Source organism: Mycobacterium sp. pUA109, assembly GCF_041287095.1.
GTDB lineage: Bacteria > Actinomycetota > Actinomycetes > Mycobacteriales > Mycobacteriaceae > Mycobacterium.
This window is the reverse complement of the sequence record NZ_JBGGKS010000022.1, coordinates 56,190-101,016: the sequence shown is the minus strand read 5'-3', so window position 1 is coordinate 101,016 and position 44,827 is coordinate 56,190. Positions and strand designations below refer to the sequence as shown.

General features: G+C 69.5%; 46 protein-coding genes (1 of these 46 running past the window's edge). 28 read left to right on the top strand and 18 right to left on the bottom strand.

Annotated features, from left to right (window positions below; all coding sequences use genetic code 11):
* The first annotated feature begins 149 nt into the window (after nucleotides 1–149).
* Nucleotides 150–1,178, top strand: a complete 1,029-nt coding sequence (locus ACAG26_RS22370) for an aminotransferase class V-fold PLP-dependent enzyme (protein WP_370485263.1) — start codon at nucleotides 150–152, stop codon at nucleotides 1,176–1,178.
* 50 nt (nucleotides 1,179–1,228) lie between these two features.
* Complete coding sequence (locus ACAG26_RS22365; RefSeq protein WP_370485262.1) at nucleotides 1,229–1,687, top strand: SRPBCC family protein; 459 nt, start codon at nucleotides 1,229–1,231, stop codon at nucleotides 1,685–1,687.
* 4 nt (nucleotides 1,688–1,691) lie between these two features.
* Here ACAG26_RS22365 and ACAG26_RS22360 read toward each other — a convergent pair whose 3' ends face one another.
* The 7 genes from ACAG26_RS22360 to ACAG26_RS22330 form a co-directional block, all read right to left on the bottom strand.
* Nucleotides 1,692–2,267: a DinB family protein gene (locus ACAG26_RS22360; RefSeq protein WP_370485261.1), complete on the bottom strand. Its 576-nt coding sequence runs from the start codon at nucleotides 2,265–2,267 to the stop codon at nucleotides 1,692–1,694.
* A 44-nt stretch (nucleotides 2,268–2,311) separates the two neighbouring features.
* Nucleotides 2,312–2,608 (bottom strand): hypothetical protein, encoded by a 297-nt coding sequence (locus ACAG26_RS22355; RefSeq protein ID WP_370485260.1) that lies wholly within the window; start codon nucleotides 2,606–2,608, stop codon nucleotides 2,312–2,314.
* 118 nt (nucleotides 2,609–2,726) lie between these two features.
* Entirely contained in the window at nucleotides 2,727–3,161 is a 435-nt protein-coding gene (locus tag ACAG26_RS22350) for a hypothetical protein (RefSeq protein ID WP_370485259.1), read from the bottom strand.
* A 37-nt stretch (nucleotides 3,162–3,198) separates the two neighbouring features.
* Nucleotides 3,199–4,929 carry a malto-oligosyltrehalose trehalohydrolase gene (gene treZ, locus ACAG26_RS22345; RefSeq protein ID WP_370485258.1) on the bottom strand — a complete coding sequence of 577 codons (1,731 nt, stop codon included), beginning with the start codon at nucleotides 4,927–4,929 and terminating at the stop codon, nucleotides 3,199–3,201.
* Nucleotides 4,922–7,210, bottom strand: a complete 2,289-nt coding sequence (gene treY / locus ACAG26_RS22340) for a malto-oligosyltrehalose synthase (protein WP_370485257.1) — start codon at nucleotides 7,208–7,210, stop codon at nucleotides 4,922–4,924. Before treY ends, treZ begins: the two co-directional genes overlap by 8 nt.
* Before the next feature lie 3 nt (nucleotides 7,211–7,213).
* Nucleotides 7,214–9,382, bottom strand: a complete 2,169-nt coding sequence (gene glgX / locus ACAG26_RS22335; protein WP_370485256.1) for a glycogen debranching protein GlgX — start codon at nucleotides 9,380–9,382, stop codon at nucleotides 7,214–7,216.
* A gap of 59 nt (nucleotides 9,383–9,441) precedes the next feature.
* Nucleotides 9,442–11,601 carry an acyltransferase family protein gene (locus ACAG26_RS22330; protein WP_370485255.1) on the bottom strand — a complete coding sequence of 720 codons (2,160 nt, stop codon included), beginning with the start codon at nucleotides 11,599–11,601 and terminating at the stop codon, nucleotides 9,442–9,444.
* A 483-nt stretch (nucleotides 11,602–12,084) separates the two neighbouring features.
* Here ACAG26_RS22330 and ACAG26_RS22325 point away from each other — a divergent pair, with 483 nt between their 5' ends.
* Nucleotides 12,085–13,071 carry a hypothetical protein gene (locus ACAG26_RS22325; protein ID WP_370485254.1) on the top strand — a complete coding sequence of 329 codons (987 nt, stop codon included), beginning with the start codon at nucleotides 12,085–12,087 and terminating at the stop codon, nucleotides 13,069–13,071.
* Between the two features lie 54 nt (nucleotides 13,072–13,125).
* Here the strand turns inward: ACAG26_RS22325 and ripD are convergent, their stop codons facing one another.
* Nucleotides 13,126–13,788, bottom strand: coding sequence for an NlpC/P60 family peptidoglycan-binding protein RipD (ripD, locus tag ACAG26_RS22320; RefSeq protein ID WP_370485253.1), 663 nt, complete (start codon nucleotides 13,786–13,788; stop codon nucleotides 13,126–13,128).
* 148 nt (nucleotides 13,789–13,936) lie between these two features.
* Here ripD and ACAG26_RS22315 point away from each other — a divergent pair, with 148 nt between their 5' ends.
* From ACAG26_RS22315 to ACAG26_RS22300, 4 genes are read left to right on the top strand one after another with little or no spacing between them, the layout of a single operon-like run.
* Complete coding sequence (locus ACAG26_RS22315) at nucleotides 13,937–15,253, top strand: adenosylmethionine--8-amino-7-oxononanoate transaminase (protein ID WP_370485252.1); 1,317 nt, start codon at nucleotides 13,937–13,939, stop codon at nucleotides 15,251–15,253.
* Nucleotides 15,254–15,285: 32 nt separating this feature from the next.
* Nucleotides 15,286–16,434, top strand: coding sequence for an 8-amino-7-oxononanoate synthase (locus ACAG26_RS22310; RefSeq protein ID WP_370485251.1), 1,149 nt, complete (start codon nucleotides 15,286–15,288; stop codon nucleotides 16,432–16,434).
* Entirely contained in the window at nucleotides 16,431–17,111 is a 681-nt protein-coding gene (gene bioD / locus ACAG26_RS22305) for a dethiobiotin synthase (protein ID WP_370485250.1), read from the top strand. Before ACAG26_RS22310 ends, bioD begins: the two co-directional genes overlap by 4 nt.
* Entirely contained in the window at nucleotides 17,111–17,620 is a 510-nt protein-coding gene (locus ACAG26_RS22300; RefSeq protein WP_370485249.1) for a 2'-5' RNA ligase family protein, read from the top strand. Before bioD ends, ACAG26_RS22300 begins: the two co-directional genes overlap by 1 nt.
* On the opposite strand, the gene ACAG26_RS22295 is transcribed toward ACAG26_RS22300, so the two are convergent.
* Nucleotides 17,613–18,191: a TetR/AcrR family transcriptional regulator gene (locus tag ACAG26_RS22295; protein WP_370485248.1), complete on the bottom strand. Its 579-nt coding sequence runs from the start codon at nucleotides 18,189–18,191 to the stop codon at nucleotides 17,613–17,615. The genes ACAG26_RS22300 and ACAG26_RS22295 overlap by 8 nt on opposite strands.
* Nucleotides 18,192–18,246: 55 nt before the next feature.
* Between ACAG26_RS22295 and bioB the strand changes: the two genes are divergently transcribed.
* From bioB to ACAG26_RS22280, 3 genes are all read left to right on the top strand, one after another.
* A complete protein-coding gene (gene bioB / locus ACAG26_RS22290; RefSeq protein ID WP_370485247.1) occupies nucleotides 18,247–19,284 on the top strand; it encodes a biotin synthase BioB in 1,038 nt (345 codons plus the stop codon).
* A gap of 5 nt (nucleotides 19,285–19,289) precedes the next feature.
* Nucleotides 19,290–19,529 (top strand): hypothetical protein, encoded by a 240-nt coding sequence (locus tag ACAG26_RS22285; RefSeq protein WP_370485270.1) that lies wholly within the window; start codon nucleotides 19,290–19,292, stop codon nucleotides 19,527–19,529.
* A 171-nt stretch (nucleotides 19,530–19,700) separates the two neighbouring features.
* Nucleotides 19,701–20,366, top strand: coding sequence for a DUF2567 domain-containing protein (locus ACAG26_RS22280; RefSeq protein WP_370485269.1), 666 nt, complete (start codon nucleotides 19,701–19,703; stop codon nucleotides 20,364–20,366).
* On the opposite strand, the gene ACAG26_RS22275 is transcribed toward ACAG26_RS22280, so the two are convergent.
* On the bottom strand, nucleotides 20,332–21,669 hold the full coding sequence (locus ACAG26_RS22275) for a lipase family protein (protein WP_370485246.1): 1,338 nt from the start codon (nucleotides 21,667–21,669) through the stop codon (nucleotides 20,332–20,334). The genes ACAG26_RS22280 and ACAG26_RS22275 overlap by 35 nt on opposite strands.
* Before the next feature lie 126 nt (nucleotides 21,670–21,795).
* Nucleotides 21,796–22,524 (bottom strand): NUDIX domain-containing protein, encoded by a 729-nt coding sequence (locus tag ACAG26_RS22270; protein WP_370485245.1) that lies wholly within the window; start codon nucleotides 22,522–22,524, stop codon nucleotides 21,796–21,798.
* A 45-nt stretch (nucleotides 22,525–22,569) separates the two neighbouring features.
* Here ACAG26_RS22270 and nadA point away from each other — a divergent pair, with 45 nt between their 5' ends.
* Genes nadA through nadC form a run of 3 tightly spaced genes read left to right on the top strand, consistent with a single transcriptional unit; the run spans nucleotide 22,570 to nucleotide 26,050 of the window.
* Nucleotides 22,570–23,619 (top strand): quinolinate synthase NadA, encoded by a 1,050-nt coding sequence (nadA, locus tag ACAG26_RS22265; RefSeq protein WP_370485244.1) that lies wholly within the window; start codon nucleotides 22,570–22,572, stop codon nucleotides 23,617–23,619.
* Nucleotides 23,619–25,181 (top strand): L-aspartate oxidase, encoded by a 1,563-nt coding sequence (locus tag ACAG26_RS22260; RefSeq protein ID WP_370485243.1) that lies wholly within the window; start codon nucleotides 23,619–23,621, stop codon nucleotides 25,179–25,181. The genes nadA and ACAG26_RS22260 overlap by 1 nt, the downstream gene beginning before the upstream one ends.
* An 11-nt stretch (nucleotides 25,182–25,192) precedes the next feature.
* Entirely contained in the window at nucleotides 25,193–26,050 is an 858-nt protein-coding gene (gene nadC, locus ACAG26_RS22255; RefSeq protein ID WP_370485268.1) for a carboxylating nicotinate-nucleotide diphosphorylase, read from the top strand.
* A 100-nt stretch (nucleotides 26,051–26,150) separates the two neighbouring features.
* On the opposite strand, the gene ACAG26_RS22250 is transcribed toward nadC, so the two are convergent.
* Complete coding sequence (locus tag ACAG26_RS22250; protein ID WP_370485242.1) at nucleotides 26,151–26,561, bottom strand: nitroreductase family deazaflavin-dependent oxidoreductase; 411 nt, start codon at nucleotides 26,559–26,561, stop codon at nucleotides 26,151–26,153.
* Nucleotides 26,562–26,639: 78 nt separating this feature from the next.
* Between ACAG26_RS22250 and hisD the strand changes: the two genes are divergently transcribed.
* From hisD to hisI, 8 genes are read left to right on the top strand one after another with little or no spacing between them, the layout of a single operon-like run.
* Nucleotides 26,640–27,983, top strand: a complete 1,344-nt coding sequence (gene hisD, locus ACAG26_RS22245) for a histidinol dehydrogenase (protein ID WP_370485241.1) — start codon at nucleotides 26,640–26,642, stop codon at nucleotides 27,981–27,983.
* Nucleotides 27,980–29,113 carry a histidinol-phosphate transaminase gene (locus tag ACAG26_RS22240; RefSeq protein WP_370485240.1) on the top strand — a complete coding sequence of 378 codons (1,134 nt, stop codon included), beginning with the start codon at nucleotides 27,980–27,982 and terminating at the stop codon, nucleotides 29,111–29,113. The genes hisD and ACAG26_RS22240 overlap by 4 nt, the downstream gene beginning before the upstream one ends.
* On the top strand, nucleotides 29,110–29,724 hold the full coding sequence (gene hisB, locus ACAG26_RS22235; RefSeq protein ID WP_370485239.1) for an imidazoleglycerol-phosphate dehydratase HisB: 615 nt from the start codon (nucleotides 29,110–29,112) through the stop codon (nucleotides 29,722–29,724). Before ACAG26_RS22240 ends, hisB begins: the two co-directional genes overlap by 4 nt.
* Nucleotides 29,721–30,341 carry an imidazole glycerol phosphate synthase subunit HisH gene (gene hisH / locus ACAG26_RS22230; RefSeq protein WP_370485238.1) on the top strand — a complete coding sequence of 207 codons (621 nt, stop codon included), beginning with the start codon at nucleotides 29,721–29,723 and terminating at the stop codon, nucleotides 30,339–30,341. The genes hisB and hisH overlap by 4 nt, the downstream gene beginning before the upstream one ends.
* Before the next feature lie 16 nt (nucleotides 30,342–30,357).
* Nucleotides 30,358–31,092 carry a bifunctional 1-(5-phosphoribosyl)-5-((5-phosphoribosylamino)methylideneamino)imidazole-4-carboxamide isomerase/phosphoribosylanthranilate isomerase PriA gene (gene priA / locus ACAG26_RS22225; protein WP_370485237.1) on the top strand — a complete coding sequence of 245 codons (735 nt, stop codon included), beginning with the start codon at nucleotides 30,358–30,360 and terminating at the stop codon, nucleotides 31,090–31,092.
* 12 nt (nucleotides 31,093–31,104) lie between these two features.
* On the top strand, nucleotides 31,105–31,914 hold the full coding sequence (locus ACAG26_RS22220; protein WP_370485267.1) for an inositol monophosphatase: 810 nt from the start codon (nucleotides 31,105–31,107) through the stop codon (nucleotides 31,912–31,914).
* Between the two features lies 1 nt (nucleotide 31,915).
* Nucleotides 31,916–32,698 carry an imidazole glycerol phosphate synthase subunit HisF gene (gene hisF / locus ACAG26_RS22215; RefSeq protein WP_370485236.1) on the top strand — a complete coding sequence of 261 codons (783 nt, stop codon included), beginning with the start codon at nucleotides 31,916–31,918 and terminating at the stop codon, nucleotides 32,696–32,698.
* Entirely contained in the window at nucleotides 32,695–33,042 is a 348-nt protein-coding gene (gene hisI / locus ACAG26_RS22210; protein WP_370485235.1) for a phosphoribosyl-AMP cyclohydrolase, read from the top strand. The genes hisF and hisI overlap by 4 nt, the downstream gene beginning before the upstream one ends.
* On the opposite strand, the gene ACAG26_RS22205 is transcribed toward hisI, so the two are convergent.
* The 5 genes from ACAG26_RS22205 to ACAG26_RS22185 all read right to left on the bottom strand — a co-directional run bounded on the left by ACAG26_RS22205 (nucleotide 33,039) and on the right by ACAG26_RS22185 (nucleotide 35,514).
* Nucleotides 33,039–33,602, bottom strand: a complete 564-nt coding sequence (locus ACAG26_RS22205) for an ester cyclase (RefSeq protein ID WP_370485234.1) — start codon at nucleotides 33,600–33,602, stop codon at nucleotides 33,039–33,041. The genes hisI and ACAG26_RS22205 overlap by 4 nt on opposite strands.
* Nucleotides 33,603–33,624: 22 nt before the next feature.
* Nucleotides 33,625–34,422, bottom strand: coding sequence for an ABC transporter ATP-binding protein (locus ACAG26_RS22200; RefSeq protein WP_370485233.1), 798 nt, complete (start codon nucleotides 34,420–34,422; stop codon nucleotides 33,625–33,627).
* Between the two features lie 46 nt (nucleotides 34,423–34,468).
* Nucleotides 34,469–34,738: a hypothetical protein gene (locus tag ACAG26_RS22195; protein WP_370485232.1), complete on the bottom strand. Its 270-nt coding sequence runs from the start codon at nucleotides 34,736–34,738 to the stop codon at nucleotides 34,469–34,471.
* 70 nt (nucleotides 34,739–34,808) lie between these two features.
* Nucleotides 34,809–35,246, bottom strand: a complete 438-nt coding sequence (locus ACAG26_RS22190) for a hypothetical protein (protein WP_370485231.1) — start codon at nucleotides 35,244–35,246, stop codon at nucleotides 34,809–34,811.
* The gene (locus tag ACAG26_RS22185) at nucleotides 35,236–35,514 is read right to left on the bottom strand and encodes a hypothetical protein (RefSeq protein ID WP_370485230.1); all 279 of its coding nucleotides are present in this window, start codon (nucleotides 35,512–35,514) and stop codon (nucleotides 35,236–35,238) included. Before ACAG26_RS22185 ends, ACAG26_RS22190 begins: the two co-directional genes overlap by 11 nt.
* Nucleotides 35,515–35,610: 96 nt before the next feature.
* On the opposite strand from ACAG26_RS22185, the gene pafA reads away from it, so the two are divergent.
* The 7 genes from pafA (at nucleotide 35,611) to ACAG26_RS22150 (ending at nucleotide 44,171) form a co-directional block, all read left to right on the top strand.
* Nucleotides 35,611–36,969, top strand: a complete 1,359-nt coding sequence (gene pafA / locus ACAG26_RS22180; RefSeq protein ID WP_370485229.1) for a Pup--protein ligase — start codon at nucleotides 35,611–35,613, stop codon at nucleotides 36,967–36,969.
* A gap of 17 nt (nucleotides 36,970–36,986) precedes the next feature.
* The gene (locus ACAG26_RS22175) at nucleotides 36,987–38,045 is read left to right on the top strand and encodes a helix-turn-helix transcriptional regulator (protein ID WP_370485228.1); all 1,059 of its coding nucleotides are present in this window, start codon (nucleotides 36,987–36,989) and stop codon (nucleotides 38,043–38,045) included.
* Nucleotides 38,042–39,010: a helix-turn-helix transcriptional regulator gene (locus tag ACAG26_RS22170; RefSeq protein WP_370485227.1), complete on the top strand. Its 969-nt coding sequence runs from the start codon at nucleotides 38,042–38,044 to the stop codon at nucleotides 39,008–39,010. Before ACAG26_RS22175 ends, ACAG26_RS22170 begins: the two co-directional genes overlap by 4 nt.
* Before the next feature lie 235 nt (nucleotides 39,011–39,245).
* Nucleotides 39,246–39,494: a Sec-independent protein translocase subunit TatA gene (tatA, locus tag ACAG26_RS22165; protein ID WP_370485226.1), complete on the top strand. Its 249-nt coding sequence runs from the start codon at nucleotides 39,246–39,248 to the stop codon at nucleotides 39,492–39,494.
* A 49-nt stretch (nucleotides 39,495–39,543) separates the two neighbouring features.
* A complete protein-coding gene (gene tatC / locus ACAG26_RS22160) occupies nucleotides 39,544–40,473 on the top strand; it encodes a twin-arginine translocase subunit TatC (RefSeq protein ID WP_370485266.1) in 930 nt (309 codons plus the stop codon).
* A gap of 129 nt (nucleotides 40,474–40,602) precedes the next feature.
* On the top strand, nucleotides 40,603–43,350 hold the full coding sequence (locus tag ACAG26_RS22155; protein WP_370485225.1) for a DEAD/DEAH box helicase: 2,748 nt from the start codon (nucleotides 40,603–40,605) through the stop codon (nucleotides 43,348–43,350).
* A 68-nt stretch (nucleotides 43,351–43,418) separates the two neighbouring features.
* Nucleotides 43,419–44,171 (top strand): DUF4333 domain-containing protein, encoded by a 753-nt coding sequence (locus tag ACAG26_RS22150; protein ID WP_370485224.1) that lies wholly within the window; start codon nucleotides 43,419–43,421, stop codon nucleotides 44,169–44,171.
* Here ACAG26_RS22150 and ACAG26_RS22145 read toward each other — a convergent pair.
* Nucleotides 44,164–44,827: the 3' portion of a 5'-3' exonuclease H3TH domain-containing protein gene (locus ACAG26_RS22145; RefSeq protein WP_370485223.1), read on the bottom strand. 293 nt of this gene lie beyond the right edge of the window; 664 of the gene's 957 nt are visible here — the last part of the coding sequence; its start codon lies beyond the right edge, outside the window; it ends in the stop codon at nucleotides 44,164–44,166. The genes ACAG26_RS22150 and ACAG26_RS22145 overlap by 8 nt on opposite strands.

Here is a 44,827-nt window from a genome sequence, read left to right as displayed (position 1 = left end):
CCACACAGACCCCGAAAACCGACAAAACACCAGCACACCCCACTTGACAACACCCCACCCCTTCAGGGATGACTCTGCGGCTACGGCGGAAAAGTTCGAGAGGACCACGCCGTAGACGCAGAGTCAACCAGGGCTGGGAGAGTGGTGACGTGGTGCGTGAGGCGTTTGGTGCGGAGTTCGTCGGCGCCGAGGGCTTCCTGGACACCGCCACGTTCGGTCTACCGCCGCGGTTCGTCGCCTCGGCACTGCGCGATCACCTGGATACCTGGGAGCGGGGACGGCTGACGGTGAGCGCATTCGAGCCGCCGATGGCAGCCAGCCGAACGGCCTATGCCGCGCTGATCGGGGTCGATGCGCATCGGGTGGCGATGAGCAGCAGCGTCTCGTCTGCGGTCGGCGTGGTCGCGGCCTCGATACCGGATGGCAGCCGGGTAGCGACGATGCCCGGTGAATTCACCAGCGTCACCTTTCCGTTCGCCGCGCAAGCCGGGCGCGGCGTCACCGTCACCGAGCTGCCGCGCGGCCGATTCGAGGACGCCGCCGGCGAGTTCGACGTCGCGGCCGCCAGTTTGGTCCAGTCCGCAGACGGTGCGGTGCTCGACGTGGCGACATTGCGGCGCAGCGTCGCAGCATCCGGGACCACCACGGTGATCGACGCGACGCAGGCCTTGGGCTGGAAGAACGTCGAGCTGTCCTGGGCCGACGTCGTGGTCGCGGCCAGCTACAAGTGGTTGTTGGGGCCGCGCGGTGTGGCATGGATGTCGTTGAGCGAGCGGACGTCCGAAGCATTGGTGCCGCATGTCGCGAATCCTTTTGCGGGCGGTGACGTGTGGGCGTCGCTGTATGGCTTGCCGATGCGGCTGGCCGGTGATGCCCGCCGGTTCGATGCGTCGCCGGTGTGGTTCGCCGTGTTGGGTGCCGGGCTGTCGTTGCCGTGGATCGTGTCGCTGGATCGGGCCGCGGTCGAGGCGCACACGGTCGGACTGGCGAATCGGCTGCGCGGCGAACTGCAACTGCCTGCCGCGGAGTCGGCGATCGTGTCGATTCCCACCGCCCCTGCCCCCGAGGCGCTGGAGCGGGCCGGGATCCGGGCATCGGTGCGGGCCGGGGCCCTCCGCGTCGGGTTTCATCTTTACAACACCGAAGACGACCTGGATCGGCTCCTCGATGCGCTGTGACCGTCCGTCGATGGTTGTGGGGGACCGGTGTGGGTGCTTCGATCGACCGTATGGCAGATAAGGACCAGGGGGACCGCATCGTGAGCGCCGACCGCGTGATCGCGGCTGGGGCGGAACAGATTTTCGCGTTGATCGCGGACCCGGCGCAACAGCCCCGGTGGGACGGCAACGACAACCTGGCCGAGGCGCCCGCCGGGCAGCGGGTGCGCGCGGTGGGGGACCGGTTCACCATGACGACCACGAAGGGCAATGTGCGGCAGAACCACGTGGTGGAGTTCGCCGAGGACAGACGGATCGCCTGGCGGCCGTCGGAGCCCGGCCAACAGCCGCCGGGCCACCTGTGGCGCTGGCAACTCGAGCCGGTCGACGAGGGACATACCCGCGTCACCCACACCTACGACTGGTCCGGGTTGACCGACGAGAGGCGTCTCCCGCGCGCCCGGGCCACGACCGCTGACCGGCTACGGGCCTCCCTCGACCGGCTCGCCGATCTCGCCGAGCGCGATTGAGCGTTCATAAAGATGTGGCCGATCCCGGTGCTCGTTGATCGGTCGTGACGATGCTGCCGACCCGGCGAATATCGGCGAGGTGATGGACGCCTTCATGCATGGCTTGGCGGACGAGCCACCGCGCGGTGCGCGACTCACCCGGCAGGCGGGTCGCGGTGCGATCCCACTGCGGCCCGGCGGTGCGGTCGACTTCGTCGCGAAAGCCGGCGATTACCGACGCGAGCTCGTCGATCACCGCGGCGGCCTCGCGTTCGTTGTAGCGGAACCGGCGCGCCCGCAAATCGTTGAAGAGGGGCTCAAGTTCGGGCCGGTCCTCGGTGCGGGTGCGGTGCAGCCGGATGGTGGAGGCCATGTAGACGTCGCGCAGATGGCAAACGTACTCATTCACCGACCATTCCTGCGCGCTGGGACGCACCGGGCGGGCCTCGAGTGGAATGGCAAACACGGCTTCACGGAGTGCGGCCGGTAGGCCCATGATGACCTCAACGGCATCTTCGATCTTGATGTCGCGATAAACCAACCCGCAGCTTTCGCAGAGGTGGTCCTCACCGGCTAGCGGTGGTAGCTCGTGGCTGCTCACATCGCAGTTACGGTCAGGGAACGTGGGGAGATTTCACGCCGGCTCTAACGCCCGTCACTTGCAGCTAGAACCTGCCGGTCGAGTTCGCTGTCAGTGGCTACCGGGGTTTTGCCGAGAAGCGGCTGGATGCCCGCTGTGATGCGGTCCCGTGCGGCGAGCCGTTCGGCGTCATTCGCCGCGTACACGTCTATCACAAATCCCATACCCGGGTATCCATCGCTGTCGGCTTCAACGGTGTACTCGGTGCTATCGCCGGTCTGCTTTTGCCACGCGTCCATGGCCGCGACCACCTCCTCCAAGGTGGCGCGGTCGCCGACGTACGCCGCGCGGGCTTCGCTCACAGCTTCCATCCTAGGCGCGAACCATTGCTAAGGATCGCAACTTTGGCGGCCGTCGGGGCGTTTCCGGTACCGGCGTGACTCGGTCAATGATCCAGCCGGTGGCATCGCTCAACGCGGCTCAGGCGGGCTCGACCTGCAGCAACACCTCGTCGTTGGCGCGGAAGATCGGCTCCAGCGGCACGTCGAACTGTGCGGCCATCTCGATCAGCTGCTTTGACCAGACCCGGTCGGCCGCCGAGACCGCACCGCGGCCGGGTCCGGTCAACAACAGGGCCACGCTGCTGTGGGCCGGCATGTCGTCGCGCAGCAGGGTGCGCAGCGCCGACATCAGGTTTTTCAGCGGGCGTGACTGCGGTCGGGGCCCGATCGAAACCTGATTCAACATTTTGATGAACCGGCGGTCCGGCCCGATGAAGCCGAACCACAGCAAGCGTTCACCAAACCCGAGCGGCCCCATCAGCGCACGCCATCGTTGCCGCAGATCCGCCGCGGAATGCACCGGGTCGGTGGCCGTCTCGATGGGCGGGATCGGCAGTACATCGTGATCATCCATGCGGCGAATCGTGGGCGCTTCGCCGCGACGGCGCCAGTCAGCTATCCACAGCCCGCAGGATCGCGAACGAGTGCCCGGGCAGCGTGGTGTGCGCGGCGGCCACCGCGGGCTCATCCCAGGCCAGCACCACCTCACCGGTCACCGGTACGGTCACCGGTTCGACGCCCAGGTTGCAGGCGATCGCGAGCCGGCCGCGGTGCACGACGATCCAGCGGGCGTCTTCGTCGTAGTCGATGGCCAGATGCTGCAGCCACGGGTCGGCCAGGTCGGCTTCGCTGCGCCGCAGCGCAAGCAGATCGCGATACAGCCGGTGCAGCCGGGCGTGCTCACCGGTCTTCACCTCGGCCCAGTTCAGTTTGGAGCGCAGGAACGTCGCCGGATCCTGCGGGTCGGGGATCTCGGCGGTGTCCCAGCCGTGGTCGGCGAACTCGCGTTTGCGGCCCTCGGCGGTGGCCCGGGCCAGCTCGGGCTCGGGATGCGAACTGAAGAATTGGAACGGCGTCGAAGCGCCCCATTCCTCACCCATGAAAAGCATTGCCGTGTACGGTGACCCGAGCGCCAGGGCGGCCTTCACCGCGAGCTGACCGGCGGACAGGTTCTGGGAGGGGCGGTCCCCCAGCGCGCGGTTACCGACCTGATCGTGGGTGCAGGTGTAGGCCAGCAGCCGGGTGGCCGGGATCGACGAGGTGTCCAACGGCCGCCCGTGCCGGCGTCGGCGAAACGACGAATACGTGCCGGCGTGGAAGAAACCGTTGCCAAGGGTGCGCGCCAGGGTGTCCAGCGAGCCGAAATCGGCGTAATAGCCTTGCCGTTCCCCGGACACCGCGGTGTGGATGGCGTGGTGGATGTCGTCGTCCCACTGTGCGGTCAGCCCGTAGCCACCCCGATCGCGCGGGGTGATCAGCCGCGGATCGTTGAGATCGCTTTCGGCGACCAGCGACAGCGGGCGGCCCAACCGCGCGGCCAACCGGTCGGTTTCGCCGGCCAGCTCCTCCAGGATGTGGATCGCGGTGGTGTCCACCAGGGCATGCACCGCATCCAGTCGCAGACCGTCGGCGTGGAAGTCGCGCATCCAGCGCAGCGCGCAGTCCAGGATGTAGCGGCGCACCTCGTCGGAATCGGCGTCGGCGATGTTGATGCCCTCACCCCACGGGTTGCTCGCCGAGGACAGGTACGGGCCGAACCGGGGCAGGTAGTTGCCCGACGGGCCCAGGTGGTTGAACACCGCGTCGATCAGCACCCCCAGGCCGCGGGCATGGCAGGCGTCGACGAAGGAGACCAGCCCGTCGGGCCCGCCGTAGGGCTCGTGCACGGCGTACCACAACACCCCGTCGTAACCCCAGCCGTGGGTCCCGGAAAATGCATTGACCGGCATCACCTCGACGAAGTCGACCCCCAGATCGACCAGGTAGTCCAGCTTTTCGATCGCGGCGGCGAAGGTGCCGTCCGGGGTGAAGGTGCCCACATGCAGCTCGTAGATCACCGCGCCGTGCACCGGGCGGCCGGCCCAGTCGCCGTCGGTCCAGGTCGCCGAGGCGGGATCCCACATCTGGGACCGGGCATGCACCCCGTCGGGTTGCCGCGGTGAGCGCGGGTCCGGCAGCACCGTGGGATCGTCGTCGAGGACAAACCCATACCGGGCCTCGGGTGCGGCGTCGACGGTGATCCGCCACCACCCGTCGGTGTAGGGCGTCATCGGGTACAGCGCGTCGTCGACGTCGAGGTGCACCTGCTCGGGTTTGGGCGCCCAGACCGCGAATTCAGGCATCGGCGCGCTCCAGCAAGGCGACCGGCATTCTCGCGAACAATTCGGCCACCGGGGTGGGCCCGGTCCAGCTGGTGTCGGTCAGCCGGTCGGTCCAGTTGCCGGGGGGCAGCGCCAGCGTGGTGTCGCCCCACCCGGTGTCGGCCAGCCGCACCGTCCAGCGGCTGACCGCCACCACGACGTCCTCGCCGCGACCGAAGCCCACCACATGCTCGGCGGCCGGCCCGGCCGCCAGCACCGGGCGATAGCCGCCGTGCAGGAACGTGTCCGGACGGGCGCGGCGCAGCCGCAGCGCGGCGCTGACCACCCGAATCTTGGGATGGGCCAGGGAATTCAGCTGCGCGCGCCGCGCCGTATAGTCGACCGGGCGGCGATTGTCCGGGTCGACAAGGCTGTCGTCCCACAACTCGCTGCCCTGGTAGATGTCGGGGATGCCGGGGACGGTCAGCGCGAGCAGCTTTTGGCCCAGCGCATCGTTTTCGGCGTGCGGGCTGAGCTCGGTGACCAGCGCGGTCAGCTCACCGGCCAGTGGACCGTCGAGCACGGTGTCCAACCATCGGTGTATTGCGTCCTCGAAGTCGGGGTCCGGATCTTGCCACGTGGTGTGCCGCGCGGCCTCGCGGATCGCCTTCTCGGTGTACCCGTGCAGCCGGTCGGTCAGCGCCGCGGTGATCGTGCCACTCGCCGGCCACGCCCCGAAGATGTTCTGCCACAGAAACAGTCCGGTTGCCGCGTCGGGGCAGGGGGCGACCGACTCGGCGTGGGCGACGAACTGCGCCCAGCGCGACGGCACCTGGGACAACACCCCGATCCGGGCCCGCACATCCTCCCCGCGCTTGGTGTCGTGGGTGGACAACGTGGTCATTGCCTGCGGCCACAGCCGCGACCGGGAGGCGGCGCGCTGATGAAACTCCGCCGCACCCACCCCGAACCGCTGCGGGTCACCGCCGACCTCGTTGAGGGACACTAGCCGGGCGTCGCGGTAGAACAGGCAGTCCTCGGCCGCCTTGGCCGTCACCGCGCCGCACAGCTGCTGCAAACGTGTCGCGGGCTCGCCGCCGGCGGCGATCGCGGCCGCCACCAGTTGCAGCGGGGCACCCAGATCCGGTGCCGTGGCCTGGGTTTCGGCCAGCGCGGTGGGCAGCACGGCGGCCAGCCCGCGGTAGTCGCAGCGGTAGACGTCGATGTGGCTGAGCAGGGCGGTCAGCGCGTCGGGCAACCGCGGGTGGTCGGCGCCGGCGCTGGCCACCACGCAGCGCCGCAGCCGCTGCAGCTCGGCGGCCAAGGTGTCGGTGGTGGTGGTGACCTTGAGGTCGCGCAGCACACCGGGGGTGGCGGGGTCGTCGACACCGGCCAGCGCGGTCAGCGTGGCGGCCCCGGACGGATCGATGAAAATCCCGCCGAGCTCCCGCAGCGCGTCGTAGCCGGTGGTTCCGGCGACCGGCAGGGTGGGTTCCAGCGCTTCGCCGGCGGCCAGGATCTTCTCGATGACGATCCAGGTGTCCGGGCCGAGCAGCTCACGCAGCCACCGCAGATAGCCAGCCGGGTCGGACAGCCCGTCGGGGTGATCGATGCGCACCCCGTCGACCAGCCCTTCGGTCACCCAGCGGGCCACCTCGGCGTGGCAGGCGTCGAACACCGCGCGGTCCTCCTGCCGCAGCCCGGCCAGTGAGGTGATCGAAAAGAAGCGGCGATATCCGCACAGTCCGCGCCGCCAGCCCACTAACCGGTAGTGCTGCCGGTCGTGGACTTGCCGCCCGGTGCCCGCGCCGGTGCCCGGGGCGATCGGCAGCGCTAGCTCGCCCAACCGCAGCAGCTCACCGTCCACCGCCAGCTGGTCGACGTCATCGTCGGAACCCAACAGCGGCAACACGATCCGGCCGTCGTCGAGGTCCCAGTCGATATCGAAGTACCGCGCGTAGGCCGAGGAACGGCCATACCGCAGCACGTCCCACCACCACCGGTTCTGCTCGGGACGACCCACGCCGACGTGATTGGGCACGATATCAACAATCAGCCCCATCCCGCGGGCATGCGCCGCCGCCGACAACCGCGCCAAACCCTCGGGGCCGCCCAGTTCGGCCGACACGGTGGTCGGATCGGTGACGTCGTAGCCGTGGCTCGAGCCGGCTACCGCGGTCAAGATGGGGGATAGGTACAGATGCGACACCCCCAGCTCGTCGAGATAATCGAGCAGATTCTGCGCGTCGGCGAAGGTGAACGCAAACCCGCTATCCGGGCCCCGCAGCTGTACACGGTAGGTGGACAGTACCGGAAAAACCATCGCTCACAGCGTCTTACGCAAGATCATCAGCGAGCGCGCGGGCAGCGTGATCGACGCGCCAGCCGGCACCACCGTCTCGGTAGCGCCGACCGTGTCGGTGGTGTCCAACTGTGCCGTCCACTCCTGGGCGTAGTCGTCGTTGGGCGTGACAAAGTCCACCGCCGCGTCATGGGCGTTGAAGCACAGCAGGAACGAGTCGTCGACCACCCGCTCGCCGCGCGCGTCGGGTTCGGGCAGCGCATCGCCGTTGAGGAAGACCATCACGCACTTGCCGAATTCGCTGTCCCAGTCCTGCTGGGTCATTTCCTCGCCGGCCGGGGTCAGCCAGGCGATATCGCGGACTTCGTCGCCGCTGCGAATCGGCCGGCCTTCGAAGAACCGACGGCGACGAAACACCGGATGGTCGCGGCGCAACGCGGTCGCTTTGCGGGTGAAGTCCAGCAGGTCGGCGTTTTTCTCGGCCAGCGACCAGTCCATCCAGGACAATTCGGAGTCCTGGCAGTAGACGTTGTTGTTGCCCTGCTGGGTGCGGCCAAACTCGTCGCCGTGCGCGATCATCGGGGTGCCCTGGCTGACCAGCAAGGTGGCCATGATGTTACGCATCTGCCGGGCCCGCAGCGCCAGGACGTCCGGGTCGTCGGTGGGGCCCTCGACACCGCAGTTCCAGGACCGGTTGTAGCTTTCGCCGTCGCGATTGTCTTCGCCGTTGGCTTCGTTGTGCTTCTCGTTGTAGGTCACCAGGTCGGTCAACGTGAACCCGTCATGGCAGGTGACGAAATTGATGCTGGCGCTGGGACGGCGCCCGGTGGCCTCATACAAATCCGAGGACCCGGTCAGCCGGGAGGCGAACTCGCCGAGCGTCTCGGGTTCGCCGCGCCAATAGTCACGCACCGTGTCGCGGTACTTCCCGTTCCACTCGGTCCATAAACCGGGAAAGTTGCCGACCTGGTAGCCGCCCTCGCCGACATCCCACGGCTCGGCGATCAGCTTGACCTGGCTGACCACCGGATCCTGCTGCACCAGGTCGAAGAACGCGCTCAGCCGGTCGACGTCGTGTAACTCACGCGCCAGCGTGGAGGCCAGGTCAAACCGGAACCCGTCGACGTGCATTTCGGTCACCCAGTAGCGCAGCGAATCCATGATCAGTTGCAGGGTGTGTGGGTTGCGGGCGTTGAGGCTGTTGCCGGTGCCGGTGTAGTCCTTGTAGAAGCGGGGGTCGTCGTCGGCGAGCCGGTAGTAGGCCGCGTTGTCGATGCCCCGGAAATTGATGGTGGGCCCCAGATGGTTGCCTTCGGCGGTGTGGTTGTAGACCACGTCGAGGATGACCTCGATGCCCGCCTCGTGGAAGGTGCGCACCATCGCCTTGAACTCGGCCACCGCGCCGCCGGCGTGGCGGCTGGCCGCGTACTGGTTGTGCGGTGCGAAGAAGCCGAAGGTGTTGTAACCCCAGTAGTTCCGCAGGCCCAGCTCCAGCAGCCGGTGGTCGTGCAGGAACTGGTGCACCGGCATCAGCTCGATGGCCGTGACGTTCAACGAGTTGAGGTGGTCGATGATCACCGGGTGGGCGAGGCCGGCGTAGGTGCCGCGCTGTTCCTCGGGGATGCCGGGGTGGGTCTGGGTCATGCCCTTCACGTGGGCCTCGTAGATGACGGTCTCGTGATAGGGGGTGCGCGGCGCCCGGTCCGACGCCCAGTCGAAATACGGGTTGATCACCACGCTGGTCATGGTGTGGCCCAGCGAGTCGACCATCGGCGGGGTGCCGGTGTCGGACGGGTCGCCCGCCGCGGCCGCCATGTCGTAGGAGAACAGCGCCTGGGTGAAATCGAAGTCGCCGTGGAACGCTTTCCCGTAGGGGTCCAGCAGCAGCTTGCTGGAGTCGCAGCGGTGCCCGGCGGCCGGGTCCCACGAGCCGTGCACCCGGAAGCCGTACCGCTGCCCGGGGCCGATGGTCGGCAGGTAGGCGTGCCAGACGTAGCCGTCCACCTCACCCATGTCGATCCGGGTCTCGCCGCCGTCCTTACCGATCAGGCACAACTCGACCCGCTCGGCGATCTCGGAGAACAACGCGAAATTCGTGCCGGCGCCATCGTAGGTGGCACCCAGCGGGTAACTGCTGCCCGGCCACACGGCGCTGACCGCGGGTCCGCTACCGCTCTCGGCTGGCTGGGTCACTGACTCATTGGACGACACGAGTCGACTTTATCCGGGCCCGGGGAAAAGCGAGCGAGATGTCACCACCAGCCGGTGGCCGCGGCGATCTGCCGGCCCAGCTCGCCGGACATGGTGCGCACATAGGTGGCCGACAGGTGATGAGAGTCGTGGTAGATCAGCACATTTCCCTCCACCGCGCGACAAATCTCGTGACGGCACAACGCGTCGGACATATCCAACGGCTTGAGCAGCGGGAACTGCCCGACGAAGTCGAGGGTCGGGTTGTGGTCGGACAGCACTTCGGCGCGCTTCATACCGCAGGACACCGCGTTGCCGCCGTCGGCCAGGCAGTCCGCGGGCTCAAACGGCCCACCGTTCCGCACCAGCCACGGGGTGTCCCGCATGGCGAGCACCGGGATGTTGTTGTCGGACAGCGTCTGCCAGATCCCGACGTAGCTGGCCGGCATCACGTCGCCAGGTTTGATGTTCCACGGTCGCGTCGACGTGGTGAACACGTAGTCCGGCCGGTCGGCGACCAGCTTGGCCATCGTTTGCTGCACCCAGTCGTGGCACTGCGGGTAGGGGGCGTTGTTGCCCATGATCAGCGGCACGTCCTCGGTGGACAGCGGGCAGCCCATCTTGAGGTAGGTCACCACCTTGAAGTGGTGCATGCGGCCGAGCAGGTCCAGCGCGGTGAGCCAGTGTTCGGCGTGCGAACCACCGGCCAAGGCGATGGTGCGGGTGGCGTCGGTGTCGCCGTAGCTGCAGTTGATGATCGCCGGATTCTTGAAGTCGCTGATGCATCCGTCTTTGGTCGACGGCGGCAGGTCCTTTTTGACCTCCAGCACGGTGGGGCGCATCCGGAGTTTGGGCACCCGGGCGTGTTTGACCAACGCGCGCGCCCCGGGGTAGTCGTGGGCGCTGAGCCCGGACAGCTCCTTGCCGTTAGCACGTTGCACGGTGACGTGTTCACGCCAGGTGAACGACGTCGCCGTCAGCGCCACCCCGAGCAGCACCACCGTCGAGCCGAGCGCGATCGTCGGCCGGCGCAACCGCACCCGCCACGGAATCTTCGGCGTCGGGTGCGCCGCGGTGGCCCGCAGCGGATCCTCGACGAAGCGCAGGGTCAGATAGGCCAGCACACCGGAGACCAGCAGGATCGCGGTTCCCTCGAGGAAGTTGGCGTGCCGGTGGCCGGTGTAGGACAACCAGAAGATGAGCAGCGGCCAATGCCACAAATACAGCGAGTAGGCCATGGCACCCAACGTCATCAGCGGGGCCGCGGCCAACAGCCGGTTGGGCAGCGGCATCCGGTCGCTGGTGCTGGGGTGGGCGTGCCGGTTGGCCCCGGCCAGGATGAACAGGACCGTCGCCCCGACCGGCACCAGCGTCCAGGGCCCGGGGAACTCCTTGACGCCGTTGATCAGTGCCCCGCAGGACAGGATCGCCGCCAGCGCCACCGTGGCGATCAGGGTGCGCAACCACAGCGGCCAGCGGATGTAGGGGACCAGCGCGCCGGCGAGCGCCCCGATCAGCAACTCCCAGGCCCGGGCGAAGCTGTTGTAGTAGGCCTGGGCCTGATCGGCCTGGTGCGCGACGATCGCGTACCCGAACGACGCCACCGTCAACACGGTGAGCAACGCCACGAACGCCATCCGCAGCCGGCCGCCGAGCGGCCGCCGAAACAGGTAGGCGAAGCCGAAAACCAGCACCAGGAAGGCGATGTAGAACTGACCCTGCACCGACATCGACCAGATGTGCTGGAGCGGACTGACCGCCTCGCCGGCGCGCAGGTAGTCGGCCACGGTGTGGGACAGTTCCCAGTTCTGGTAGTACCCCAGGCTGGCCAGGCTCTGGTCGGCGAACGTCTCCCAGCGGGTCTGCGGCTGCACCAGGATGGTGAGCACCCCGGATGCGGCCAGCACCACGACCAGCGCCGGCAGCAGTCGGCGGACCAGTCGGGTGATTTGCGGTGTCAGCGCCAGCGACGACGCCGGGTTGAGCGCGGCACGCAAGAGCTTGCCGCCAAAAAAGAAGCCGGACAGGGCCAAAAACACGTCGACGCCGCCGGAGACCCGGCCGAACCAGACGTGAAACATGGCGACCAGGGCGATCGCGATACCGCGCAGGCCGTCGAGATCGTGACGGTAAAAACCGCTTTTCCGAGTCCCCATCGCGGCGTCGGGGGCGGGCGCCGGAACGGTCGCACGCGTCGGCCGGGGCGCGGTGAGGGTCATCATGATCGCCAGACAATCTACCTAATCTGCGGGCAGCCGCTGGAGCGCCATGACCGCCGAGCAGACGTGAAAGTCCCCGATTCGGCCGGAAATCAGGGACTTTCACTGGGGGTGCCTCCCGAACGGGGGAGGGCTCGGCGCGGTGTCGCGCCCCGCGGCATCGGCCGCGCCCCGGTGCGGCGTGCGCACAGCCGATGAGCCGACGGGAGCCTCGGCGGGCCGAGCCAGCAAATTAGCTGCGCAAAGGACGACGGTCGCACCTAATTAGATTCTTGCTAAGCGAACGGCAGCACACGGACGGCTACCGCTAGGCAGTCGACCATCGACAGCCGCCTCAATCGGGGCTAAAACCCAGTTCATAGCCGACGAACAGATGCCGTGTCCAACTTTCCGGAATTTCTATTGCGTTAAGCATACTCTCAAGTAATATTCGCACCACTTGGTGTGGCATGGGTCACAGCATTCTCACAGCAAAGGAGAAGTTCGGTGCAATCTGCACTTAATCTCGAAACGGGCGACGGTGTCGTGGACTGTGGTGCGTCGCGCTCAAACGCCCGGTTGCGGCCCTATCTAGCCGCCGGGATCGCCGTGGCGGGTGCCAGCCTGATCGCCATCAACCCGGTGGCACCGACCGTGGCGGGGATGCGGGAGCGCGCGATCGAGCTGACCAGTGCCGCCGTCGCCGACACCGGCGCGGATCTGATCGCGGCGGTGCCCAACCCCGTCACCGAGTGGCTGGATGTTTTTTCCGGGGCATTCACCAACGTTACGCAGATCGGCCAGGAGATCCTGGCCGACCCGGTGCCGATCCTGACCCAGGTGCTGCACAACCAGTTCGGATTTGCCGACACGCTGGTCACCAATGGGCAGAGCATTGCCAGCGCGTTGGGTGGCTTCCTGGTCCAGGGCTTGCCTCAGGCGCTACAGACGCTGCTCAGCGGCATCGCGTCCGGCGACATCAGCGATGCGGTCTCCAACTTCAACAGCGACCTGCTGCTCGGGCTGCTGCCGGTGGCCGTTCCGCTGCAAACCATCCTGCAGATACCCGAGGAGATGGCGCAAAACCTGACCAATGTGCTGGGCACCCTGCCGGGGATCGGGTTGAATCTGCTGCTCGCCCCGGTGGGCGTGCTGTTCGGCACCACCCAGGCGCTGGCCGATAGCGCCCAGTCGGTCGTCGACGCATTCGGTGCCGGGGAGCCGTTGGCGGCGTTCACCGACCTGCTCAATATGCCGGCCGTGGTCACCGACGCGCTCCTCAACGGGTACTCGACGGAATTCGTTGACTACACCGGGCTTCTCACCTCGGGCGCAAGCGTGGCAGGCTCCGGTGTTCTTTACGATTTGCTGGTTCAGTTCCCGCAGGAGATCGCGCAGGCGCTGGGCGCATCGTCAGCCGAGGCGGCCTTCGCGCCGGCCTCGATGATCGCCGATCTGCCGAGCCTGGTGCTCGATTTCTTCACCGGGCTGTGACGCGGCGGGCGTCCTTCCCGGCGGCGTGCGCTGGGGAGGACGCCCACGCGGCGCTTACCCGTTGATGATCCGGGTCAGGTACGGGGTCATGTTGGTGGTGCGCGCGGCGGAGACGGTGACCGCGGGCTCGGTGGCCTCGATCATCTGTCCGTTGCCCAGGTAGATCGCCACGCTCTGGCTGCCGCCGGGCCCGAAGCAGATCAGGTCGCCGGGGCGGGCCTGTGCCGGCGCGACTTTTTGACCGACGTTGCACTGCTCGCCGGAGGTCCGCGGCATCTTGATCCCGGCCGCGGCGAAGCTGTACTGCACCAGACCCGAGGAGTCGAATCCCACCGCGCCGCTGCTCGGCGAGGTGGCGGTACCCGGAGCAACGCCGGCACCCGGAACTCCCGCGGTACCCGAGCCCGGGAAGGTGCCAGCGCCGGGGGAGGTGACCGTGCCGGTCCGCGGCAGGGCGGCACCGGGAGCGGTGACCGTGCCGGGGAAGCCGGTCGTGCCCGGAACGGTGGATGTCGCCTGCCGGACGCCGTTGGTGGGCCCGGACGCGTTACCGCCGCCGTAGACGTACGGCACGCCACGCTGGGATAGGGCGCGCTGGAGGACATAGTTAATGGCCTGCTGGTTGCCGACCGGCGGCGAGCCGGGAACGGCGCTCGCGAGACCGGGCGTCGCCACCGACAGTGCCAAGCCGATCGCGGCGGCGTAGATGCGTCTCATGGGGATTCCGTTCCATTCACAACAGTCACTAGAGACACTTCTACAACATGGGGAGGCGTCAGCATAGAGGTCGACCGGAGTAGAGAGGGGAACTTTGCCGGACCGTGACCGACTGGTGATCCAACCTGGGGCACTACGCTCGGTCTCCGTGGCCACGGCGACTCCCCAGGCGACCCCCAGGTTGAGCCCGGAGCAGATCAGCGCGATCGACGCCGCCCATCTGTGGCACCCGTACAGCACCATCGGCGCCGAGGCGGTGGCCCCGGTGGTGGCGGTGGCGGCCCGCGGCGCCTGGCTGACGCTGAGCCGTGACGGCCGGTCGATCGAGGTGCTGGACGGGATGAGCTCGTGGTGGACCGCGATCCACGGCCACGGCCACCCGGTGCTGGACGCGGCGGTGACGGCGCAGCTGGCCACCATGAACCACGTCATGTTCGGCGGTCTCACCCACGAACCCGCCGCCCGGCTGGCGCAGCTGCTGGTGCAGATCACCCCCGCCGGGTTGGACACCGTGTTCCTGTCCGACTCCGGCTCGGTGTCGGTGGAGGTGGCCACGAAAATGGCGCTGCAGTATTGGCGGGCGCGCGGCACGCCGGGCAAGCACCGGCTGATGACCTGGCGGGGTGGCTACCACGGCGACACCTTCATGCCGATGAGCATCTGCGATCCCGACGGCGGCATGCACTCGCTGTGGACCGACATCCTGGCCCGCCAAATCTTCGCCCCGCAGGTGCCGCGCGACTACGACCCCGACTACACCGCGGCGTTCGAGGCCCAGCTGGCCGCCCACGCCGCCGAGCTGGCCGCGGTGGTCGTCGAACCGGTGGTGCAGGGCGCCGGCGGCATGCGCTTCCACGACCCACGGTATCTGCGCGACCTGCGCGCCCTGTGCGATCGGCACGACGTGCTGCTGGTCTTCGACGAGATCGCCACCGGGTTCGGTCGCACCGGTGAGCTGTTCGCCGCCGACCATGCCGGCATCAGCCCGGACATCATGTGCGTCGGCAAGGCGTTGACGGGGGGCTATCTCACCCTGGCCGCCACCCTATGCAGCACCGAGATCGCGCACACCATCAGCTCCGGTGAGGCCGGCGCCCTGATGCATGGGCCCACCTTCATGGCCAACCCGTTGGCGTGCGCGGTCTCGGTGGCCAGCACCGAGCTGCTGCTGGGCCAAAACTGGCGCTCAACCGTCGCCGACATCGGCGCCGGGTTGACCGCCGCGCTGGAGCCGGCCCGCGCCCTGCCCGGGGTGGCCGACGTGCGGGTCCGCGGCGCGATCGGGGTCATCGAACTGCGCGAGCCGGTCGATTTGGCCGTGGCCACCCCGGTGGCGTTGGACCACGGGGTGTGGCTGCGACCATTCCGCAACCTGGTGTACGCCATGCCGCCCTACATCTGCACGCCCGACGAGATCGCCCAGCTCGGCTCGGCAATGGTCGCCGTCGCCGGTGCAGTAACCTAAACGGTGTTCAAGTCTGGTCGAGGGAGCATCGGGTGACGCGTACGGGTCTTTCTCCGCTGGCGTGGCTGGCCGAGGTGGAGCAGCAGCGCCGCCAGGCCGGGCTGCGGCGCACGCTGAGGACCCGGCCCGCCGTGGCCACCGAATTGGACTTGGCGTCCAACGACTACCTCGGGTTGTCACAACATCCGGCGGTCATCGCCGGCGGCGTGGAGGCGCTGCACACCTGGGGGGCCGGCGCCGGCGGCTCCCGGCTGGTGACCGGCAACACCGAACTGCATGAGGAACTCGAGCAGGCGTTGGCCGACTTCGTCGGTGCGCCATCGGGTTTGGTGTTCTCCTCGGGATATGCGGCCAACATCGGCGCCCTGGTCAGCCTGACCGGTCCGGGCGCGCTGGTGGTGTCCGACAGCTACTCGCACGCGTCGTTGGTGGACGCTTGCCGGCTGTCCCGGGCGCGGCTGGCGATTACGCCGCACCGCGACGTCGACGCGGTCGCGGCGGCGCTGGCCGGGCGGGATGAAGAGCGCGCGGTCGTCGTCACCGAATCGGTGTTCAGTGCCGACGGAGCGCTGGCCCCGCTGCGGGAACTGCACGAGGTGTGCCGTCGCCACGGCGCCGTGCTGCTGGTCGACGAGGCGCACGGGCTCGGGGTCCGCGGCGCCGGCGGGCGCGGTCTGCTGCACGAGGTTGGGCTGGCCGGGGCGCCCGATGTGGTGATGACGACCACGCTGTCCAAGGCGCTGGGCAGCCAAGGCGGTGTGGTGCTGGGGCCGACCGCGGTGCGCGACCATCTCATCGACGCCGCCCGAACCTTCATCTTCGACACCGGGTTGGCGCCGGCGGCGGTCGGTGCGGCGGGGGCCGCGCTGCGGGTGCTGGCCGCCGAACCGTGGCGCGCCGACGCGGTGCTGCAGCACGCCGGCACGCTGGCGACGATCTGCGACGTTCCCGACGTGCCGCAGTCCGCGGTGGTGTCGGTGATCCTCGGCGATCCGGAGGTGGCGGTGGCCGCCGCGACCGCCTGCCTGGAGGCCGGGGTGCGGGTGGGCTGCTTCCGGCCGCCGACGGTACCGGCCGGGACGTCGCGGCTGCGGCTGACCGCCCGCGCCTCGTTGGACGCCGACGAATTGGAGCTGGCGCGCCGGGTGCTGACCGGCGTGCTGTCGGCCAGCAGGTCATGACCATCCTGGTTGTCACCGGCACCGGCACCGGCGTCGGCAAAACGATCGCCACCGCGGCGCTGGCCAGCTGCGCCCGGCAGGCCGGCCTGGATGTGGCGGTGTGCAAACCGGTGCAGACCGGCACCGCCGACGGGGACGACGACCTCGCCGAGGTGGCCCGCATAGCCGGGGTCACCGAGTTGGTCGGGGTGGCGCGCTACCCGCAGCCGATGGCCCCGGTCGCCGCGGCCGACCAGGTCGGGGCGAGCCTGCCGACCGGCGCCGAGGTGCGGCGGGTGATCACCGAACTGGACCGTCCGGGGCGGCTGACACTGGTCGAAGGGGCCGGCGGGCTGCTGGTCGAGCTGGCCGACGACGGCGTCACCCTGCGGGATCTGGCCGTCGACCTGGCGGCACCGGTGCTGGTGGTGACCACCGCGGAGCTGGGCACCCTCAACCACACCGCGTTGACGTTGGAGGCGCTGGCCGCGCGCCGGCTGCGCTGCGCCGGGGTGGTGCTCGGCAGCTGGCCCGCCCACCCCGATGCGGTGCACACCTCCAACCGGGACGCGCTGGCGCGGCTAGCGCCGCTGCGCGCGCTGCTCCCGGCCGGGGCCGGGGCGCTAAACGCCACGCAGTTCACCGCGGTCAGCGCGGATGCGTTCGACCACAGCTGGGTTGCCGCGCTGGTGAGCTGATGGTGCATTCGGTTGAGCTGCTCTTCGACGCCGAGACCGAGGCGACGGTGCGGCGCATCTGGGATGAGCTGGCCGCCGCCGGGATCCCCAGCCAGGCCCCGGCCAGCCGCCCGCACGTCACCTTGACCGTCGCCCAGCGGATCGATCCGCAGGTCGACGCGCTGCTGGCAGCGGTGAGCGCGCGGCTGCCGCTGGCCTGCATCCTCGGCGCGTCGCTGATCTTCGGTCGCTCGCATGGGGTGTTGGCCCGGCTGGTGGTGCCCACCGTGGAGCTTTTGGCCGCCCAGCAGCAGGTGCACCGGCTGTGCGCGCCCCATGCGGCCCCCGAACCCATGGCCAACACGCTGCCCGGGCAGTGGACCGGACACGTCACGCTGGCCCGCCGGGTGGGCCCGGCCCAGCTGGGTCGGGCGCTGCGCATCGCCGGGCGACCCAGCCAGATCAGCGGCCGTTTCGTCGGGTTACGCCGCTGGGACGGTAACGCCCGCACCGAGCATCAGATCAGCTGACGGTCAGCTGGCCGGCCTGCACCGCCAGGCCGTCGATCAGCAGCTGCAGCCCGAACGCGAAATCGCGGCCCGGTTCGGTGGCCGGTGCGATCTCCGCCGCGCCGGCGGCGTCCCACTGCAGCCGCGCCTGCTCGTCGGCGGTGAAGCCCAACACGTAGTACACGACGGTGCGTGCGGCCAACTCCGAGTGCTCGGCCGGCACCCCCGCGTCGGTGGCGGCGGCCGCCAGCCGCGCCAGAATCGTTGCGGCGGCCTGCGACTGGCCCGCCGCGACGCTCGCCGAGACCAGCTCGGCGCCGTCGGTGTGCGACAGCAGCGCATCCCGCAGCCGCGCGCACAGCGTCTCGATGCGCCAGCGCCAGCTACCCGCGCCGGGATCGGCGCAGGCCGGGCCCAGCACCCGATCGGCCACCGCGCCGAGCAGCTGCTGCTTATTGGCGAAATGCCAGTACAGCGCGCCGGGGGTGATATTGAGCTCGCGCGCCAGCCGACGCATCGTCAAATCGGCGATGCCGTAGCTGTCCAGGAGGGCGGTGGCCGCAGCGACCACGTCACGTTTGTGCAGTTGCACTCCGCTAGCCTAACCTGAACACCGTTCAAGTCAGCGCACAGCAAGGGAGTTTCTGGTGACTCAGGCGGCAACTCGGCCCAGCACCGGCACCGACGCGGAAACCGACATCTTGGCGGTGGCCCGCCAGCAGGTGTTGGAGGACGGCACCGGACTGACCCGGGACCAGGTGCTGGCAGTGCTGCAGCTGCCCGATGAGCGGCTCGAGGAGCTGCTGGCGCTGGCGCACGAGGTGCGGATGCGCTGGTGCGGACCCGACGTCGAGGTCGAGGGCATCATCAGCCTGAAAACCGGTGGTTGCCCGGAGGACTGCCATTTCTGTTCGCAGTCCGGGCTGTTCGCGTCGCCGGTGCGCAGCGCCTGGCTCGACATTCCCAGCCTGGTCGAGGCGGCCAAGCAGACCGCCAAGACCGGCGCCACCGAATTCTGCATCGTCGCCGCGGTCCGCGGCCCCGATGAGCGGCTGCTCGCGCAGGTCGCCGCCGGCATCGAGGCGATCCGCAACGAGGTCGACATCCAGATCGCCTGCTCGCTGGGCATGTTGACCCAAGACCAGGTCGACCAGCTGTCGGCCATGGGCGTGCACCGCTACAACCACAACCTGGAGACCGCCCGGTCGCATTTCCCCAACGTCGTCACCACCCACACCTGGGAAGAGCGCTGGGACACGCTGTCGATGGTGCGCGAGGCGGGGATGGAGGTGTGCTGCGGCGGCATCCTGGGCATGGGGGAGACGCTGGAGCAGCGCGCGGAGTTCGCCGCCGACCTCGCCGAACTCGACCCGGACGAGGTGCCGCTGAACTTCCTGAATCCGCGCCCGGGCACCCCGTTCGGTGACCTGGAGGTGCTGCCGGCCGCCGACGCGCTGCGCGCGGTGGCCGCGTTCCGGCTGGCGCTGCCGCGCACCATGCTGCGCTTCGCCGGCGGCCGCGAAATCACCCTGGGGGATCTGGGTGCCAAGCAAGGCATTCTGGGCGGCATCAACGCCGTCATCGTCGGCAACTACCTGACCACGCTGGGCCGTCCCGCCGAGGCCGACCTGGAGCTGCTCGACGATCTGCAGATGCCGATCAAGGCGCTCAACGCCACCCTGTGATGGTGATGGTCGCCGACCTGCCCGCCCCGGTCGGGGCCGGTGTCTACAACGTCTACACGGGTGCCAAAACCGAAGATCCGGCCGGCGGCTCGGTGCCGACGGCCGCGCAGCTGGGTTTGGAGCCGCCCCGGTATTGCGCGGCGTGCGGTCGCCGCATGATGGTGCAGGTCCGCCCGGATGGCTGGTGGGCCAAGTGTTCTCGGCACGGGCTGGTGGATTCGGCGGAGCTCGACGCCCAGCGTTGAGCGGGATCGCGCGTGAGGTTGCCCGTTTGATTGCGGCGAGCGCGGCCCATGTGGCGGTGGCGGCGCAGTCCTCGCCTGCGGCTGTCACTGCGACCAGGGCGGTGCGGCGGCCTCCGGTAGGGTTTGGGCGACTGGTCGACGGGAAGGTGTGCGGGTGTGGTTGAGGGGGCGATGACCGTCGGCGCCGGCCAGCAGCAACAGCGGCAGGCCGCCCCGCGCACGACGCGGGCCCGGGCCCTCGCCCTGGTGCTGGGCGGCTTGGCGATCGTCGGTGCAGCGGTCGGAGTGTTGTGGTCGTGGCTGGCGCCGCCGATCCACGGCGTGGTGGCGCTGACCCGCGACGGCGACCGGGTGCACGCCTACCTGGGACCCGAATCCGACCACTTCTTCGTCGCGGCGGCCCTGATGTTGGGCCTGGTGGGTGTGGTAGCGGTGGTGGCCGCCACGCTGGTCTGGCAGTGGCGTGCGCACCGCGGACCGGAAATGGTGGTGGCGTTGTCGGCCGGGTTGCTGGCCGCCGCGGCCGCCGCGATGGCGGTCGGGGCGGTGCTGGTGCGGCTGCGCTACGGCGTGGTGGATGTTGACGGTGCACCGGTGACCCCGGACCACCGGGTGCACTACTTCACCGAGGCGCCGCCGGTGTTCTTCGGCCATACTCCGCTGCAGGTCGCCGCCAGCCTGCTGCTGCCGGCCGCGGCAGCGGCACTGGTTTACGCGCTCGGGGCCGCCTCGAGCGCGCGCGACGATCTGGGCAGCTACCCGCTCGTCGAGACCGCGACCGCGCCCGCCGCAACCGGCGCGGTCAGCCGCGAGAACGGTGCAGCAAACCGCCCGTGATGACCTTGGCGGCGATCACCCCAAGCCGCGCCATCCCGACATAGGTCGTCGGGTTCAGCACCGTCGGCCACGACGTGCGCACCGGGTGGTCGGCCACCGGGCGACCCGCGAACCGGTCACGCAGCCAGTGCAGCACCATCGGGGCGGACAGCGGGTGCAGCAGCAGGTGGTCGCTGAGCCGGTCCCGGTGGTAGGTGAGGGCAGCACCGCCGTCGGCGTACGCGTCGGCCAGGTGGTCGATGTGCTCGACGGAAATCACCTCGTCGTAGACGGCCTGGACCATCATTACCGGCGGGGTCGGCACCTTGGCTCCCAGCTTGGTGTCTTCGAAGACGTGTTGCACCGCCGGCAGGTCCAGGATGTCGTCGAGCGGCTGGTCGACATAGGACGCCATGCTCTTGTGGCGCATCCGGATCACCGCACCGGCGGTGGTCATGGTCTCCAGCGAGTGCAGCAGGTCGCGTCCTTCGCTGGTGGCGTGTTCTTCGATCACCTGGTCCAGGTCGGGGTACACGTGCGCCAACGCGGCGACCATCATCGCGGGCAGTCCGGAAAAGAACGAGCCGTTCAACCGGCGGAAGGTGTGGCCCAGGTCGCCGACCGGTGATCCGAGCACCGCCCCGACCACATTGAGGTCGGGGGCGTAGTCGGCCGCCACCTCCGCCGCCCACCCGGTCGCCAGTCCGCCGCCGGAGTAACCCCACAGGCCCACCGGCGCGTCGGCGGCCAAGCCCAGGCGGTCGGTGTTCACCGCGGCGCGCACCCCGTCGAGCACGCAGTAGCCCGGTTCGTAGGGCGCGCCCCAGGCACCGTTGGGTCCTTCGTGATCGGGGATCGACACCGCCCAGCCCTCGGCCAGTGCCGCAGCGATCAGCACCAACTCCAACTGGGCAAATGAGCCGATCGCCTTGGCGTGCCGCCGCAGCGCATAGGACGGGAAGCAGCGTCGGGTGGTGGCGTCGATGGCGCACTGGTAGGACAGCAGCGGACAGGACCGTTTGCGGTCGCGGTCGGCCGGCACCAGCACCGTCGTCACCGTGGCCTCGGGCGCGCCGTTGCGGTCGCAGGTCCGGTAGAGCAGTTGCGTCGCGGTGAACGGCTGCGGGATGACGCCGAGAAACGCCAGCTCCACCTCGCGGGAGCGCAGCACGGTGCCGGGGACGGCGTGCTGGAAGCCCGGTGGGGGCAGGTAGAAGGGGTCGTCGTCCGGCTGCGGCGGATGCGCACCGCGCTGCAGGTCGTCGTGCGGAGCCTGGCCGATCCACTCAACACCGTGTTCACGCGCCAGGCCGTCAAACTCCATTCGGGCATTCTTGCTTAAGAGGGGGTTAAGAATCCAATCCGACTCGCCGTCGCCTCACCCGCGAGCGTGCTCAGAATGCCAATTCTGCAGGTCTCTGGCGTACAACTGCGCACGCTCGCCGCACGATCACACCGGTGGGCGCAGGGCGGCGAATTCGTCGGTGACCCGCAACTGCGAATCGGTGAACCGGTACACCGCGGCGGGCCGGCCGCCGCTGCGGCCGGACTGGGCGGTGTTGCCGGTGCGGGTGATGACGCCGCGGCGGGCCAGTACCCGCTGCAGGTTGGTGGCGTCGACCTGATAGCCCAGCGCCGCGCCGTAAATGTCGCGTAGCGTCGAGACCACGAATTCTCGTGGCGCCAAACCGAATCCGATATTGGTGTAGGACATCTTGGCGACCAGCCGGGTGCGGGCGTGCGCCACCATCGGGCCGTGGTCGAACGCCATCGGCGGCAGCGTGTTCACCGGATGCCAGCGGGTGTCCGGCGGCAATTCCGGGGTGGCGGGGGAGGGCACCAGGCCCAAAAAGGTGGTCGCGATCATCCGGGTGCCGGGCACCCGGTCGGGGGCGGAGAACACCGCCAACTGCTCAAGGTGCGCCAGTTCCCGCAGGTCGACCTTCTCGGCGAGCTGACGACGCACCGAACTCGTCATATCTTCGTCATCCCGCAACCGCCCGCCGGGCAGCGCCCACGCGCCCCGCTCCGGTTCTTGGGCGCGTTCCCACAACAGCACGTTGAGCTGGGGTTTCGGTGTTTCGGCGGCCGTTGCCGGGTCGGCGTCCGGGTCCGCTTCCAGGCCCCGAACCTGGAACACGACGGCAAGCACCTCGTGGCCGGTGCTACCATACAGCATGTTTTCGATTGTAAGTCGAAAACCTATCCGGCGAAAGGAACCGCCATGACGATCCTGGATCGCGCGGCGACGTCGGCGGACGGCCTGGCCGCCCGCATCGTCGACACGCCCACCGGCTACGCCGGGGTGGACGCCGATGAGCAGTGGGCCGCCGAGATTCGCCGCCTGGCGCGGGCGCGCAACGCCACCGTGTTGGCACACAACTACCAGCTGCCGGCCATCCAAGATGTCGCCGATCATGTCGGCGATTCGCTGGCGCTGTCGCGGATCGCCGCCGAAGCCCCCGAGGACACCATCGTGTTCTGCGGCGTGCACTTCATGGCCGAGACCGCCAAGATTTTGAGCCCGGACAAGACCGTGCTGATCCCCGACCAGCGGGCCGGGTGCTCGCTGGCCGACTCGATCACCCCGGAGGACCTGCAGGCCTGGAAGGACGAGCACCCCGGCGCCGCGGTGGTGTCCTACGTCAACACCACCGCGGCGGTCAAGGCGCTCACCGACGTGTGCTGCACCTCGTCGAATGCCGTGGACGTGGTCGCCTCCATCGACCCCGATCGCGAGGTGCTGTTCTGCCCGGACCAGTTCCTCGGCGCGCATGTCCGCCGGGTGACCGGGCGGGAAAACCTGCAGGTGTGGGCCGGCGAATGCCATGTGCACGCCGGCATCAACGGCGACGAGCTGGCCGATCAGGCGCGCACCCATCCCGACGCCGAGCTGTTCGTGCACCCGGAGTGCGGCTGCGCGACCTCGGCGCTGTACCTGGCCGGGGAAGGCGCGGTCCCGGAGGATCGGGTCAAGATCTTGTCCACCGGCGGCATGCTCGACGCCGCCCGCGCCACCCGGGCGCGGCAAGTGCTGGTCGCCACCGAGGTGGGCATGCTCTACCAGCTGCGTCGGGCCGCCCCCGAGGTCGACTTCCAGGCGGTCAACGACCGGGCGGCCTGCAAGTTCATGAAGATGATCACCCCGGCGGCATTGTTGCGCTGCCTGGTGGACGGCGCCGACGAGGTGCACGTCGACCCGGACACCGCGGCCGCGGCGCGGCGCAGCGTGCAGGAGATGATCAAGATCGGGCAGCCCGGCGGCGGCGAATGATGCCGGCCGCGGCCTGGGAGCAGCACGCCGACGTCGTCGTCGTCGGCACCGGGGTCGCCGGTCTGGCCGCCGCGCTGGCCGCACATCGGCGCGGGCAACGTGTCGTCGTGTTGAGCAAGGCGCCGCAGACGGCCGGGGTGACCGCGACCCATTACGCGCAGGGCGGGATCGCGGTGGTGTTGCCCGACACCGACGACTCGGTCGACGCCCACGTCGCCGACACCCTGGCCGCCGGGGCCGGCCTCTGCGACCCCGAGGCGGTGACCTCGATCGTCGCCGACGGGCACCGCGCGGTGGTCGAATTAGTGGGCGCCGGAGCGCGATTCGACGAAGCGACACCGGGCCGGTGGGCGCTGACCCGCGAGGGCGGACATTCCCGTCGCCGCATCGTGCACGCCGGCGGCGACGCCACCGGCGCCGAGGTGCAGCGGGCGCTGGACCAGGCGGCCGCGGTGCTGGACATCCGGACCAGCCACGCGGCGCTGCGGGTGCTGCACGACGACGCGGTGACCGGGGTGCTGGTGGCGACCCCGGCGGGGCTGGGCCTGCTGCACGCCCCGGCGGTGATCCTGGCCACCGGCGGTCTGGGACACCTCTACCGGGCGACCACCAATCCCGACGGCTCCACCGGCGACGGGATCGCGTTGGCGCTGTGGGCCGGGGTGGCGGTCAGCGACCTGGAATTCATCCAGTTCCACCCGACCATGCTGTTCGACGGCCACGCCGGCGGCCGACGACCCCTGGTGACCGAGGCGATTCGCGGCGAGGGCGCCACACTTGTTGATCGCCAAGGTGATTCGGTGATGGCCGGGGTGCATCCGATGGCCGATCTGGCGCCGCGCGACGTGGTGGCGGCGGCGATCGACGCCCGGCTACGCGCGACCGGCGACGACTGCGTCTACCTGGATGCCCGCGGGATCGCCGAGTTCGAACGCCGTTTCCCGACGGTCACCGCCGCCTGCCGAGCGGCCGGTATCGATCCCGTCCGGCAACCCATCCCGGTGCTGCCCGGCGCGCATTACAGCTGCGGCGGGGTCCTCACCGACGTCGACGGCCGCACCGAGCTGCCGGGACTGTTCGCCGCGGGTGAGGTGGCGCGGACCGGGATGCACGGCGCCAACCGGTTGGCGTCCAACAGCCTGCTGGAGGGGCTGGTGGTGGGCGCTCGCGCCGGTCGCGCCGCCGCCGACCACGCGACCGCGGCCGGGCCCGCGCAGGCGGTGCCGCCGGAGCCGGCGGCGGGCGCGGCGCTGTCCCGCGACACCCTGCACCGCGCCATGACCCGGGACGCCTCGGTGGTGCGCGACGCCGACGGGCTGGCCCGGCTCACCGCGACACTGGCCACGGCGACGCCGCGCGCCGTGTTGAACCGCACCGACTTCGAGGACGTCGCGTTGACCGTCACCGCCCGGGCGGTCGCGGCGGCGGCGCTGGCCCGCACCGAGAGCCGGGGCTGTCACCACCGCGCCGACTACCCGGACCCGGAGGCCGGCCACGCGCGCGGCACCCTGGTCCGCCTCGAGGACGGCGCGGTGCGGGTCGAGGCGCCGGTGCCGGCATGACCCGCGCCGGTATCACCTTGTCCGACACCGAGCTGGCCGAGGCCCGCGCGGTCATCGCCCGCGCCCTGGACGAGGACCTGCGCTACGGCCCGGACATCACCACCTTGGCGACCGTGCCCGACGGCGCAATGGCCACCGCGGCGCTGGTGACCCGCGAACCCGGGGTGATCGCCGGGGTCGACGTCGCGCTGCTGGTGCTCGACGAGGTGCTCGGCGCCGACGGCTACCGGGTGCTGGACCGCGTCGACGACGGCACGTCGCTGCCGTCGGGCGCCACGCTGCTGGCGGTGGAGGCCCTGACGCTGGGCCTGCTGACCGCCGAGCGGACCCTGCTGAACCTGGTGTGTCACCTGTCCGGCATCGCCACCGCCACCGCGGCCTGGGTGGAGGCCGTGCACGGCACCACCGCCAAGATCCGCGACACCCGCAAGACGCTGCCCGGGCTGCGGGCGCTGCAGAAATACGCCGTGCGGGTCGGCGGCGGGGTCAACCACCGGATGGGGCTGGGCGACGCTGCCCTGATCAAGGACAACCATGTGGCCGCGGCCGGCTCGGTGGTCGCGGCGCTGCGCGCGGTCCGCGCGGCGGCCCCCGATCTGCCGTGCGAGGTGGAGGTCGATTCCCTCGAACAGCTCGACGCGGTGCTCGCCGAGAACCCGCAGCTGGTGCTGTTGGACAACTTCCCGGTGTGGCAAACCCAGATCGCGGTGCAGCGCCGCGCCGCGCGCTCCCCGGCCACCCAGCTGGAATCCTCGGGCGGGTTAACGCTGGAGACCGCGGCAGCCTACGCCGGAACCGGCGTCGACTACCTGGCCGTCGGGGCGCTCACCCATTCGGTGCGGGTGCTCGACATCGGCCTGGACATGTAAGGCACCGACTTCTCGCTTTTGTGCGCCGAGATCGACGCTGCCGTGACCCCTACTCGGAGTTTTCCGCGCTGGAGTCGATCTCGGCGGGTCGCCATCCCCGTCAGGTGATGTCGGCGACGAAAACCCCGAGCCGGCGGCCCTGCACCCGGGCCAACCACGGCAGGCCCTCGCCGTCGGTGCCGGCCGGCAGGATGCGCGGGTTGGTGAGGTGCACGTCGCTGCGGAACAGGTGCACGTCGGCCTCCCCTGCGGCCAGCACGTTTTTCACCCAATCCGTCTTGCCGTGGCCGAGCGCGATCGCCAGCACGTTGCCCTTGCGGTAGGTGGTGACCACCGTCTCGTACGGCTTTCCGGACTTGCGACCTCGGTGTTTGATGATCGACGCGCCGGGCAGATACCGCGCCAGCGGTTTCACCACCGGGTTCATGTACTTCATCTGCCACCGGTCCAGCCAGGGCGGGAAGATCCGCGGCAGACTCGCGACGTTGTCGGGTTTATCGGGTGTGGCCATGACAACTCCGATCGCAGAGGTGGGTGTCACATCACTGTATCGGTGCGCGGCGAAATCCAGTTGAGCTGCTCTGGGACAATGGTCGACGTGACCACCAATTCGCCGCTCATGGCCCGCATCGATCTGCGCGGTGCCGCACTGACCGCGGCGGCACTGCGGGCGGTGTTGCCGCGCGGTGGTGTCGACGTGGAGGCGGTGCTACCGAACGTGCGGCCCATCGTCGACGCGGTCGCCGAGCGGGGAGCGGCGGCGGCCCTGGACTACGGCGAGTCCTTCGACGGGGTGCGGCCCGACACCGTCCGGGTGCCGACCGCGGCCCTCGAGTCGGCCCTGACCCAGCTGGACCCCGACGTGCGGGCGGCGCTGCAGGTCGCCATCGCCCGGGCCCGCGCGGTGCACGCCGACCAGCGTCGCATCGACACCACCACCACCCTGGGGCCCGGCGCCACGGTGACCGAGCGCTGGGTGCCGGTCGAGCGGGTGGGCCTGTATGTGCCCGGCGGCAACGCGGTCTACCCGTCCAGCGTGGTGATGAACGTGGTACCGGCGCAGACCGCGGGCGTCGACTCGCTGGTGGTGGCCAGCCCGCCGCAAGCGCAATTCGGCGGCCTGCCGCACCCGACCATTCTGGCCGCCGCGGCGCTGTTGGGTGTCGACGAGGTCTGGGCGGTCGGCGGCGCGCAGGCGGTGGCGCTGCTGGCCTACGGCGGCACCGACACCGACCGCACCGAACTGGCGCCGGTCGACATGATCACCGGCCCGGGCAACATCTACGTCACCGCCGCCAAACGGCTGTGCCGCTCCCGGGTGGGTATCGACGCCGAGGCCGGGCCCACCGAGATCGCCATCCTCGCCGACCACAGCGCCGACCCCGCGCATGTCGCCGCCGATTTGATTAGCCAGGCCGAACACGACGAGATGGCCGCCAGCGTGCTGGTGACCCCCAGCGTCGAGTTGGCCGACGCCACCGAGCGCGCCCTGGCCGCTCAGCTGGCCACCACCGTGCACCGCGAGCGGGTGACCGCCGCGCTGGGCGGGCGTCAGACGGCAATGGTGCTGGTCGACGATCTGGACGCCGGCGTGCGGGCGGTCAACGCCTACGCCGCCGAACACCTGGAGATCCAGACCGTCGACGCCGCCGCGGTCGCGGCCCGGATCCGCAGTGCGGGCGCAATTTTCGTCGGTCCCTGGTCACCGGTCAGCTTGGGCGACTACTGCGCCGGTTCCAACCATGTGCTGCCGACCGCGGGCTCGGCGCGGCACTCCAGCGGCTTGTCGGTGCAGACCTTTCTGCGCGGCACCCACGTCGTGGAATACACCGAGGCGGCCCTCAAGGACGTGACCGGGCACGTGATCACCCTGGCCACGGCGGAAGACCTGCCCGCGCACGGGGAGGCAGTACGGCGGAGGTTTGAGCAGTGAACACACCGGGCCAGGATGTGACGCTGGCGGATCTGCCGCTGCGCGACGACCTGCGCGGCAAATCCCCGTACGGGGCACCGCAGCTGGTAGTTCCGGTGCGGTTGAACACCAACGAGAATCCGTATCCGCCGACCCCGGCGCTCATCGACGACGTCGCGCGCTCGGTGCGCGCCGCGGCCGCCGAGCTGCACCGCTACCCCGACCGCGACGCCGTGGCGCTGCGCACCGATTTGGCCGCCTACCTCAGCGCCCAGACCGGGGTGCACGTCGGCGTGGAGAATCTGTGGGCGGCCAACGGCTCCAACGAGATCCTGCTGCAGCTGCTGCAGGCGTTCGGCGGGCCGGGCCGCAGCGCGATCGGGTTCGTGCCGTCGTATTCGATGCACCCGATCATCGCCGACGGCACGCAGACCCGATGGTTGGTCGCCAGCCGGGCCGAGGATTTCCGGCTGGACACGGCCGTCGCCGTGGCCGCTATCACCGAGCACCGGCCCGATGTGGTGTTCGTGGCCAGCCCCAATAACCCGTCCGGGCAAAGTGTTTCGCTCGACGAGCTGCGACCCTTGCTCGATGCCGCGCCGGGCATCGTGATCCTGGACGAGGCGTACGGCGAATTCTCCTCGCAGCCGTCCGCGATCTCGCTGATCGCCGAGTACCCCACCAAACTGATCGTCAGCCGGACCATGAGTAAGGCGTTCGCGTTCGCCGGCGGCCGGCTGGGCTACCTGGTCGCCGCCCCCGCGGTGATCGACGCCATGCTGTTGGTGCGGCTGCCGTATCACCTGTCGTGCATCACCCAGGCCGCGGCCCGTGCTGCGCTGCGCCACGCCGACGACACCCTGGGTAGCGTGGCGCACCTGGTCGCCGAACGGGACCGGGTCTGTAAAGAACTGGATGCCCTGGGGTTTCGGGTCATCCCCAGCGACGCGAACTTCGTGCTGTTCGGCCGGTTCGCCGACGCGCCGGCGACCTGGCAGCGCTACCTGGATGCCGGGGTGCTCATCCGCGACGTCGGGATCCCGGGCTACCTGCGCACCACCATCGGGTTGCCCGAGGAAAACGACGCGCTGCTGGCCGCCAGCGCAGGGTTGGTGGCCACCGAACTCGCCCAGCCGCTAGGAGCATCATGACCGGTAGCCGTCGCGCCCGGGTGGAACGCGCCACTAAAGAGTCCGACATCGTCGTCGAACTCGACCTGGACGGCACCGGTGTCGTGCACGTCGACACCGGGGTCCCGTTCTATGACCACATGCTCACCGCGCTGGGCAGCCACGCCAGCTTCGACCTGACCGTGCGCGCCACCGGCGACGTCGAGATCGAGGCGCACCACACCGTCGAGGACACCGCGATCGTGCTCGGTCAAGCGCTCCATGAGGCGCTCGGCGACAAGAAGGGCATCCGCCGCTTCGGGGACGCGTTCATCCCGATGGACGAGACGTTGGCCCACGCCGCCGTCGACGTGTCCGGGCGTCCCTACTGTGTGCATACCGGTGAACCGGATCATCTGCGGCACACCACGATCGCCGGCTCCCAGGTGCCCTATCACACCGTCATCAACCGGCACGTGTTCGAGACGCTGGCCTCCAACGCCCGCATCGCGTTGCACGTGCGGGTGCTCTACGGACGCGACCCGCACCACATCACCGAAGCCCAGTACAAGGCGGTCGCCCGGGCGCTGCGTCAAGCCGTCGAACCCGACCCACGGGTGTCGGGCGTGCCCTCCACCAAAGGCTCGCTGTGACAGCGAAATCGGTGGTGGTGTTGGACTACGGTTCGGGCAATCTGCGGTCGGCCCAGCGGGCGTTGCAGCGGGTCGGTGCCGCGGTCACAGTGACCGCCGACGCCGACGCCGCGGCGGCCGCCGACGGGCTGGTGGTGCCCGGGGTGGGTGCGTTCGAGGCCTGTATGGCCGGGCTGCGCGGCATCAACGGCGACAAGATCGTCGCCGAGCGGGTGCTGGCCGGGCGCCCGGTGCTCGGCGTGTGTGTCGGCATGCAGATCCTGTTTGCCCGCGGCGTGGAATTCGGGGTCGAATCCACCGGGTGCGGCCAGTGGCCCGGCGCGGTGACCCGCCTGGACGCCCCGGTGATCCCGCACATGGGCTGGAACGTGGTGGCCGCCGCGCCCGGCAGCCGGTTGTTCCGCGGCCTGGACGCCGACACCCGGTTCTACTTCGTGCACTCCTACGCCGCACAGCGCTGGGAGGGCCGCCCCGAGGCGCTGCTGACCTGGGCGCGCCACCAGGTGCCGTTCTTGGCGGCGGTGGAGGACGGCCCGCTGGCCGCCACCCAGTTCCATCCCGAAAAGAGCGGGGATGCCGGCGCGACGCTGCTGGCCAACTGGGTCGACGGCCTGTGAGTTAGGGTCTGTGCACGTGTCGTTGATACTTCTTCCCGCAGTCGACGTGGTCGACGGTCGTGCTGTGCGCCTGGTCCAAGGTAAGGCGGGCAGCGAAACCGAATACGGTTCGGCGTTAGAGGCCGCCCTGGCCTGGCAGCGCGACGGTGCCGACTGGATTCACCTGGTCGACCTGGACGCCGCGTTTGGCCGCGGCTCCAACCGTGAACTGTTGGCCGAGGTCGTCGGGCGGCTCGACGTGGCCGTCGAGTTGTCCGGCGGGATCCGCGACGACGAATCGCTGACCGCGGCGCTGGCCACCGGGTGCGCCCGGGTCAACGTCGGCACCGCGGCGCTGGAGAACCCGCAGTGGTGCGCCCGGGCGATCGCCGAGCACGGGGATAAGGTCGCCGTCGGCCTGGACGTGCAGATCGTCGGCGACGAACATCGGCTGCGCGGGCGGGGTTGGGAAACCGACGGCGGCGACCTGTGGCAGGTGCTGGAACGCCTTGACGCCGAAGGGTGTTCACGGTTCGTGGTCACCGACGTCACCAAGGACGGCACCCTGACCGGCCCCAACCTGGACCTGCTCGAGCAGGTCGCCGAATGCACCGACGCGCCGGTGATCGCGTCCGGGGGCGTGTCCAGCCTGGACGATCTGCGGGCCATCGCCACCTTGACCGATGCCGGGGTCGAGGGCGCCATCGTGGGCAAAGCCCTCTACGCGGGCCGGTTCACGTTGCCGCAAGCGCTGGCCGCGGTGCGGGAGTAGGGCCACGTGGCGCTGGACTCCGCCGACCTGCAGGCGCTGCTCACCGAGGCTTCGGCGATCCTCGACGCCGCCGCCAAGCCGTTCGTGGCCGGGCACCGCGCGGATTCGGCGGTGCGCAAAAAGGGCAACGACTTCGCCACCGAGGTCGACCTAGCGATCGAGCGGCAGGTGGTCGACGCCCTGGTCGCCGGGACCGGCATCGAGGTGCACGGCGAGGAGTTCGGCGGTCCGCCGATCGATTCACCGTGGGTGTGGGTGCTCGACCCGATCGACGGCACCTTCAACTACGCCGCCGGGTCCCCGATCGCGGCGATCCTGTTGGGGTTGCTGCGCGACGGGGAACCGGTCGCCGGCCTGACCTGGCTGCCGTTCACCGACCAGCGCTACACCGCCGTGGCGGGTGGTCCGCTGCTGAGCAACGGGGTGGCGCAGCCGCCGCTGGAGCCCGCCGATTTGGCCGACGCGATCATCGGTGTCGGCACCTTCAACGTGGACTCGCGGGGGCGGTTTCCCGGCCGGTATCGGCTCAGCGTGCTGGAGAACCTGTCCCGGGTGTCCTCCCGCATCCGCATGCACGGCGCCACCGGCGTCGACCTGGCCTACGTGGCGGACGGAATCCTGGGCGGCGCCATCAGTTTCGGCGACCACATCTGGGACCACGCGGCGGGCGTGGCGCTGGTGCGGGCCGCCGGCGGCATCGTCACCGACCTGTCCGGCGACCCGTGGACCAGCGCGTCACGCTCGGCGCTGGCCGCAGCACCCGGTGTGCACCCGCAGATCCTCGACATCCTGCACAGCACCGGGCGACCGGAGGACTACTGAGATGAACGCCACAGATGTTGCGGTGCGGGTGATCCCGTGCCTGGACGTCGACGCCGGCCGGGTGGTCAAGGGCGTGAACTTCGAGAACCTGCGCGACGCGGGTGATCCGGTCGAACTGGCCGCCGCCTACGACGCCGAGGGCGCCGACGAACTGACCTTCCTGGATGTCACCGCCTCCTCGTCGGGCCGCGACACCATGCTGGAGGTGGTGCGGCACACCGCCGAGCAGGTGTTCATCCCGCTCACCGTGGGCGGCGGGGTGCGCTCGGTCGACGACGTCGACGTGCTGTTGCGCGCCGGGGCCGACAAGGTGTCGGTGAACACCGCCGCCATCGCCCGCCCGGAGCTGCTGGGCGAGCTGGCGCGGCAGTTCGGCTCGCAGTGCATCGTGTTATCGGTGGACGCCCGCACCGTGCCGGACGGGTCGTCACCCACCCCGTCGGGCTGGGAGGTCACCACCCACGGCGGGCGGCGCGGCACCGGCATCGACGCGGTCGAATGGGCGGTGCGCGGCGCCGAACTCGGGGTGGGGGAGATCCTGCTCAACTCGATGGACGCCGACGGCACCAAGGCCGGTTTCGACCTGCCGATGCTGCGGGCGGTGCGGGCCGCGGTCAACCTGCCGGTGATCGCCAGCGGCGGCGCCGGGGCGGTCGAGCATTTCGCGCCCGCCGTGCAGGCCGGCGCCGATGCGGTGTTGGCGGCCAGCGTGTTTCACTTCCGGGAACTGTCCATCGGTGAGGTGAAGGCGGCGATGGCGGCCGAGGGGATCGTGGTGCGATGAGCCTCGACCCCGAGATCGCGGCGCGGCTGAAACGCAACGCGGACGGCTTGTTCACCGCCGTCGTGCAAGAACGCGGTAGCGGCGACGTGCTGATGGTGGCGTGGATGGACGACGACGCGCTGGCCCGCACCCTGGCCACCCGGGAGGCCACCTATTTCTCCCGATCCCGCGGTGAACAGTGGATCAAGGGCGCCACCTCCGGGCACACCCAGCAGGTGCACTCGGTGCGGCTGGACTGCGACGGCGACGCCGTGCTGCTGGAGGTCGACCAGGTCGGCGGGGCCTGTCACACCGGGGACCACAGCTGCTTTGACGCCGATCAGTTGCTGGGCCCGGAGGATTAACCGCTCGACAGGTCGGTGGACGGCGCGCCGGTGAGTCGGGGATCGGGGTTGCCCGACATCGCCAGCAGGCCGCGTAGTGCCCGGATGACCAGCGGCCAGCTGCGTGGGTCGCGCAGGTTCACGCCGCTGACGAGCTGCTTGAGCATCGACAGCGTGTCGAAGTAGATCCGTTCGGCGACCAGGTTCTCGTTCTCGTCGAAGACGAAATACGCCGTCATCCGGGTGCGATGCCGGGAACCGGTGGCCGGTATACCGCCCAGTGGGCCCAAATGGGTGCCCAGAAGCCAGAACTCGACGATCACAGCGTCGGCACTGTGCCGCAGCGCGATGATCTCGTGGTCCTGGTCGGGAAAGGCGACGCGCGTGTCGTGGTAGTAGCGGCGGACTTCGGCGTCGCCGTCGTGGACGGTGAGGGTGGGAATGATCTCGTAATGCGGATGCGGGAAGGTGGCCAGCACGTCGTCCCAGTTCTGACGCACCTCGTCGCGGAAGTGATCGAGGACGAGTTTCTCCCGGGCGCGCAGCACGTCGACGGGTGGTATGGCGAAGCGGCCGACCATTATCTGCCCCTACCCGACGGACTCACAGGTCGATCCGGGTGGCCTTGGTGCGTGCGGTCCACCGGCCGTCCCGGTAACCGACCTCAATGGGGTGGGCGAACGCCGCCGTCACGGTGTCGGTGGTGACGGTGTCCCGGGCGGGGCCGCTGGCGACGGTGCGGCCGTCGGCGATCAGCAACGCGTGCGTGGTGGTGGTTGGCAACTCCTCGAGGTGATGGGTGACCAGGATGGACGCCACCTCGGGGTGGGTTTCGTCCAGCGAGTCGATGGTCTCCAGCAGTTGCTCGCGGGCGGCCACATCCAGTCCGGTGGTGGGCTCGTCGAGCAGCAGCAGGCGCGGATCCGAAATCAGTGCCCGTGCGATCAGGGTGCGGCCGCGTTCGCCCTGCGACAGGGTGGGCCAGATGTCGTCGGCCTTGCGGGACAAACCGACCGTGTCGATCATCGCGTCGGCGCGGCGCACCTCGTCGGGGGTGGGCGTCCAGTGCAGCGGGATGTCGATGGTGGCGGTGATGCCGGTGAGCACCACCTCCCGCACGGTCAGCGGGTATTGCAGGCGATGGCGCGGGTTGACGTGGCCGATGGACCGGCGCAGCCGCGCCAGCTCGACTCGGCCCATTTGTTCGCCGAGCACGTGCACGGTGCCCGAGGTGGGGAAGGTGACGGCCGCGCAGAAACCCAGCAAGGTGCTCTTGCCGGCGCCGTTGGGTCCGAGCAGCGCCCAGTGCTCACCGGCGTGGACGGTCAGCGAAATGCCGTCGATGATCTGTTTGCCGTCGCGGCGAAACGTCACGTCGGCGAGTTCCAAGACGGGCGTCACGTGGAGCACTCCTTTGCGGGCTGGGCGAGGCTTGCTGTCCACGCTTTTACGCGACGCGCAGCACATCCTTCTGGTATGCGAGCAGGTGCTCCAGCAGCCACGCACTGGACTTGAGCAGCTTGCCCTCCCGCGCCAACTCGATGGCCTCGGCCACCTCTTCGGGTTGTAGGTCGCGGCGTTCCAACCCAGTGAATAGGAAGCCGATCAGTGGCACCACGTGATCCTCAATCATGAGCCTGTCAGTGATCTCGTCACCGTCAGCGGCGTACCGCTTATACAGCTTCGCTGCCAGCTCGCCACCATAGGGATCACTCACGTCACTCATGATAATGAGAGCGGGTAGACGCTGGCGATATACCAGGCAGCGATGCCTGACCCCACCGGGTTCACGGCCACCGCAACCTGTTGCCTCGATGGGTGCCCATCACCACGAACCCGCTCGGAACGCTGTTGTCGGGAAATGCTGAATTGGCCGCATCGATGCTGCGACGCGCCATGTCCACGACGTCTTGCTCCGTGGTGCCGGGCTGAAACTCAGCCTTAGCCCATCCGGTACCCCACCGGTGGTCTCCATGGGGTCGTTTCGGCAGGGGATCACCGGCACGTATGGCATCTCGAACGGACTTCGCGATCCGCCGCGACTCCGCGGCCGTCACATCACCGTCGAGCACCGACCGCGCATCCTCATAAGTGAAGTCGTCGATCTGGCTGCGCAACGCGGGTGGTTCGTAGTCGCCGAATTTGCCGAATTCGTCGGCCGTGTTTGGTCCTAGCATGCCCTTGATCCGGGCCGGCGGCCGATCGGGAATTTTGTCACCTGACACGCTTCGACGTGCGGGAATAGGGGCCCTGTGACGTCTGCGACGGCCACCGCCGGGCACGTCCGCACCGGTACCACCACGCCACACACTCCCGGTACGACGAGCCGCTCCGCAGATTGCGCACCCACAAGCGGCAATCCTCGATGAGCTGGCGCATCACCTCGGTGTCCGCGGCCGCCCGTCGCCGCCGCAGCGCCTCGAGCTCGTCGGCCAGGACGTGGAAGCCGTCGGCGTGTGCCCGCAGCCGGGCGAGTTCGGTGGATGCCGGCATACCGCAGGCTGGCACGGGCCGCTCTCGCCGCGCCGACATGCATCCACAGGCGCGTCTCCTGCACCGTGACGGGCCCACAACCAGTACGCTCGAATCGTGCAGCGACGAATCATGGGCATCGAGACCGAGTTCGGTGTCACCTGCACCTTCCACGGTCACCGGCGGCTGTCCCCGGACGAGGTGGCCCGCTATCTGTTCCGCCGGGTGGTGTCGTGGGGGCGCAGCTCCAACGTCTTCCTGCGTAACGGTGCCCGGCTGTACCTCGACGTGGGCAGCCACCCCGAATACGCCACCGCCGAATGCGACAACCTGGTGCAGCTGGTCACCCACGACCGCGCCGGGGAGCGGGTGCTCGAAGACCTGCTGGTCGACGCCGAGCAGCGCCTGGCCGACGAGGGCATCGGCGGCGACATCTACCTGTTCAAGAACAACACCGACTCGGCCGGCAACTCCTACGGCTGCCACGAGAACTACCTGATCGTGCGGGCCGGGGAGTTCTCCCGGATCTCCGATGTGCTGCTGCCGTTTCTGGTCACCCGCCAGCTGATCTGCGGGGCTGGCAAGGTGCTGCAAACCCCGAAAGCCGCCACGTTCTGCCTGAGCCAACGCGCCGAACACATCTGGGAAGGCGTCTCATCAGCCACGACGCGGTCCCGGCCGATCATCAACACCCGCGACGAACCGCACGCCGACGCCGAGAAGTACCGCCGCCTGCACGTCATCGTCGGCGACTCCAACATGTCCGAGACCACCACCATGCTCAAGGTCGGCACCGCGGCGCTGGTGCTGGAGATGATCGAGGCAGGCGTCGCCTTCCGTGACTTTTCCCTGGACAATCCGATCCGCGCCATCCGCGAGGTCAGCCACGACCTGACCGGTCGCCGCCCGGTGCGGCTGGCCGGCGGTCGGCAGGCCAGCGCCCTGGACATCCAGCGCGAGTACTACGGCCGCGCCGTCGAGCATCTGCAGACCCGCGAGTCCAACCCGCAAATCGAGCAGGTCGTCGACCTGTGGGGCCGGCAACTCGACGCGGTGGAACGCCAGGACTTCGCCAAGGTGGACACCGAGATCGACTGGGTGATCAAACGCAAGCTGTTCCAGCGCTACCAGGACCGCTACAGCATGGAGCTGTCCGATCCCAAGATCGCCCAGCTGGATCTGGCCTACCACGACATCAAACGCGGCCGCGGTGTGTTCGACTTGCTGCAGCGCAAAGGCCTGGCGGCCCGCATCACTACCGATGAGGAGATCGACGACGCCGTCGACACCCCGCCGCAGACCACCCGCGCCAAACTGCGCGGCGAGTTCATCAGCGCCGCGCAGGCCGCCGGGCGTGATTTCACCGTCGACTGGGTGCACCTGAAACTCAACGATCAGGCCCAGCGCACCGTGCTGTGCAAAGACCCGTTCCGCTCCGTCGACGAGCGGGTCAAGCGGCTGATCGCCAGCATGTAGCGCATACCCTGTTACCCGTGGCGACATCGAAAGTCGAACGGCTGGTGAACCTCGTCATCGCATTGCTGTCCACGTCTGGCTACCTCACCGCGGACAAGATCCGGTCCAGCGTGCAGGGCTACGAGGACAGCCCCAGCCAGGAGGCGTTCTCCCGGATGTTCGAGCGGGACAAAAACGAACTCCGGGATCTGGGCATCCCGCTGGAGACCGGCAGGGTGTCGGTTTTCGACCCGGTGGAGGGCTACCGGATCAACCGCGACGCCTATGCGCTGCCCGACGTCGAATTGTCGTCCGAGGAGGCGGCGGCGGTGGCGGTCGCCACCCGGCTGTGGGAGTCACCGGAACTGATCAGCGCGACCCAGGGCGCGCTGATCAAGCTGCGGGCCGCCGGTGTCGATGTCGACCCGGACGCCCCGGTGGCCATCGCCTCACCGGCCGGGTTACCCGGGTTGCGCGGCTCCGAGGACGTTTTACCCAGCCTGCTGTCGGCGATCGGGTCGGGGCAGGCGGTGAAGTTTGAACACCGGTCGTCGCGGGCCGAGCCCTATACGGTGCGCACCGTGGAACCGTGGGGGGTGATCACCGAGAACGGCTACTGGTATCTGGTGGGGCACGACCGTGACCGCGACGCCACCCGAGTGTTCCGATTGTCGCGGATCGCGGGCGCGGTGACACCGGTCGGCACGGCCGGTGCGGTGAACCGGCCCGACGGTGTCGATTTGCGTGCCCTGGTGCGGGAGTCGGTCTTCGGGGCCACCGGATCGCCGACCAGCGAACGGGCCACGGTGTGGGTGGCCGACGGGCGCGCTACAGCGCTGCGGCGGGTGGGCACCCCGACCGGCAAGCGGCAGTTGGCCGGCCGTGACGGCGAGGTGATCGAGATTGACGTCGGATTCCCTGACCGGCTGGCGCGCGATATCGCCGGCTACGGAGCCGACGCCGTCGTGCTGGCCCCGCAGTCGCTGCGCGACGACGTGCTGGCTCGGCTGCGTGCCCGCGCCGGCGACGATGCAGAGCGCAGCGATGAGGAGGAGGCGGCGCCGACGAGACCCGCCGGGGGAGCACGGCGCCCATGACGGCGATCTCGGCCCGCCTGGTGCGGCTGCTCAACATGGTGCCCTATTTCCAGGCCAACCCCCGGATCACCCGGGCGGAGGCCGCCGCCGACCTGGGGGTGTCGATCGAACAACTCCAGGAGGACCTGGACCAGCTGTGGATGTGCGGTCTGCCCGGCTACGGCCCGGGCGACCTGATCGACTTCGCGTTCTCCGGCGACACCGTCGAGGTGACGTTCTCGGCGGGGGTGGATCACCCGCTTCGGCTGACGTCGCCGGAGGCCACCGGGCTGCTGGTGGCGCTGCGGGCGCTGGCCGATGTGCCCGGTGTGGTCGACCCGGAGGCGGCGCGCAGCGCAATCGCCAAGATCGAAGCCGCCGTCGGCGCCGTCGGCCCCGGTGCGGCAACCCCGGCCGCTGTTGAGGAGCCCGCCCCGATCGAAAACCAGGCCGCGGCCGCGGTGCGCGAGGCGGCGCGGCAAAGCCGCGCCTTGGCCATCGACTACTACGCCGCCTCACGCGACGCGTTATCGAGCCGCGTCGTCGACCCGATCCGGGTGGTGGTGATCGGCAACCACAGCTATCTAGAGGCCTGGTGTCGGGAGTCCGACGGGGTGCGATTGTTCCGGTTCGACCGGATCGTCGACGCCACCGTGCTCGACGAGCCGTCGGCGCCCCCGGAGCCGGCCCGGCAAGCCCCGACCGACACGTCGCTGTTCAACGCCGACCCGTCGTTGCCGGCGGCAACGCTGCGGGTGGCGCCACCGGCCGCGTGGATGTTCGAGTATTACCCGATGCGGGTGGTCCACGAGCTGCCCGACGGCTACTGCGAGGCTGCGATGACCTACGCCTCCGAGGAGTGGATGACGCGGCTGCTGCTCGGGCTGGGCGATGACGTGCATGTGTTGGCCCCGGAGTCGCTGGTCACCCGGGTCCGTGACGCCGCCGCGGCCGCGCTGGCCGTGTATCAGAACTCACCGATGTAACCGGGTGTCGACGCCGACATCGCCCAGCTCGCGTCTACCCGCCCGACCGAGTCTGCGGTCACGGCGCCGACCCTGTAACCAGGGCGTCCTGGAGGCCGAAAACACGCCCTGCCTACAGGCTCGAGGCCCCAAGCGCTAGTTTCGACGCCCTGACCGCGCACCGCCCGACCGCGGCGCGGCCGGGCGGTGCGCGCTGCTGCTGCGGTAGCATCGAGGCGACGTCTGGAGGTTAGACATGGGCAGTTTGCAACCCTGGCACTGGCTGATCCTTGCCGTCGTGGTCCTCCTGCTCTTCGGTTCGAAGAAGCTTCCCGATGCGGCCCGCTCGTTGGGCAAGTCGCTGCGAATCTTCAAATCCGAGGTCCGTGAACTGCAGAACGACGGTAAAACCGAGTCGTCGGGCACCGCGGCCGCGTCGCCGACCCCGGTGCAGTCCGAGCGGGTCGATCCCGGACCGGACCACACCGACGCCCGGCCGGCTTGAGCCGGACAGCAGCAGCGCGGCGTGAAAGCGCCGCACGTTGATCACCCGCGTGCGCACCCCCGGACTCCTGCGTCGGCTCGACCCGCGGCTTCGTCGTAGCCGCACCAACCCCGACGGGACGATGTCGCTCGTCGACCACCTGCGCGAATTGCGCACCCGGTTGCTGATCTCGCTGGCCGCGATCGCGCTCACCACCAGCTTCGGGTTCGTCTGGTATTCGCACGGCTTCTTCGGGTTGGAAAGCCTCGGCGAGTGGCTGCGACACCCGTATTGCTCGCTGCCGGCCTCGGCGCGCGCCCAGATCAGCGCCGATGGGCAGTGCCGGCTGCTGGCCACCGCGCCGTTCGACCAGTTCATGTTGCGCCTCAAAGTGGGCTTGACCGCCGGGGTCGTGCTGGCCTGCCCGATGTGGTTCTACCAGCTGTGGGCGTTCATCACGCCGGGGCTGTACCGCAAGGAACGCCGCTTTGCGGTGGTGTTCGTGGTGTCGGCGGCGGTGCTGTTCGTGGCCGGGGCGCTGCTGGCCTACCTGGTGCTGGCCAAGGCGCTGGGATTCCTGCTGACCGTGGGCAGCGACGTGCAGGTGACCGCGCTGTCCGGCGACCGGTACTTCGGGTTCCTGATCAACTTGTTGCTGGTGTTCGGGATCAGCTTCGAGTTCCCGCTGCTGATCGTCATGCTCAACCTGGTCGGGGTGCTCAGCTATGCCCGGCTCAAATCGTGGCGGCGCGGCCTGATCTTCGCCATGTTCGTGTTCGCGGCGGTGTTCACCCCGGGTTCGGACCCGTTCTCGATGACCGCGCTGGGGCTGGCGCTGACCCTGTTGCTGGAATTCGCCATCCAGATCGCCCGGCTGCACGACAGACGCCAAGCCAAGCGGGAGGCGCTGGCCGCGATCCCCGATGACGAGGCCGCGCCCCTCGAACCGCCGTCGGCGATACCGGCCTCGGCGCCGATCACCCATGACGACGTCACCTAACCCCGCGTGCGGCGCCCCCCTTTGCCGCGAGCGTGCGCAGTTGTACGCCGACACGGGGGAAAACCTGTACATCTGCGCACGCTCGTCGACGGGGATGGCGCCGACGGGGATGGCATCGTGGGTGAGCCGGTGACTGAGCTGAGCCGGTTCGCCGCCGAGCTGCCGTTCGCGCTGGACGACTTCCAGCGCCGCGGATGCGTGGCCCTCGAAAACGGTCGCGGCGTGCTGGTGTGCGCGCCGACCGGCGCCGGCAAGACGGTGGTCGGCGAATTCGCCGTTCATCTGGCGCTGGCGGCGGGCGGCAAGTGCTTCTACACCACCCCGCTCAAGGCGCTGAGCAACCAAAAGCACACCGACTTGGTCACCCGGTACGGGCGGGATCGGATCGGGCTGCTCACCGGCGACCAGTCGGTCAACGCCAACGCGCCGGTGGTGGTGATGACCACCGAGGTGCTGCGCAACATGCTTTATGCCGATTCGCCGGCGCTGCAGGGGCTTTCCCATGTCGTCATGGACGAGGTGCATTTCCTGGCCGACCGGATGCGCGGCGCGGTGTGGGAGGAGGTCATTCTCCACCTGCCCGAGGAGGTGCGGCTGGTCAGCCTGTCGGCGACGGTCAGCAACGCCGAGGAGTTCGGCGGCTGGATTCAGACGGTGCGCGGCGACACCACCGTGGTCGTCGACGAACACCGCCCGGTGCCGCTGTGGCAACACGTGCTGGTGGGCAAGCGGCTGTTCGACCTGTTCGATTACGGCGCCGACAAGGACGCCAAGGACCCCAAGGCCACCAGGCGGCAGCCGGTTGTCGATCCGGCGCTGCTGCGCCACATCGCGCAGCGCCGCGAAGCCGACCGGCTGGCCGACTGGCAGCCCCGGCGTCGCGGCCCCGACCGGCCGCGGCTATATCGGCCGCCGGGCCGGCCCGACGTGATCGCCACCCTGGACTCCGAAGGGCTGCTGCCCGCCATCACCTTCGTGTTTTCGCGGGTGGGGTGCGACGCCGCGGTCAAACAGTGCCTGCGCTCGTCGCTGCGGCTGACCACCGAAGACGAGCGCGCCCAGATCGCCGAGGTCATCGACCACCGCTGCGGCGACCTCGCCGACGCCGACCTGGCCGTCCTGGACTACTACGAGTGGCGGGAGGGCCTGCTGCGGGGCTTGGCCGCCCACCACGCCGGCCTGCTGCCGGTGTTCCGGCACACCGTCGAGGAGCTGTTCACCGCGGGCCTGGTCAAGGCGGTGTTCGCCACCGAAACCTTGGCGCTGGGCATCAACATGCCGGCCCGCACGGTGGTGCTGGAGCGGCTGGTGAAGTTCAACGGTGAGCAGCACGCGGCGCTGACGCCCGGCGAGTACACCCAGCTGACCGGTCGCGCCGGTCGGCGCGGCATCGATGTCGAGGGCCACGCGGTGGTGGTGTGGCACCCCGATGTTGACCCCGGTGAGGTGGCCGGGCTGGCGTCCACCCGGACCTTCCCGCTGCGCAGTTCGTTCGCGCCGTCCTACAACATGACCATCAACCTGGTGCACCAGATGGGCCCGCAGCAGGCCCACCAGCTGCTCGAACAGTCGTTCGCCCAATATCAGACCGACCGCTCGGTGGTCGGTTTGGTCCGCGCGGCCGAGCGCGGCGAGCGGCTACTCGGGGAGGTCGCCGCCGAACTGGGCGGGCACGACGCGGCGATCCTCGACTACGCCCGGCTGCGCGCCGAGATTTCCGAGAAGGAACGCGCCCAGGCCCGCGCATCGCGGCTGCAGCGCCGCAAGGCGGCCAACGATGCGCTGGCCGCGCTGCGCCGCGGCGACATCATCTCGATCACCCACGGCCGCCGCGGGGGATTGGCGGTGGTGTTGGAGGCCGACCGGGACAGCCCCGATCCGCGGCCGCTGGTGCTGACCGAGCACCGCTGGGCCGGACGGATCTCGTCGGCCGACTACTCCGGTGCCGCGGCCCCGGTCGGATCGATGACCCTGCCCAAGCGGGTCGAGCACCGTCAGCCGCGGGTGCGCCGCGACGTCGCGTCGGCGCTGCGGTCGGCGGCGGCCGGACTGCCGGTCCCCGGCCCACGCGGGCGGCGGGGCGGCGCCGAGGACGACGGTGCCCCGATCGATCCGCAGTTGGCGGCGTTGCGTGAACAGATGCGCCACCATCCCGCGCACCGGGCACCGGACCGCGACGCCCAGATGCGGATCGCCGAACGCTACCTGCGCATCCAGCGGGACAACGCCCAGCTCAACAAGAAGGTCGCCACCGCCACCAACTCGCTGGCCCGCACCTTCGATCGGATCGTCGATCTGTTGACCGAGCGCACCTTCATCAAAGTCAGTCGCGGCGATCTCAAAGTCACCGACGACGGCCGGTTGCTGGCCCGAATCTACAGCGAGAGCGACCTTTTGGTCGCCGAATGCCTGCGCACCGGCGCCTGGACCGGGTTGCGTCCACCGGAATTGGCCGCGGTGGCCTCCGCGGTGCTGTTCGAGACGCGGGGGGGCGAGGGGCCGGGCCGGATGTACGCCGCGGAAGTCCCCACCGCCGCGGTGCGCCGCGCCCTGCACCAGACGCGCCGGCTGTCGGCGCAACTGCGCACCGATGAGCAGCGGCACCGGATCACCCCGAGCCGCGAACCCGACGACGGTTTCGTCGCCGCGGTGTACCGGTGGGCGAGCACCGGTGACCTGGCTTCGGCGCTGGCCGCGTCCGACGCGGCGGGCAACGGTTCGCCGTTGTCGGCAGGCGATTTCGTGCGCTGGTGCCGCCAGGTTCTTGACCTGCTCGATCAGCTGCGCATCGCCGGCCCCGACCCCGCCCTGCGCGCCACCGCAAAGCAGGCGATCGACGCGATTAGGCGCGGCGTCGTGGCTGTTGATGCCGGGTAGGCTGAGTCCGACACGCTACGGTATACCCGGTGATGAGCGCCGAGCATTGAGAGGACTGAGGAGTAACGATGAGCGGACCGCAGGGATACGACCCGACGCAGCCGTGGCAGCCTCAGCAGCCCGGTCACGGTGAGCAAGGCACCGAGCAACAGTCGGCCTGGCAGCAGCCGGTGGCCCCGGAGCAGCCCACCATGCAAACCTCCGGTTGGCAACAGCCCGCCTACACCACTCCGCCGCAATACCAGCAGCCCACCACCGCCTATCCGCCGACTCCGCAGTACCCGCAGCAGCAGCAACCCACGTACGGTCAGCCCGACCAGTTCGGTCAGCAGCCCGGCCAGTACGGCCAAACGGGGCAGCCCGACCAGTTCGGTCAGTACGGGCAGCCGGGCCAGTACGGCCAGTTCGGTCAGCAGCCCGGCCAGTACGGCCAGCCCGGCCAGTTCCCGCCCTACGGCCAGCCCGGCCCCGAGCAGGGCAAGAAGGGCAACAAAGCGGTGATCGGCAGCGTGATCGGCGTGCTGGCAGCACTGGCCGTGGTCGCGTTCTTGGTTTCCGGGTTCTGGCTGCCGGGGTTCCTGGTGACCACCAAACTGGACATCAAGAAGGCACAAGACGGTGTGCAGCAGATCCTGACCGACCAGACCAACGGTTATGGCGCCAAGAACGTCAAGGACGTCAAGTGCAACAACGAGGTTGACCCGGAAGTCAAAAAGAATGGCACCTTCGAATGCGAGGTCAGCATCGATGGCACCAAGCGCAAGGTGACGGTCACCTTCCAGGACGACAAGGGCACCTACGAGGTCGGCCGGCCTAAGTAACCGCCGCTCCGTCCAGCGCCTTTTGCAGCCGGGCGATCGACGACCCGACCCCCAGTTGGGTGGCCAGCTCGGCCACCCGGTCTGGGTCGGCGGGCCGGGGCGGCACCGCGTCGGTCGGTGTCGACAGGTTGACCGGGGCGTCGGTGGCCACCCGGACGACGGGCACGGCCGCCTCGATGTAGTCGGCGGCCCCCTGCAGTTTTGTCCGGACCCCTTTGGGCATCGACGATTTCGGGTCGGCGGCGGCGGCCAGGATCGCCGCCAGCGAGCCGTGCTGCGCCAGCAACCCGGCGGCGGTCTTCTCACCGATGCCGGGCACCCCGGGCAGCCCGTCGGACGGATCGCCGCGCAGCAACGCCAACTCGGCGTAGGCCGCTCCGGCCCGGTCGGTGGGCACACCGTAGCGGTCGGCCACCTCGACCGGGCCGAACAGCGTCGCCTTGGCCAGCCCGCGTCCCAGGTAAAGCACCCGTACCGGCACCGGCTGATCGGTCACCACTTGCAGCAGGTCCCGATCGCCGCTGACGACGATCACCGGGTCGCGGCGTTCGGCGGCGGCCAGGGTGCCCAGCACGTCGTCGGCTTCGAACCCCGCAGCGCCGCCGGTCGCGATCCCGAACGCGTCCAGGATGTCGCCGATCATCTCGACCTGGGGT

Excerpts from the sequence above, each read along its gene's own strand:
- ACAG26_RS22365 (WP_370485262.1), top strand. The coding sequence starts at position 1,229 with ATGGCAGATAAGGACCAGGGGGACCGCATCGTGAGCGCCGACCGCGTG.
- ACAG26_RS22350 (WP_370485259.1), bottom strand. The coding sequence starts at position 3,161 with ATGGATGATCACGATGTACTGCCGATCCCGCCCATCGAGACGGCCACC.
- treZ (WP_370485258.1), bottom strand. The coding sequence starts at position 4,929 with ATGCCTGAATTCGCGGTCTGGGCGCCCAAACCCGAGCAGGTGCACCTC.
- treY (WP_370485257.1), bottom strand. The coding sequence starts at position 7,210 with ATGGTTTTTCCGGTACTGTCCACCTACCGTGTACAGCTGCGGGGCCCG.
- ACAG26_RS22330 (WP_370485255.1), bottom strand. The coding sequence starts at position 11,601 with ATGATGACCCTCACCGCGCCCCGGCCGACGCGTGCGACCGTTCCGGCG.
- ripD (WP_370485253.1), bottom strand. The coding sequence starts at position 13,788 with ATGAGACGCATCTACGCCGCCGCGATCGGCTTGGCACTGTCGGTGGCG.
- bioD (WP_370485250.1), top strand. The coding sequence starts at position 16,431 with ATGACCATCCTGGTTGTCACCGGCACCGGCACCGGCGTCGGCAAAACG.
- ACAG26_RS22300 (WP_370485249.1), top strand. The coding sequence starts at position 17,111 with ATGGTGCATTCGGTTGAGCTGCTCTTCGACGCCGAGACCGAGGCGACG.
- ACAG26_RS22285 (WP_370485270.1), top strand. The coding sequence starts at position 19,290 with ATGGTCGCCGACCTGCCCGCCCCGGTCGGGGCCGGTGTCTACAACGTC.
- ACAG26_RS22280 (WP_370485269.1), top strand. The coding sequence starts at position 19,701 with ATGACCGTCGGCGCCGGCCAGCAGCAACAGCGGCAGGCCGCCCCGCGC.
- ACAG26_RS22275 (WP_370485246.1), bottom strand. The coding sequence starts at position 21,669 with ATGGAGTTTGACGGCCTGGCGCGTGAACACGGTGTTGAGTGGATCGGC.
- ACAG26_RS22270 (WP_370485245.1), bottom strand. The coding sequence starts at position 22,524 with ATGCTGTATGGTAGCACCGGCCACGAGGTGCTTGCCGTCGTGTTCCAG.
- nadA (WP_370485244.1), top strand. The coding sequence starts at position 22,570 with ATGACGATCCTGGATCGCGCGGCGACGTCGGCGGACGGCCTGGCCGCC.
- ACAG26_RS22260 (WP_370485243.1), top strand. The coding sequence starts at position 23,619 with ATGCCGGCCGCGGCCTGGGAGCAGCACGCCGACGTCGTCGTCGTCGGC.
- ACAG26_RS22250 (WP_370485242.1), bottom strand. The coding sequence starts at position 26,561 with ATGGCCACACCCGATAAACCCGACAACGTCGCGAGTCTGCCGCGGATC.
- hisD (WP_370485241.1), top strand. The coding sequence starts at position 26,640 with ATGGTCGACGTGACCACCAATTCGCCGCTCATGGCCCGCATCGATCTG.
- hisB (WP_370485239.1), top strand. The coding sequence starts at position 29,110 with ATGACCGGTAGCCGTCGCGCCCGGGTGGAACGCGCCACTAAAGAGTCC.
- hisF (WP_370485236.1), top strand. The coding sequence starts at position 31,916 with ATGAACGCCACAGATGTTGCGGTGCGGGTGATCCCGTGCCTGGACGTC.
- hisI (WP_370485235.1), top strand. The coding sequence starts at position 32,695 with ATGAGCCTCGACCCCGAGATCGCGGCGCGGCTGAAACGCAACGCGGAC.
- ACAG26_RS22205 (WP_370485234.1), bottom strand. The coding sequence starts at position 33,602 with ATGGTCGGCCGCTTCGCCATACCACCCGTCGACGTGCTGCGCGCCCGG.
- ACAG26_RS22185 (WP_370485230.1), bottom strand. The coding sequence starts at position 35,514 with ATGCCGGCATCCACCGAACTCGCCCGGCTGCGGGCACACGCCGACGGC.
- ACAG26_RS22170 (WP_370485227.1), top strand. The coding sequence starts at position 38,042 with ATGACGGCGATCTCGGCCCGCCTGGTGCGGCTGCTCAACATGGTGCCC.
- tatA (WP_370485226.1), top strand. The coding sequence starts at position 39,246 with ATGGGCAGTTTGCAACCCTGGCACTGGCTGATCCTTGCCGTCGTGGTC.
- ACAG26_RS22150 (WP_370485224.1), top strand. The coding sequence starts at position 43,419 with ATGAGCGGACCGCAGGGATACGACCCGACGCAGCCGTGGCAGCCTCAG.